This window comes from Chryseobacterium daeguense DSM 19388, assembly GCF_000430825.1.
Lineage (GTDB): Bacteria > Bacteroidota > Bacteroidia > Flavobacteriales > Weeksellaceae > Chryseobacterium > Chryseobacterium daeguense.
In genome coordinates this window covers 345,541-403,211 of sequence record NZ_AUMT01000004.1, presented here as the reverse complement: position 1 = coordinate 403,211, position 57,671 = coordinate 345,541, and the positions used below count along the sequence as shown (strand labels likewise).

General features: G+C 37.7%; 47 protein-coding genes (1 of these 47 running past the window's edge). 32 read left to right on the top strand and 15 right to left on the bottom strand.

Features of this window, described 5'->3' with window-relative positions:
- From araA to H560_RS0108440, 5 genes are all read left to right on the top strand, one after another.
- Nucleotides 1–598, top strand: partial view of an L-arabinose isomerase gene (gene araA, locus H560_RS0108460; protein WP_027379640.1) — the 3' portion only. Its footprint begins 899 nt before the window's first position; the window shows 598 of its 1,497 coding nt (coding positions 900–1,497); its start codon lies beyond the left edge, outside the window; its stop codon occupies nt 596–598.
- Nucleotides 599–619: 21 nt separating this feature from the next.
- A complete protein-coding gene (locus H560_RS0108455) occupies nt 620–1,777 on the top strand; it encodes an aldose epimerase family protein (protein WP_027379639.1) in 1,158 nt (385 codons plus the stop codon).
- A gap of 3 nt (nt 1,778–1,780) precedes the next feature.
- On the top strand, nt 1,781–3,508 hold the full coding sequence (locus H560_RS0108450; protein ID WP_027379638.1) for a sodium:solute symporter family transporter: 1,728 nt from the start codon (nt 1,781–1,783) through the stop codon (nt 3,506–3,508).
- Nucleotides 3,509–3,589: 81 nt separating this feature from the next.
- Nucleotides 3,590–4,234: a 3'-5' exonuclease gene (locus H560_RS0108445; RefSeq protein WP_027379637.1), complete on the top strand. Its 645-nt coding sequence runs from the start codon at nt 3,590–3,592 to the stop codon at nt 4,232–4,234.
- Between the two features lie 5 nt (nt 4,235–4,239).
- A complete protein-coding gene (locus tag H560_RS0108440) occupies nt 4,240–6,147 on the top strand; it encodes a DUF294 nucleotidyltransferase-like domain-containing protein (protein WP_027379636.1) in 1,908 nt (635 codons plus the stop codon).
- A gap of 1 nt (nt 6,148) precedes the next feature.
- Here H560_RS0108440 and H560_RS0108435 read toward each other — a convergent pair whose 3' ends face one another.
- Nucleotides 6,149–6,835 carry an NUDIX hydrolase gene (locus H560_RS0108435; RefSeq protein ID WP_027379635.1) on the bottom strand — a complete coding sequence of 229 codons (687 nt, stop codon included), beginning with the start codon at nt 6,833–6,835 and terminating at the stop codon, nt 6,149–6,151.
- A 526-nt stretch (nt 6,836–7,361) separates the two neighbouring features.
- On the opposite strand from H560_RS0108435, the gene H560_RS0108430 reads away from it, so the two are divergent.
- The 9 genes from H560_RS0108430 to H560_RS0108390 all read left to right on the top strand — a co-directional run bounded on the left by H560_RS0108430 (nt 7,362) and on the right by H560_RS0108390 (nt 20,959).
- Nucleotides 7,362–9,728 carry a glycoside hydrolase family 127 protein gene (locus H560_RS0108430; RefSeq protein WP_027379634.1) on the top strand — a complete coding sequence of 789 codons (2,367 nt, stop codon included), beginning with the start codon at nt 7,362–7,364 and terminating at the stop codon, nt 9,726–9,728.
- Between the two features lie 30 nt (nt 9,729–9,758).
- Entirely contained in the window at nt 9,759–11,666 is a 1,908-nt protein-coding gene (locus H560_RS0108425) for a sialate O-acetylesterase (protein WP_081413944.1), read from the top strand.
- 33 nt (nt 11,667–11,699) lie between these two features.
- Nucleotides 11,700–13,154, top strand: a complete 1,455-nt coding sequence (locus H560_RS0108420) for an MFS transporter (protein ID WP_027379632.1) — start codon at nt 11,700–11,702, stop codon at nt 13,152–13,154.
- A gap of 427 nt (nt 13,155–13,581) precedes the next feature.
- The gene (locus H560_RS0108415) at nt 13,582–14,697 is read left to right on the top strand and encodes an endo-1,4-beta-xylanase (RefSeq protein WP_027379631.1); all 1,116 of its coding nucleotides are present in this window, start codon (nt 13,582–13,584) and stop codon (nt 14,695–14,697) included.
- Between the two features lie 47 nt (nt 14,698–14,744).
- On the top strand, nt 14,745–15,719 hold the full coding sequence (locus tag H560_RS0108410; protein WP_027379630.1) for a glycoside hydrolase family 43 protein: 975 nt from the start codon (nt 14,745–14,747) through the stop codon (nt 15,717–15,719).
- Nucleotides 15,720–15,800: 81 nt separating this feature from the next.
- Nucleotides 15,801–17,834, top strand: a complete 2,034-nt coding sequence (locus H560_RS0108405; RefSeq protein WP_027379629.1) for an alpha-glucuronidase — start codon at nt 15,801–15,803, stop codon at nt 17,832–17,834.
- 27 nt (nt 17,835–17,861) lie between these two features.
- Nucleotides 17,862–18,515, top strand: a complete 654-nt coding sequence (fsa, locus tag H560_RS0108400) for a fructose-6-phosphate aldolase (RefSeq protein ID WP_027379628.1) — start codon at nt 17,862–17,864, stop codon at nt 18,513–18,515.
- A gap of 199 nt (nt 18,516–18,714) precedes the next feature.
- Nucleotides 18,715–19,902 (top strand): galactokinase, encoded by a 1,188-nt coding sequence (gene galK / locus H560_RS0108395; RefSeq protein ID WP_027379627.1) that lies wholly within the window; start codon nt 18,715–18,717, stop codon nt 19,900–19,902.
- Nucleotides 19,886–20,959 carry a UDP-glucose--hexose-1-phosphate uridylyltransferase gene (locus tag H560_RS0108390; RefSeq protein ID WP_027379626.1) on the top strand — a complete coding sequence of 358 codons (1,074 nt, stop codon included), beginning with the start codon at nt 19,886–19,888 and terminating at the stop codon, nt 20,957–20,959. The genes galK and H560_RS0108390 overlap by 17 nt, the downstream gene beginning before the upstream one ends.
- Nucleotides 20,960–21,027: 68 nt before the next feature.
- On the opposite strand, the gene H560_RS0108385 is transcribed toward H560_RS0108390, so the two are convergent.
- The 7 genes from H560_RS0108385 to H560_RS0108360 form a co-directional block, all read right to left on the bottom strand.
- The gene (locus H560_RS0108385) at nt 21,028–21,789 is read right to left on the bottom strand and encodes a lipopolysaccharide kinase InaA family protein (RefSeq protein WP_034752407.1); all 762 of its coding nucleotides are present in this window, start codon (nt 21,787–21,789) and stop codon (nt 21,028–21,030) included.
- A 17-nt stretch (nt 21,790–21,806) separates the two neighbouring features.
- Entirely contained in the window at nt 21,807–22,853 is a 1,047-nt protein-coding gene (locus H560_RS0108380; protein WP_027379624.1) for a glycosyltransferase family 9 protein, read from the bottom strand.
- A 138-nt stretch (nt 22,854–22,991) separates the two neighbouring features.
- The gene (locus tag H560_RS0108375; RefSeq protein ID WP_027379623.1) at nt 22,992–24,161 is read right to left on the bottom strand and encodes a serine hydrolase domain-containing protein; all 1,170 of its coding nucleotides are present in this window, start codon (nt 24,159–24,161) and stop codon (nt 22,992–22,994) included.
- A gap of 340 nt (nt 24,162–24,501) precedes the next feature.
- Complete coding sequence (locus H560_RS23320; protein WP_228372446.1) at nt 24,502–24,933, bottom strand: FAD-dependent oxidoreductase; 432 nt, start codon at nt 24,931–24,933, stop codon at nt 24,502–24,504.
- A 38-nt stretch (nt 24,934–24,971) separates the two neighbouring features.
- Nucleotides 24,972–25,670: an FAD-dependent oxidoreductase gene (locus tag H560_RS23315; protein WP_228372445.1), complete on the bottom strand. Its 699-nt coding sequence runs from the start codon at nt 25,668–25,670 to the stop codon at nt 24,972–24,974.
- 23 nt (nt 25,671–25,693) lie between these two features.
- Nucleotides 25,694–26,440, bottom strand: coding sequence for a helix-turn-helix domain-containing protein (locus H560_RS0108365; protein WP_034752404.1), 747 nt, complete (start codon nt 26,438–26,440; stop codon nt 25,694–25,696).
- Nucleotides 26,441–26,603: 163 nt separating this feature from the next.
- Nucleotides 26,604–26,963 (bottom strand): hypothetical protein, encoded by a 360-nt coding sequence (locus tag H560_RS0108360; protein ID WP_027379621.1) that lies wholly within the window; start codon nt 26,961–26,963, stop codon nt 26,604–26,606.
- 528 nt (nt 26,964–27,491) lie between these two features.
- On the opposite strand from H560_RS0108360, the gene H560_RS0108355 reads away from it, so the two are divergent.
- The 17 genes from H560_RS0108355 to H560_RS0108265 all read left to right on the top strand — a co-directional run bounded on the left by H560_RS0108355 (nt 27,492) and on the right by H560_RS0108265 (nt 47,773).
- Nucleotides 27,492–29,402 carry a polysaccharide biosynthesis protein gene (locus tag H560_RS0108355; protein ID WP_051289228.1) on the top strand — a complete coding sequence of 637 codons (1,911 nt, stop codon included), beginning with the start codon at nt 27,492–27,494 and terminating at the stop codon, nt 29,400–29,402.
- A gap of 271 nt (nt 29,403–29,673) precedes the next feature.
- Complete coding sequence (locus tag H560_RS0108350; protein ID WP_027379619.1) at nt 29,674–30,465, top strand: polysaccharide biosynthesis/export family protein; 792 nt, start codon at nt 29,674–29,676, stop codon at nt 30,463–30,465.
- Between the two features lie 7 nt (nt 30,466–30,472).
- Nucleotides 30,473–32,812, top strand: coding sequence for a GumC family protein (locus H560_RS0108345; protein ID WP_027379618.1), 2,340 nt, complete (start codon nt 30,473–30,475; stop codon nt 32,810–32,812).
- A 2-nt stretch (nt 32,813–32,814) separates the two neighbouring features.
- The gene (locus H560_RS0108340; RefSeq protein WP_027379617.1) at nt 32,815–33,783 is read left to right on the top strand and encodes an SDR family oxidoreductase; all 969 of its coding nucleotides are present in this window, start codon (nt 32,815–32,817) and stop codon (nt 33,781–33,783) included.
- Between the two features lie 21 nt (nt 33,784–33,804).
- Nucleotides 33,805–35,094 carry a nucleotide sugar dehydrogenase gene (locus tag H560_RS0108335; protein WP_027379616.1) on the top strand — a complete coding sequence of 430 codons (1,290 nt, stop codon included), beginning with the start codon at nt 33,805–33,807 and terminating at the stop codon, nt 35,092–35,094.
- A 55-nt stretch (nt 35,095–35,149) separates the two neighbouring features.
- Entirely contained in the window at nt 35,150–36,532 is a 1,383-nt protein-coding gene (locus H560_RS0108325) for a hypothetical protein (RefSeq protein WP_155844979.1), read from the top strand.
- On the top strand, nt 36,529–37,623 hold the full coding sequence (locus H560_RS22325; RefSeq protein ID WP_051289226.1) for a right-handed parallel beta-helix repeat-containing protein: 1,095 nt from the start codon (nt 36,529–36,531) through the stop codon (nt 37,621–37,623). Before H560_RS0108325 ends, H560_RS22325 begins: the two co-directional genes overlap by 4 nt.
- The gene (locus tag H560_RS0108315) at nt 37,623–38,873 is read left to right on the top strand and encodes an oligosaccharide flippase family protein (protein WP_034752402.1); all 1,251 of its coding nucleotides are present in this window, start codon (nt 37,623–37,625) and stop codon (nt 38,871–38,873) included. The genes H560_RS22325 and H560_RS0108315 overlap by 1 nt, the downstream gene beginning before the upstream one ends.
- A complete protein-coding gene (locus tag H560_RS21325) occupies nt 38,851–39,432 on the top strand; it encodes an acyltransferase (protein ID WP_051289224.1) in 582 nt (193 codons plus the stop codon). Before H560_RS0108315 ends, H560_RS21325 begins: the two co-directional genes overlap by 23 nt.
- 4 nt (nt 39,433–39,436) lie before the next feature.
- On the top strand, nt 39,437–40,456 hold the full coding sequence (locus H560_RS0108305; RefSeq protein WP_027379613.1) for an ATP-grasp domain-containing protein: 1,020 nt from the start codon (nt 39,437–39,439) through the stop codon (nt 40,454–40,456).
- 355 nt (nt 40,457–40,811) lie between these two features.
- Nucleotides 40,812–41,978: a glycosyltransferase family 4 protein gene (locus tag H560_RS0108295; protein ID WP_027379612.1), complete on the top strand. Its 1,167-nt coding sequence runs from the start codon at nt 40,812–40,814 to the stop codon at nt 41,976–41,978.
- On the top strand, nt 41,975–42,886 hold the full coding sequence (locus tag H560_RS0108290; protein ID WP_027379611.1) for a glycosyltransferase family 2 protein: 912 nt from the start codon (nt 41,975–41,977) through the stop codon (nt 42,884–42,886). The genes H560_RS0108295 and H560_RS0108290 overlap by 4 nt, the downstream gene beginning before the upstream one ends.
- A gap of 1 nt (nt 42,887) precedes the next feature.
- A complete protein-coding gene (locus tag H560_RS21320) occupies nt 42,888–44,210 on the top strand; it encodes a polysaccharide pyruvyl transferase family protein (protein ID WP_051289222.1) in 1,323 nt (440 codons plus the stop codon).
- A gap of 2 nt (nt 44,211–44,212) precedes the next feature.
- Nucleotides 44,213–45,373 (top strand): glycosyltransferase family 4 protein, encoded by a 1,161-nt coding sequence (locus tag H560_RS0108280; protein ID WP_034752400.1) that lies wholly within the window; start codon nt 44,213–44,215, stop codon nt 45,371–45,373.
- Nucleotides 45,366–45,971: a sugar transferase gene (locus tag H560_RS0108275; RefSeq protein WP_027379609.1), complete on the top strand. Its 606-nt coding sequence runs from the start codon at nt 45,366–45,368 to the stop codon at nt 45,969–45,971. Before H560_RS0108280 ends, H560_RS0108275 begins: the two co-directional genes overlap by 8 nt.
- An 18-nt stretch (nt 45,972–45,989) precedes the next feature.
- A complete protein-coding gene (locus H560_RS0108270; protein WP_027379608.1) occupies nt 45,990–46,592 on the top strand; it encodes an acetyltransferase in 603 nt (200 codons plus the stop codon).
- 26 nt (nt 46,593–46,618) lie between these two features.
- The gene (locus H560_RS0108265; RefSeq protein WP_027379607.1) at nt 46,619–47,773 is read left to right on the top strand and encodes a DegT/DnrJ/EryC1/StrS family aminotransferase; all 1,155 of its coding nucleotides are present in this window, start codon (nt 46,619–46,621) and stop codon (nt 47,771–47,773) included.
- A gap of 270 nt (nt 47,774–48,043) precedes the next feature.
- Here the strand turns inward: H560_RS0108265 and H560_RS0108255 are convergent, their stop codons facing one another.
- Nucleotides 48,044–48,238 carry a cold-shock protein gene (locus tag H560_RS0108255; protein ID WP_027379606.1) on the bottom strand — a complete coding sequence of 65 codons (195 nt, stop codon included), beginning with the start codon at nt 48,236–48,238 and terminating at the stop codon, nt 48,044–48,046.
- 109 nt (nt 48,239–48,347) lie between these two features.
- Nucleotides 48,348–49,475 carry a DEAD/DEAH box helicase gene (locus tag H560_RS0108250; protein ID WP_027379605.1) on the bottom strand — a complete coding sequence of 376 codons (1,128 nt, stop codon included), beginning with the start codon at nt 49,473–49,475 and terminating at the stop codon, nt 48,348–48,350.
- A 453-nt stretch (nt 49,476–49,928) separates the two neighbouring features.
- Between H560_RS0108250 and H560_RS0108245 the strand changes: the two genes are divergently transcribed.
- The gene (locus H560_RS0108245) at nt 49,929–50,858 is read left to right on the top strand and encodes a beta-1,6-N-acetylglucosaminyltransferase (RefSeq protein ID WP_027379604.1); all 930 of its coding nucleotides are present in this window, start codon (nt 49,929–49,931) and stop codon (nt 50,856–50,858) included.
- Nucleotides 50,859–50,962: 104 nt separating this feature from the next.
- Here the strand turns inward: H560_RS0108245 and H560_RS22320 are convergent, their stop codons facing one another.
- The 5 genes from H560_RS22320 to H560_RS0108215 all read right to left on the bottom strand — a co-directional run bounded on the left by H560_RS22320 (nt 50,963) and on the right by H560_RS0108215 (nt 57,568).
- Nucleotides 50,963–51,886: a complement C1q domain-containing protein gene (locus tag H560_RS22320; protein ID WP_155844977.1), complete on the bottom strand. Its 924-nt coding sequence runs from the start codon at nt 51,884–51,886 to the stop codon at nt 50,963–50,965.
- A gap of 25 nt (nt 51,887–51,911) precedes the next feature.
- Complete coding sequence (locus tag H560_RS0108235) at nt 51,912–53,501, bottom strand: autotransporter outer membrane beta-barrel domain-containing protein (protein ID WP_027379602.1); 1,590 nt, start codon at nt 53,499–53,501, stop codon at nt 51,912–51,914.
- A 440-nt stretch (nt 53,502–53,941) separates the two neighbouring features.
- Nucleotides 53,942–54,556, bottom strand: coding sequence for a response regulator transcription factor (locus H560_RS0108225; RefSeq protein ID WP_027379600.1), 615 nt, complete (start codon nt 54,554–54,556; stop codon nt 53,942–53,944).
- On the bottom strand, nt 54,549–55,370 hold the full coding sequence (locus H560_RS23310; protein ID WP_027379599.1) for a sensor histidine kinase: 822 nt from the start codon (nt 55,368–55,370) through the stop codon (nt 54,549–54,551). The genes H560_RS0108225 and H560_RS23310 overlap by 8 nt, the downstream gene beginning before the upstream one ends.
- 32 nt (nt 55,371–55,402) lie before the next feature.
- Entirely contained in the window at nt 55,403–57,568 is a 2,166-nt protein-coding gene (locus H560_RS0108215) for a ligand-binding sensor domain-containing protein (RefSeq protein ID WP_027379598.1), read from the bottom strand.
- Between the last annotated feature and the right edge of the window lie 103 nt (nt 57,569–57,671).

The window sequence follows — 57,671 nt, the reverse complement described above, 5'->3', positions numbered from 1 at the left end:
AGGATACGGTTTTGCCGGAGAAGGCGATTGGAAGACGGCTGCACTTGTTCGTGCCATGAAAACAATGGGGCAAGGTCTGGAAGGCGGAAATGCTTTTATGGAAGATTATACCTATCATCTCAATCCTTCAAATCCTTCAGTTTTAGGGTCCCACATGCTGGAAGTTGATCCCGTTTTGGCGGCTGATAAACCCTCGTGCGAAATTCATCCGTTGGGAATTGGTGGTAAAGCAGATCCTGTTCGTCTTGTTTTTAATTCAAGAGGAAATATTGATTCTTTGAATGCAGCGCTTATGGACTTCGGAAATCATTTCAGATTATTAATCAATAAAACTAAAGCACTGGAAATCACCGAGGAATTGCCAAAACTTCCTGTGGCAAGAGTTCTCTGGAAGCCGCTTCCTGATTTGTACACGGCTGCAGAAGCATGGATCCTCGCAGGCGGAGCACATCACACATGCTACAGTGAAAATATCAGCGCAGAACAGCTGGAAGATTTTGCAGAAATAGCGGGTATTGAGTCATTGGTTATTGATGAAGATACAAAAATCCGTGATTTTAAGAATACACTTAGGTGGAATGAAATCTATTATCGTTAAACTTGCAAAATCATTTAAACTATGAAAAAAATAAGTTATAACCTGATTATTATTGCACTTTTATGTATTTTCGGGTGCAGTAAAAAAGAAAATAATAATCAGAGCCAAAAAGAGAATATGGAAAACATACAGGTTTCAGACTACGGAGTAACAGCAAAAGGCGATTCTATTAAAAAATATACCCTCACCAACAAAAACGGAATGAAGGTGGAAATCATCAACTTCGGTGGAATTATCACTTCATTGACAGCACCCGACAAAAACGGGAAATATGAAGATGTTGTTCTGGGTTTTACAAAACCTGAAGATTATTTCAACGGAAATCCTTACTATTTCGGAGCATTGATCGGACGTTACGGGAATAGAATTGCCAATGCAAAGTTTGCTTTGGAGGGAAAAACTTTTGATATTGATAAAAATGACGGGCCAAACAGCCTCCATGGTGGAAAAGAAGGTTTTCATACCAAATTCTGGAACATAGAACCTGTAAAAGATGCTCAATTTCCAACATTGAAGCTTACTTATACAAGTGAAGACGGAGAAGAAGGCTATCCTGGAAAACTAATAACAACAGTTTTTTATACCTTAACCGACGATGATGCTTTGGAAATTTCTTACGAAGCCATTACGGATAAAGCAACAGTGGTGAATCTTACCCAGCATTCTTATTTTAACCTTTCGGGAAATTTTACAAAAACCATTACCGACCACGAATTACAAATTAATGCAGACCAGTTTTTACCTGTAAATGAAACGCTGATTCCTACCGGTGAGCAAAAAGCAGTAAAGGGAAGTCCGTTTGATTTCACAGTTTCAAAACCAATCGGAAAAGACATCAATGCAGCAGATGATCAGTTAAAAAAAGGAAAAGGTTATGATCACAACTGGATTCTGAACGGATCAGGATTGAGAAGCATTGCAAAAGTATATCATCCTGAATCAGGAAGAATAATGGAAGTTTTGACAGATCAGCCGGGTGTTCAATTCTATTCCGGAAATTTTCTTGATGGAAAATTTGATACTAAAACCGGAGGCAAAAATGAATTTCGAACAGGCTTTTGTCTTGAGACCCAGCATTTCCCGGACTCTCCGAATCAGCCTTCATTTCCTTCAACAGAGCTGAAGCCGGGACAGAAATACCAAACTAAAACAATTTATAAATTCTCAGTTAAAAAATAAATTATGGGAAACTTAGCGACTATTGATATCATCATATTTCTTATCTATTTTGTGGTGGTAGCCGGTTACGGAATTTGGATTTACAATAAGAAAAAATCCGCTGCTACAGGCAGTAAAGATTATTTTCTGGCAGAAGGATCGCTCACCTGGTGGGCTATTGGTGCCAGTTTGATCGCATCCAACATTTCGGCAGAACAGTTTATCGGGATGAGCGGGGAAGGCTTTTTCGTGGGAATTGCCGTGGCAGCTTACGAATGGCTTGCAGCAATTGCGCTGATCATCATTGCGGTTTGGTTTATTCCGATTTACCTTAAAAATAAGATTTATACGATGCCGCAGTTCCTTGAAACCCGTTATAATAAATCGGTTTCTCTGATTATGGCAATTTTCTGGTTGTTTCTTTATGTGATTGTAAATTTAACTTCAATTCTGTATCTGGGTGCCTTGGCTATCGATACCCTTTTGGGTGGAGATAATCTTCACATTATCATGATCGGATTGCTTCTGATGGCTTTGCTGATTGGTTTAGGCGGGATGAAGGTAATCGGTTACACTGACGTGATTCAGGTGGCAGTTTTGATTATCGGTGGCTTTGCAACGGTTTATATGGCTTTGCAAATTGTAGATCAAAGAATCAACGGAGCGGCGGTAGGAAATGCTTTTGCAGGCTTCCATACTTTAATAAATGAAGCGCCACAGCATTTTAAGCTAATTCTTGATAAGCCAGCTACCACTACCACAACTCTGGCAATGCCGGAAAATCTGAATGTTCAGAAATATGTGGTTCTACCGGGTCTGGCGATGTATTTTGCAGGCCAATGGATTGTAAACCTGAATTATTGGGGATGTAACCAATACATTACTCAGCGGGCTTTGGGAGCTGATTTAAAAACAGCAAGAACCGGGATTTTATTCGCCGGATTTTTGAAATTATTTATGCCGATTATCGTGATGCTTCCGGGAATTGCGGCTTATGTTTTATATACTAAAGGCCATCTTCCTGGCTTCAACGGAGTAAAAGACGGTTCTTATTCAGCGATTTTAGGCTTTTTACCGACAGGGCTTAAAGGTCTTGCCGTAGCAGCTTTGACGGCGGCAATTGTTGCTTCTTTGGCGGGAAAGGTAAACAGTATTTCCACCATTTTTACTTTGGATATTTACAAAAAATATTTAAAGCCAGATGCTACTGAAATCCAGATGGTAAGAACGGGCCGCTGGGCAATTATTATCGCAATGTTTGTGGCTTTGGCATTTACCTGGACCGATGTTTTGGGTATTGGAGGAGAGGGTGGTTTCACCTTTATTCAGAAATATACAGGATTTATCAGCCCGGGTGTTTTTGCGATGTTCCTTTTGGGAATGTTCTGGAAAAGAACTACTGGATCCGCAGCTTTGGTAGGTGTTCTTCTAGGCTTTTTACTGGCTATTTTCTTCAACAGTTTTGCAGTAGATATTTTTGGAAAAGAAACATGGCTGTACACTGCTTTCACGTATGAAAAATTAGAAAACGGCGTTGTTCATACCATTACGGAAATTCCGTTTTTGATTAATATGGGCTGGTCATTCTTTTTCACTGTTGTTGTGATGGTTTTGATAAGTTTAGCAGGTCCGAAAGTAAATCCGAAAGCTTTCGCCATAGATTCTACAATGTTTAAAGTAGATTCCAGAACGTTAACAATGATTGTAGTTACGGTTCTTTTGCTTACAGCACTTTATGTGAGATTCTGGTAATTTTAAAAATAAGTAAAATAGGATGTCGTAGGGCATCCTATTTTTTGTTTTAATCCCCAACATTTTGTAATTTTAATAAGTTTGAAAAAATACCTCCTCTTCATCGACACAGAAACAACCGCAATTCCAAAACGCTGGGATTTGCCCTATTCTGAAACGGATAACTGGCCTTCAGCAGTTCAGGTGTCTTGGATTTTGTACGATGAAACCGGAAATGAGATTAAGCGGGAGAATTTTTATATTGATGTTGAAGGTTTGAAAATAAGTGCTGGATCATTTAAAGTTCATGGAATCAGTAAGGAATTTTTAAGTAAAAACGGTCATTCCCGAGCTTTTGTTCTTAAAAAACTTTCAAATGATATTCAGGCGTATAATCCACTGATTACAGGGCATTTCACAGAATTTGATATCCATACGCTGAGTTGCGATTATTACAGAGCAGGTTTGGAAAACCCTTTCTTGGAAAGCCATTTCTACTGCACAATGCTGAAAAGCACAGATTATGTTTTGAATCCTCAGGCAGATTATCTGCGTCTGCCCCAGCTCTATGATTTTCTGTTTAATGAAAAAATGGAACCCTCTCACGATGCCATGATTGATGCGGAAATGACCGCAAAATGTTTTTTTGAAATTCGTAAGCGGGGAGAAATTTCAGACGGTGAGTTTCAATATATCAATCATGAAATTGAATCAAAATTGAAGTTTTTTAACAGTAAAATGAAATAAGGAGCATGGAAGAAAAAGTTATTTCATTATTAAAAATTACAGAGCCATTTCATCTCTTACCGGAAACGGTTCTTGAAGAGATTTCTGAAACCCTAACAAAAACAGAGTTTTCAAAAGATACGTTAGTTTACCGTCAGGAAGTTACTGAGATGAAAGGGGTAGACATAATATCTGAGGGAGAATATGAAACCTTCTTTTTCGATGCGGCAGAAAATAAAAGATGTCTAACCAGGCATCATTCTCCTTATTGTTTTGGCGGAATGTCCGTGGTGCTCAACAGAGTCCGGGCCCTGAAATCTGCCATAGCTAAAAAAGGAACCGTAGTATACACTTTGCCTAAAAAGGAGTTTTATGAATTATGCAATGCCTACGAAGACTTTTTTCACTATTTTACTTCAGATTTTGGAAAGAAAATGCTGGATGAGGAATTTTCTCATTTTGTAAAAACACCCGCCACTTTTGAGGAAAGTTATTTTGCAGCAGACCAGCTGTATTCAAGGAAAATTGAAGGAATTGCCTACAAAAGCATTGTTTCGTGTGAAGAAAGTACTCCTGTATTTGAAGCTGCTAAAATGATGGCGGAGAATAAGGTAAGCTGTATTTTTATTGAAAAATCAGGAAGTGCTGAAATTATTGGTTATGCTACAGATATCACATTGCGGGATAACGTCATTTCCCGTCGTCTGGATGCAGGAATAGCCATTTCAGAGGTAATGGATAATCCTATTGTAAGTATTTCGAGTGATACTTATTTGTATGAAGCCGTTCTGATGATGTTCAAAACCAAATCAAGGTATCTTTTAGTAAAAAATAAAGATGAATATGTAGGCTTTTTGAGCAGAAACCGCTTACTGAGTGAGCAGGCACAGAGTCCTTTGGTTTTTATCCAGTCTGTGAAGCAGGCAGAAAATACGGAAGAGCTCCGAAAAAAATGGAATCAGGTTCCGGATATTATCAATCAGCTTTTGGGAAGGGGAGTGCACGGCGAAATTGCCAGCCAGGTAATCACTACGATTGCCGACACCATTACCGTAAAAGTCATCGAGAAAGTCATAAAGGAAATAGGAAAGCCGCCTGCAAAATTTGCCTTCATTGTCACCGGAAGCGAAGGCAGAAAAGAACAGACGCTGAGTACGGATCAGGATAACGGGATTATTTATGAAGACAAAGCCAATGAGCATCGGGAAATGGTAAGAGAATATTTTCTGGATTTTGCCAAAAAAGTTTCTGATGATCTTAATACCATCGGTTTTGAATACTGCAAAGGTGGTTTTATGGCAAGCAACCCAAAATGGACCCATTCTCTTTCTCACTGGAAGAGAAACTATAGCCAATGGATAGAGGAATCCGTACCGGAAAGCGCTATGAAGTTTTCTACATTTTTTGATTTTCGTTTTATTTACGGCGATGAAAATATCGTTCGTGAACTGAAGATTTTTATCAAGGAAAAATTGGTTTCGCCTAATCAGCTTTTCTTTACACATATTGCAAAAAACGCCTTGCAGTACGAACCTCCGCTGACTTTCTTTAAAAAGATTAAAACGCAGACCATCGGGAAATCCGAAGTTTTTGATATTAAAACGGCAATGTCCCCGATTGTAGACCTTGTCCGTGTGTATGCCCTGAAAAATCTGCTGGAAATAGAAAATACAGGAGAACGAATGAAAAAACTGACTGAAATTGGAGTTTTCACGCAGCAGCAGTATAACGAAATGCACCAGTCTTACTATTATCTGATGGCGCTAAGGCTTAAAAATCAGGCAAATCAAATCAATATTGATAAAAAAAATCCGGATAATTATATTGAAATCAGCAAGCTGACCAAAATTGAAAGAGTGACTTTAATTGAAATCTTTAAGACCATTGCTAATTTTCAGCTGGGAATCAAAGTGAAGTTTACCGGAAGCTTCTAGTTTAGATCCTGAACATAAATCCTTCCGAGATTTTCCTCTTATATTTTTTTTCGTCAAAAGTATAGAGAAAAGATCCTTTTTTAGAAGAGCTCATATCTTTTTCATTGGTTTTTACCAGAACATCCAATGCATTGATTTTGCTGGTGAAATTCCGCTTGTCATATTTTTCATCAAAAATAGCCTCGTACAGATTCTGGAGGTCTTTCATGGTGAATTTTTCGGGCAAAAGCTCAAACCCGATAGGTCTTGTAGCAGCTCTTCTTCTCAATCTCAGGACGGCATCCTTTACCATCGCGTTGTGATCAAAAATAAGATCAGGACGGTCTTTCAGATCAAACCATTTCGCGCTGTATTTTTCATTGATTTGAATATTATCCTGGATGTTGATTAAAGCATAATAGGAAATAGACATGATCCTGGCTGTCGGCTCACGGTCAATTTCAGTGTAGGTATTCAGCTGTTCGAGATAGATGTTTTCCAGCCCGGTCAATGCATTCAAAACACGATTAGCGGCCTGATCAGAACTTTCTTTATCATCAATAAACCCACCCATCAAAGACCATTCTCCTTTTCGGGGTTCAAAATTTCTTTGTACAAGAAGAATTTTCAGATTTTCACCGTCAAAACCGAAAATTATACAGTCTACAGCTACAAAATGTTTAGGATAATTAAGATAATTTTCTTCCATCAAAAATGATTTTATACAAAGTTAATTTTTTTAAGGAAGATTATAATATGAAATTCAAATAAATGTAAAATAAACACTTTATTTTTTCTTACCCTTGCATTTTTTGAATATTTGATGGTTTCAATTAGACTTTTGGGGAATTTTTTTCATCATTTCCAAGATTTTTTTGTCTAAATTACCATGAATGCTATATGAATACAATGTTAAAATTATGTTAAAATTTCATTCCTGAATTAATCAGGAATTTTTCTGGACATATTATTTAAAATACGATAAGTCCGGATGTCAGTTTTTATGACCTCTTACAAATAGACGATATTCATTTTGATAATGACTAAATTACATTTATCGGATTGATATTCTACTGTTTGCCTATTCTTGTTTTTTATGATAAGCTTACGGTTTTTGAAGAATTTTTTTTCGGTCTGAAAATGTTTTCTCAGTAGAACTTATTCCCGGATTGTGAAAATTGTTTGCTATCTGAATACTTTCTTTTATTTTAGAAATGTAGAATTAACATTTATTAATGAATAAAAAACCTCTCATATTACTTTTATGCTTTACTTCTTTCGCTTTTGGGCAGGTACGGAAAAATGTCAGCTACTTTCCGCTTAACAAAGTTCATCTATCCGAAAGTGTTTTCAGCAGGGCAATGCAGACAGACGAAAAATACATCCTGTCGATGGATGCAGACCGGCTTCTCGCACCCTATCTGAAAGAAGCCGGATTAAAGCCAAAAAAGGAAAATTACCCTAACTGGGAAAATACAGGATTGGACGGGCATATCGGCGGGCATTACATTTCCGCTTTAGCCTTGATGTATGCTTCCACAGGCGATACAAAAATCAAGCAACGGCTGGATTATATGATTGATGAACTGGAACGCTGCCAGGATCTTTCAGGAGGCGGCTACCTTTCCGGTGTCCCGAACGGAAAAAAAGTATGGAAGGAAATTGCTGATGGAAATATCCGTGCTGCAACTTTTGGTTTGAATGACCGTTGGGTTCCTTTGTATAATATTCACAAAATATATTCAGGGCTGCGGGATGCCTATTGGTATGCAGGCAGTGAAAAAGCAAAAAAAATGCTGATAAAACTTACGGATTGGATGGCAGATGAAGTCTCCGGACTTTCCGATGAGCAGATTCAGGATATGCTTCGCAGTGAGCACGGCGGTCTGAATGAAGTTTTTGCAGACGTTTACGATATTACAAAAAATCCGAAATATCTGAAGCTGGCGCACCGCTTTTCTCATCTTACCATTTTAAATCCATTATTAAACGGGGAAGACAAGCTCACGGGAATTCACGCCAATACGCAGATTCCTAAAGTAATCGGTTTTAAGAGAATTGCAGATTTAGAAGGTAATAAAGAATGGAGCAATGCTGCAGACTTTTTCTGGACGAATGTTACCCAAAAAAGATCAGCGGTTATCGGGGGAAACAGTGTGAGTGAGCATTTCAATCCTACCAATGATTTCAGCGGAATGATTAAAAGTATTGAAGGCCCGGAAACCTGCAATACCTATAATATGCTGAAGCTTTCCAAAGAATTATATGCAACAAACCCAAAGTCATCTTACATAGATTATTACGAAAGAGCTTTATATAATCATATTCTTTCCACGCAAAATCCTGAGAAAGGTGGTTTTGTATATTTTACACCGATGCGTCCCGGCCATTACAGGGTGTATTCCCAGCCGGAAACAAGCTTTTGGTGCTGTGTAGGTTCCGGGATGGAAAATCACGCAAAATATGGTGAAATGATTTACGCTTATTCAGATGAAGATCTGTATGTGAATCTCTTCATCCCTTCTATTTTAAAATGGTCTGAAAAGAAACTGGTTCTGAGACAGGAGAATAATTTCCCGGAATCGGGCTCAACAAAATTGATTTTTGATGTCGCTTCAAAATCAGACATAAATTTAAAGCTAAGAGCACCGGAATGGTCAGATCAATCTCAAATTATAATTTCAATAAATGGTAAAAATATAAATGTAAAACCTGATGCTGAAGGTTATTTTTCAATCAAAAGAAAATGGAAAAAAGGTGACGCTGTGGAAATGAAAATGCCTATGCACCTTTCTGCGGAACAGCTTCCGGATCATTCGGATTATTTTGCCTTTAAATATGGCCCGATTGTTTTGGCTGCAAAATATGGAAAAGAAAATCAGGACGGACTTTTCGCCGATGACAGCAGAGGCGGGCACATTGCACACGGGCCGCAGATTCCTTTGAATGAAATTCCGACTATTTTGGGAAGTTCTTCTTCGGTTTTAAGTCATTTGGAAACGGTTAAAGGAAAAGATTTTACATTCAGATTAACAGGCTTGTATCCGCAGAATAAATTCAGCAGCGGGTTAGAACTCGTTCCTTTCTATAAAATTCAGGAAGAACGTTACATCATTTATTTCCCGCAGGCCAGCCAGGATAAAATTGAAACCATTCAGACGCAAAAAGCCAAAGAAGAGGAGGAAATCAGAAGGCTGGACAAAATCACAGCAGACAAAATCCAGCTGGGTGAGCAGCAGCCGGAGTCAGACCATTTCATCGACAGCAAAGATTCCAATACAGGCTATATGGAAGACCGCCATTTCCGTGAGGCAAAAGGCTGGTTCAGCTGCCGGATGAGAAACAAAGATAAAAATGCAAAATATCTTTATCTTCTTTATTTTGATGCCAATAACAATCGGACTTTAAATGCAGAAATCAATGGAGTAAAAGTTTTTGCTAAAACTTTCGAAGGAAAATCAGGCAGTTCTCCGCAGTCTTTATTAATTCCAGTTCCTCAATCAGAAGCCCGTAAGGAAATCCTTAATGTAAAGTTTAATTCAGATGAAAAATCTCTTACACCAAAAATTATTGAAGTGAGATTAATGACTCAAACCCCATAAAATTAAACAGGCTGATTAAAAAATTAAACCATGAACAATAAACTCAACAAAATTTCAAGCTTAATTCTCTGTCTATTCTGCATTTTCATTAATGCGAAAATTACACTTCCGGCATTGGTTTCAGACGGAATGGTTTTGCAGCGTGAACAAAAGCTGAATGTTTGGGGAAAAGCTGATGCAGGGGAAAAAGTGGAAATAACGTTCCTCAACAAAAAATATAATACAGCTGCAGACCAGAACGGAAACTGGAAAATCACCCTTCCTGAGCAGAAAGCAGGAGGTCCTTATACAATGACCATCAATGAAATTACATTGAAAGATATTCTAATAGGGGATGTCTGGCTGGCTTCCGGACAATCCAATATGGAACTTCCCATGCGCAGACTGACACCACTTTATGCCAATGAAATTAAGAAGGCAAATAACCAGAATATCAGATTTTTCACAGTTCCTCAAAAGTATAATTTTAAATCACCTCAAACGGAGCTTGAAGGTGGCAAATGGGAGGCTACAAATCCTCAGACTATTCTTAATTTTTCAGGAGTTGCTTATTTTTTTGCAAAAGAGCTGAGTGAGAAAAACCATGTTGCTGTCGGCATTATCAATGCAAGTTTAGGCGGTTCCCCGGTTCAGGCGTGGATGGATGAAAATTCACTGAAAAAATATCCTGAATATCAGGATGAGGCCAAAAAATGGCAGAATGATGAGCTGATAAGATCCACAGAATCTTCAGAACAGGCAGTGGGTAAAGCCTGGTATGCAGAACTCGACCAAAGCGATATCGGATTAAACCAGCATTGGGAAAGTTTTGATTTAAATGATTCCGATTGGAAAACAATGCAGATTCCGGGTTCCTGGGAAGATAAAGAAGGTTCTTTTGAAGGAGTAATCTGGTTCAGAAAAGAAATTAATTTAACTAAAAATCAGGCAGGAAAAGCGGCTTTTTTAAATTTAGGAAGAATAAAAGATGCCGATGTTACCTATATTAATGGAAAAAAAGTAGGAAATGTAACCTATGAATATCCGCCCCGCTGGTACGATATTCCGGCCGGTGTTTTGAAGGAAGGAAAAAATGTGATTGCCGTGAGAATTACCAACGGAAGCGGAAAAGGACAATTCATCGCCGACAAGCCTTACTACCTTGAAATTGACGGAAATAAAATCGATTTAAAAACCGAGTGGAAATATAAAATCGGAGTCAAAATGGAAAGAATGGCTCCCGGACAAACCTTCATCAGATGGAAACCAACCGGATTATACAACGGGATGATTCATCCGCTTATTAATTACAAAATTAAAGGAGCGATTTGGTATCAGGGCGAAAGCAATACCGGAAAACCAAAAGAATACGGAGATTTGCTGACCACAATGATTAACGATTGGCGAAACAAATGGAACCAGAAAGATTTACCTTTCTTTACCGCACAACTTGCGAATTTTATGGAACCCAAAGAACAGCCTGTAGAAAGTAATTGGGCAGAACTCAGAGACCAGCAGCGGCAGGTTTCACTGAAAGTTCCGAATACGGGGCTTGCCGTGATCATCGATATAGGAGAGTGGAATGATATTCATCCTTTAAACAAGAAAACAGTGGGAGACAGGCTGGCTTTGCAGGCATTGAAAGTTGCATACAAAAAAGATATCATCGCAGACGGACCTGTTTACCAATCAATGAAAATTGAAGGAAATAAAATTGTTCTGTCATTTAAAAGCGGGACTGATGATTTTGCACCTGTTTCAGAGCTGAAAGGCTTTGCCATTAAAGGAAAAGACGGAAGATACGAGTGGGCAAAAGCAAAAATCCAGGGTAAAAATATTGTTGTCTGGAACGACAGTGTAAAAGATCCGTCCTCAGTCCGCTACGACTGGGCAGACAATCCGGACGGCAATCTGAAAAATAAATCAGGACTTCCCGCATCGCCTTTCACAACGGAATAATCAATTATCATTTATCAATTATAAATTACTAAAATGAACAATTCATCCCAAAAAATATCTGTCGTTGAAAAAGTAGGCTACAGTTTAGGAGATCTGGCGGCCAACCTTGTCTTCCAGACGCTCGTGACTTATCTGGCGTACTTTTACACCGATATTTATGGATTAAAAGCAGAAGACGCCTCCATCATCACGCTCACTGTTGGCCTGATTGCCGGTTTTGGCTTCAATCCACTTGTTGGCGCACTGGCAGACAGAACCCGCACAAAATGGGGAAAATTCCGTCCGTGGATTCTGCTTTCTGCCATTCCGTTGGGTGCGGCGGCACTCTTCGCTTTCAGTACACCCGATTTTTCATATCAGGGAAAAATGATATATGCAGCAGTTACATACTCATTGCTGCTGTTGCTTTATGCGGCCAATAACTTACCTTATGCAGCTTTAAGCGGCGTTATCACGGGAGATATGGGAGAAAGAAACAGTATTTCATCATACCGTTTTGTGGCTGTGATGTTTGCGCAGTTTTTTGTACAGGTTTTTATGCTTCCGATTATTTTATCTGCAGGACATGGTGACAAAGCTGCCGGAATCGAGGTGGTGATGACCTGGCTTGCTATTATAGGAACGGTAATGCTGCTCATCACATTTTTTACCACCAAAGAAAGAGTGATCCCAAAACCTGAACAGGAATCAACGCTGGGTGCAGATTTAAAAGATTTAAAGAAAAATAAGCCATGGATTATCATGCTGACTGTTACGGCTCTGATTTTCATTACATTAGCAATGAAAGGCGGTTCGTATGTCTATTATTTTAACAATTATGTAGACGAAGCTTCATTGCGGCAATTTATATCGCCTATTACGGATTTCTTCAATTCCATCGGGATGAATTTCTTCGGGGAAGACCCTCGTTCAGCAGGTTTCGGACTCTTCAATGCAGGCGGGATCATTATGATGATCATTGGGATTACTTTTTCCAAAAGATTTGCCGACAAATATGGTAAAAGAGACGCATTCATCGCTTCACTCTTTATTTCAACATTATTTGTTTTAGCATTCATATTTTATCCTCCAAAATCAGTAGGATTGATGTTTTTATCCCAGATTCTACACGGTTTTTTCTATGGAATCGGAACGCCGCTGCTTTGGGCAATGATTGCGGATGTTGCCGATTATTCGGAATGGAAAAACAACAGGCGGGCGACGGCTATTATTTTCTCGGCAATGATGGTCGGTTTAAAAGTTGGTTTAAGCATCGGAAGCTCATTAGTAGCCTATATCATCGGTCAGTACGGTTATATTTCTTCCGAAGGGACGGTGAATGTTTTACAGCCGGAAACCGTTTCAACAGGCGCAAAAATGCTGGTCAGCGTATTTCCTTCCATTCCGTTCTTTTTAGCGTGCGGCCTTCTTATGTTCTACGAAATCAATAAAAAGATGGAAATTAAAATAGAGCAGGATCTCAAAGAAAGAAGAAAAGCAAAAGATTAATGAAATAATGAATTTGGGCAGCTATTTCCGCCCTCCGTTCCCGCTATTTTTTGTCATTGCGAACAAAGTGAAGCAATCTCAGGAACTTTTAGACAGTCGCAATAACAAAAAATGAGCTCCACTCAGGTCGGGCTGCGAGTGATTCGCATTAAAAAAACTCCTGAAAGGATCAATTGGAAAATCAATAGGAACGGGCTTTAGCCCGTTAATAAAAGACAAGGAAAAAGACTTCATCCAAAATTTATAAGTTGCGGCTTAACGAATGAAAATAAAAATCTTATGAGCCTTGTCAAGGTTCCAAACCTTGACAAGGCAGATTGAACAAGTATAAAATGTAGACATTTCTAGGTGAAACACCTTTGCGAACAAAGAAACGTTCAGCAATCAAAAAAAATAGCGGACTTAGCGTTAATATTAAAAATTAATTATGAAAAAAATAGTAGCATTATTAGGAATTTTAACCTTAGCTGTCTCCTGCAAAACAGCAGGCACGGCCAGCTCTGACAATACCCTGAAAAGCGCATTCAAAAATAAATTCTATATCGGAACCGCAATGAGTCTTCCGCAGGTTCACGAAACGGATACGAAATCGGTTGAGATCATTAAAAATCAGTTCAGCTCGATTGTAGCGGAAAACTGTATGAAATCAATGTTTTTACAGCCGGAAGAAGGCAAATTCGTCTTTGATGATGCCGATAAATTCGTGGCGTTCGGAGAGAGAAATAAGATGTTTATCATCGGGCATACTCTGGTTTGGCATTCACAGCTTCCGAAATGGTTTTTCGTGGATAAAGATGGAAAAGACGTTTCCGCGGAAGTTTTAAAGCAAAGACTGAAAAACCACATCACAACGGTTGTCACCAGATACAAAGGCAGGGTAAAAGGCTGGGATGTTGTAAATGAAGCCATAATGGAAGACGGTTCTTACAGAAAAAGTAAATTCTATGAAATCCTTGGCGAAGAATTTATTCCTCTGGCATTTCAATATGCTCAGGAAGCAGACCCGAAGGCAGAGCTTTACTATAATGATTACAACGAATGGCATCCCGGAAAAGTTAAGACGGTGATAAAAATGGTCAAAGATATGAAGTCCAGAGGAATACGGGTTGATGGTGTAGGAATGCAGACTCACGTTGGAATGGATTCTCCTTCCATCAGTGAATATGAAAAAGCACTGGTCGATTATGCTTCTGCCGGCGTCAAAGTAAATGTTACTGAAATGGAAATCAGCGCGCTTCCTTCGCCTTGGGGAACTTCGGCCAACGTTTCCGACACTGTGGAATATCAGGCAAAAATGAATCCTTACACCAAAGGTCTTCCGGAAAATGTAAAATCAGCGTGGGAAAACCGTTATCTTGATTTTTTCAGATTATTCCTAAAACATCAGGATAAAATCCGAAGAGTGACTTTGTGGGGTGTTACCGATAATCAATCCTGGAAAAATGATTTCCCGGTAAAAGGCAGGACAGATTATCCTTTACTTTTTGACAGAAATGATCAGGCAAAACCTGTGGTGCAAAAAATTATTCAATTAACAAAATAGAAATAAGTCTAATATCTAATTTCTAACATCTAACTTCTAATTAAAAAATGAAAAAAGCAAAATATCTATTCCCGAAAGATTATATGGCAGATCCTTCCGTACACGTTTTTGAAGACAAATTGTACATCTATCCCTCACACGACCGGGAAAGCGGAATAGAAGAAAATGACAACGGAGATCATTTTGATATGAATGATTATCACGTTTTTTCCCTGGATGATGTTGAAAATGGAGAAATTACAGATCATGGCGTTGTTCTTTCGGTAAAAGACATTCCCTGGTCGGGGAGACAGTTGTGGGACTGCGATGTTGCCCATAAAAACGGCAAATATTATATGTATTTTCCTTTAAAAGATAAAAATGATATTTTCAGAATTGGTGTTGCGGTGAGCGACAAACCTTACGGTCCGTTTGTTCCCGAAAAGCATCCAATGATGGGAAGCTACAGCATCGATCCCTGTATTTTTGAGGAGGGCGGAAAGCATTATATGTATTTCGGTGGAATCTGGGGCGGACAGCTGCAGCGTTACAGAAACAACAAAGCACTGGAATCAGCCATTCTTCCTAATGAAAATGAGCCGGCAATTCCTTCAAAAGTTGTTTTATTGAGTGATGATATGCTGGAATTCGGAGAAGAGCCGAAAGACGTTCTCATTGTGGACGAAAACGGAAATCCTCTGCTTCACGGTGACAAACATCGCTTTTTTGAAGCTTCCTGGATGCATAAATACAACGGTAAATATTATTTTTCATATTCTACAGGAGATACCCATTTGATTTGTTATGCCACGGGAGATAATCCGTATGGCCCGTTTACTTTTCAGGGTGAAATTCTAACGCCTGTAGTAGGTTGGACAACCCATCACAGCATTGTGGAGTTCAAAGGAAAATGGTACCTGTTCTTCCATGATTCTGTACCGAGTGAAGGAAAAACCTGGCTGAGAAGTATGAAAGTAATTGAGCTTGAATATGACGAAAATGGTAAAATTAAAACCATTGAAGGTCTGGAAGAAAATCAATAGGAACGGGCTTTAGCCCGTTTTAAAATAGAATATGCAATTTGGCTTCAGCCAAAACCTAAATAATTTTGAAAAAATTCACCAATGCAAAAATTCCGACTTTACATTCTATTATTTCTAATGATTCCGTTTGCAGTTTTCGCAGAAGACGGAAGTCAGCTCTGGCTTCGGTTTCCGGCAAAAAATGGAATTTCAGCAGATAAAATTATTTTCAAAGGAAATAATCCCACTTTAAATATTGCTAAAAAAGAATTGATGAATCATTGGCAGGGTCAGGAAATTGAACTTAGAACCGACAGATCATTAAAAAGCCTGAAAGGCGGATATAAAATACAATCAGTTCAGAATAAATTGGTTATTTCTGCAGAAAAAGAAATAGGCTTATTGTATGGGGTTTATCATATTTTGAGGCTGCAGCAGACAAAATCAGCTACAGCAAATCTTGCCATCACCGAAAAGCCATCATACGATGTCAGAATTCTCAACCATTGGGACAATCTGGACGGAACGATAGAACGTGGTTATGCAGGACACTCCCTTTGGAAATGGGAAGATTTACCCAACAAAGTTTCCCCGCGATACGAAGAATATGCAAGAGCCAATGCTTCCATTGGAATCAATGCAGCAGTGCTCAACAATGTGAATGCTTCTCCGAATATGCTCCGAAAAGATTATCTCGAAAAAGTAAAAGTTCTGGCAGACATTTTCAGACCTTACGGCATTAAAGTATATTTATCAGTAAATTTCTCTTCACCGAAAGTATTGGGCGGACTTGAGAATTCAGATCCTTTGAATAAAGACGTTCAGAAATGGTGGAAAGAAAAAGCATCAGAAATTTATAAATTAATTCCTGACTTCGGAGGTTTTTTGGTGAAAGCCAATTCCGAAGGACAACCCGGACCGCAGGATTATGGAAGAACGCACGCAGATGGAGCGAATGTGATGGCAGATGTACTGAAACCTTATGGTGGAATCGTGATGTGGAGAGCATTTGTTTACAGCCCAAGTTCCGAAGACCGTGCAAAGCAGGCTTATCTGGAATTTGTTCCGCTTGACGGTAAATTCAGGGACAATGTTATTATTCAGATTAAAAACGGGCCTGTCGATTTTCAGCCTCGTGAAGCATTTAATCCACTTTTCGGGGCATTAAAAAAGACTCCGGAAATGGTGGAATTTCAGATTACCCAGGAATATCTGGGGCATTCTAATCATTTGGTTTATTTAGCCCCATTATTTAAAGAAACTTTAGACAGTGATACTTATTCGGATGGCAAAGGTTCTACAATTGCTAAAATTACGGACGGAACATTAAGATCCTCAAAAATTTCGGCTATTTCGGCTGTTGCCAATATCGGGGAAGATAAAAACTGGACCGGTCATCATTTTGCGCAGGCCAACTGGTATGCTTTCGGGCGTTTGGCGTGGAATCACGATCTGACTTCAGAACAGATTGCCGATGAATGGATCAAAATGACTTTTAACGATAATGAAAAATTTATTAATCCCGTAAAAGAAATAATGCTCACTTCAAGAGAAACTGCCGTGGATTATATGATGCCGCTCGGTTTACACCATATTTTTGCAGGAGGACATCATTATGGCCCGGAACCCTGGGGCGATTATAAGGGCGGAAGGGCGGACTGGTCGCCGGTTTATTATCATAGAGCCGATGCTCAGGGAGTAGGTTTCGACAGAACAAAAACGGGAAGTAATGCGGTTTCACAATATTTCCCGCCATTAAATGAAACGTATGGAAACATCAAAACCTGCCCCGAAAACCTGATTCTCTGGTTTCATCATGTTCCATGGGATTATAAAATGAAAGACGGAAAAACTTTATGGGAAGCGCTTTCTTACAAATATGATACAGGCGTAAAAAATGTCCGTGACTATCAAAAAACATGGGAAAAGATGCAGCCGTATATTGATGAAGAAAGGTTTGAAGAAGTCCGGTCGAAGCTTAAAATTCAGGCAAAAGATGCCGTCTGGTGGAAGGATGCCTGTCTGCTTTATTTTCAGACCTTTTCAAAAATGCTGATTCCTTATGAAATTGAACAGCCGGTTCATGAGCTGGAAGATTTGAAGAAAATCAAATTGAAAATGGGGCATCATAATTAAATCTTATAAATAACTTAAACAAATTATATGAAATTTTTTATTGACACAGCCAACCTCTCGATGATAGAGGAGGCCAACGCATTGGGAATACTTGATGGCGTTACCACAAACCCTTCTTTAATGGCAAAAGAAGGAATTTCCGGCAAAGAAAATATTCTTAACCATTATCTTGAAATCTGCGATATTGTAGATGGAGACGTAAGTGCAGAGGTCATCGGGGTCACTTACGATGAAATGATTGCGGAAGGAGAGGAGCTGGCAGCACTTCATCCTCAGATCGTAGTAAAAGTTCCTGTTACCAAAGACGGAATCAAAGCGATAAAATACTTTTCAGGAAAAGGAATCCGTACCAACTGTACCCTTATTTTCTCTGCCGGACAGGCACTTTTGGCCGCAAAAGCCGGTGCAAGCTATGTTTCACCTTTTTTAGGAAGGCTGGATGATGTTTCCACCGACGGTTTAAATTTAATTGAAGAAATAAGAACCATTTTTGATAATTTAGGCTTCGAAACAGAGATTCTGGCTGCTTCTGTGAGACACAGCATGCATATTATCAATTGTGCTAAAATAGGCGCCGATGTAGTAACCTGCCCATTGCCTCCAATCTTGTCTTTGCTAAAGCATCCATTAACAGACAGCGGTTTGGAGCAGTTTATAAAAGATTCGCAGAAAATGAAATAAACTGATCTACTAAAACTGCAAAAAATAATAAAAAGAAAATAATGTGATAATCAGTGCTTTTATATAATATAAGTTTTTGAATAATAAATTAAATCAGGATTAATCAAATAGTATAAAGAATTACTATAAATTAATTTTAATCTAATAAAAATTAGTCTTTATCAAAATATATTCTAAAAAAGCATAAATTGCAGTATCTATGAAGGAGAAATTAATCAATCATACAAAAGAATCATTCCAATCATTCTTCCATACAGAGCCGGATCATTTTTTTCTTGCTCCGGGAAGAATTAATATTATCGGTGAGCACGTAGATTACAGTGACGGTTTTGTGCTTCCTGCCGCCATCGACAAATATATTTGTTTTGCCGTAAAAAAGGTGGATGACTCAGAAAACTGTACTTTTTTTGCAAAAGACTTTGACGATTCTTTCAGCTTTAATGTTCATCAGAAACAGGCTCCCGTCTCAAAAATCTGGGTAAATTATCTTCTGGGTGTTTTTAACACTATTCAGGAAAGCGGAAAACAGATCGGAGGTCTGCAGATTGCTTTCAGCAGCACGATTCCGATGGGCTCAGGTTTATCGTCTTCGGCGGCTTTGGAATGCGGATTTGCGTTTATTCTCAATCAGCTTTTTGATTTAAATTTAACAAAGAAAGAGCTTGCGCTCGTTGGTCAGAAATCCGAACATACTTTTGTAGGGGTCAATTGTGGAATTATGGATCAGTTCGCATCCGTATTCGGTAAAGAACATCAGGTGATTATGCTGGACTGCAATTCTTTGGAACATCAGTATTTTGAAGCTAATTTAGGAGATTACAGCCTGGTGCTTTTTGACAGTTGTGTAAAGCATACCCATCTGACTTCCGGTTACAACGACAGAAGAAAAGACGTTGATACAGGAAAAAGAGTACTCTGGGAAAAGTTTCCTGAGGTAGAGAAGTACAGGGATTTCAGCATTTCCATGCTTGATGAAGTAAGGTCTGAAATAGGAGAGGTATCCTATAAAAGATGCAGGTATCTTTTGGAAGAGATCGAAAGAGTGAAAAAAGCAGCTAAGGCTCTGTCAGAAGGCGATGTAGAATATTTAGGAACACTTCTTACCGAAACTCATTCCGGGCTTTCCACCGAATATGAAGTAAGCTGCGAGGAGCTTGATTTTATGGTAAAAGAAACGTTGAAAGAAAACGGCGTTTTAGGTGCGAGAATTATGGGTGGTGGATTCGGCGGATGCAGCATCAATTTGATCAAAAATGAAAATATAAATGAGGTGATTGAAAAAATCAGCGAAAAATATAAAGCAGATTTTGATATCGAGATGAAAGTGTACCATGTAAAAATATCGGATGGAATTAATGAATACCAAAGAAATGAATTCGTCATTTAATCAAAAAAAGCATCCTCACAGAAGATATAATCCGCTTTTGGACGAGTGGATACTGGTTTCCCCGCAAAGAGCCAGCCGGCCTTGGCAGGGACAAACCGAAAAAACAGCCGAAGAACAGCTTCCTGTTCACGACCCTAATTGCTACTTATGTTCAGGAAATATCCGTGTAAATGGTGAAAAAAATCCCGAGTATAAAGGGGTGTATGTTTTTGACAATGATTTTGGTTCTCTGATGAAAGAAGATGTTGAATTTTCTGATGAACAGCCGGACTTCTTTGCATTAAAGCCGGAACGGGGCATCAACAGAGTGATTTGCTTTTCAGAAAATCACAGCCTTACGCTGCCGGAAATGGAAGTTGATGACATTAAAAAAGTAGTAGATGTCTGGCAGGAACAGTATAAAGAACTTGGGGCTGAAGATTACATTAATCATGTTCAGATTTTTGAAAATAAAGGAAGTGTAATGGGCTGCAGCAACCCGCATCCTCACGGACAGATCTGGGCACAGTCATCCATTCCGTCTACAGTTTTGAGAACTGAGGAAAATCTGAAAAAATATTTTGAAAAAACCGGAAATTCTCTTTTAGAAGATTATATAAAAAAAGAACTGGAAATCAATGAGAGAATCATTCTGCAAAATGAAGATTTTGTAGTAGTGGTGCCGTTTTGGGCCGTCTGGCCTTACGAAACAATGATTGTCAGCAAAAGAAAAGCCGAAAATTTATCAGAGTTTTCAGATAGCGAAAAGCTTTCTTTAGCATCAATTATAAAGGATTTAACAACCATTTACGATAATCTTTTTGAGATTTCTTTTCCATACTCAGCGGGAATTCATCAATCGCCAACCGATGGAAAGCTACATCCTGAATGGCATTTTCACATGCATTTTTATCCGCCATTGCTCAGAAATGCGGAAGTGAAAAAATTTATGGTAGGCTACGAAATGCTGGCAGAACCACAACGCGACATCACACCGGAGCAAAGCGCAGAAATATTAAAAGATCTTTCAACGGTGCATTATAAAATAAATAAGCAAATCAATAACAGAAATAATTGAGTAAAATGATTTCTGTTTTTGATCAGGCTGAAACAATGAGGATGTTCACAGCTAAATTTATTTCACTTCTAAATTTTTATCACACGCTTATATAGCTTCAAAATCTTTTTTACCTTACGTTTAATTCGCATTTTATTGGTGGCTTCAAGGATTTTTTTTAAGCAGTAATCTGATGAGATTCCAGATAGTAGGGCATATTCTCCGGCGATTATTTTTATAATTTCAGGATCGTTTGTAAGCCTCGCAAAATTTTTAAGCCGCTTGTCGATCTCAATGTTTGCATGGAAATTCATTCTGTTTAGGTCTACCATATAAATTTGATAGCTGTCATTTTCCTTTTTAATTAAAAAATTATTTGGAGAATTATCTAAAAACTGAATGCCGTCATTATGCAGGCGGTACATCAATAAAGTATATTCTTTAATAATTCTTTCCCTTTCAGGATATGATGTATCACCAAGAATATCTGTGAGAGTGCGGCAATCGTCCAGTTGTTCACTTATATAATAGCTGGAAGTAAGTCCTATAAAGTCGTGATTTTCAATGTAGGCAACCGGTTTTGGTGTGTAATATTTTTTACTTAGAAGCATGTGAGCATATTCAAAGGAGCGTCTTGCTTTTGATTTGCGGTAGAATTTGTAGACATGCCTGTTAATAATATTATGCTGTTTGAATGATTTAAAGTTTAAAATTAAACCATTCACATCAAAAAACTTAATAACATTTCTTGTGCCGCTGCCAATAAGAACTCCATCATCTTTAAATTTTTTTAAAATATGCAGAACGTCCTGTTCATATTGTAATCTATCTTCAGCAAATGCCAATTTCATAATTATTAATTTTAAAATTAGATGTGGATCATAGTTTCCCGGAGTAAATTCATGATGCTTTCGTTATCATGCTGACCGGTATTAACGGAAAAGCTTCTGTTGTTGTAAGGTTTGTACATATCCTCATTGGTTACGGAAAAAAGCCCTACTGTAGGGGTTCCCGTTGCACTGGCCAAATGCATAACTCCATTATCTGCAGCAATGAATAAGACCGTATTGGCAATAAAAGCGCCCATCTCGCGGATATCCGTACTGTAGAAGGATGGAATGGCGAAATTTAATTTTGATATGTTTTCAACCGGCAAAAGCTCAACAATATTATAATCCGGAAAAGTTTGTTTTAAGAGATTGTAAAATGCATTCCACCAGTCTTCCGAATAGCATTTATCCCCAGTGGCATTGGTAAAAAGACAGATTGTTTTTTTATCATTTTTTGTGATGTTAAACAGTTTTTTCCTGCCTTCTTCTTTCTCCTCATTACTCAATTTAAGATCTAAAGAAGGGATTTCGGCTGTGTTTCCCGGAATTCCAAGCTTTGTAATGTATTCTCTTAGGTTGTAGATGCTGTTTTTAGCAGTATGATGATAGTCAGGATATTTCACCGAAGTGCCTTCATCAATATCCCCGAACAATTTGTATTTCGAATTGGCAAAAAGGGTCGATAATCTCCCGGACGATGATCCGAAGCTGGCATTAATTACCAGATCGTACCTTTTTGTTTTGATGGTTGCCCATCCTTTTAGATACTTAAAAATATTGCTGAATGGCTTTTTTGGAAGCTGGATAATTCTGTCAATATTGGTATAATTTTTATAGATGGTGGGCGTAATTCCTCCTTTTACAAACAGATCAATTTTACTGTCCGGAAATGTATTAATGACTTCCTGAACCAATGGAGAGAGCAAAAGTAGGTTTCCTAATCTGTGGTTGGGCCGTGAAATTAATATTTTCTTTATTTGAATGTCTTTTTTTAGGTCTATTTCAGAATTTGATCTTCCGATATTTTTCGTCAAATTGCGCATTATAGATCTTCTGGCGGCATTTACACTCTTAGGGACTTTCATAAATAAAATTATTTATTAAAAGACTGCAATTTAGTTAAAAATTGCCTCACAATGAGTTGATATAATGTCAATTTTTAATAACAAATATTTATTTACGTAATAGATATAAGTAATTAAGACATTGTGCCCGTTTGAGTTTTATTTCTGGTCATAAGGAATGTACTGATCCCATTTCCAGGGTGTAAAAGTATCAGCAATACCAAATTCTAAAAGATATTTAAAAATTCCTTCGGCATGTTCACTATTAGACATGATCACCATCGCAGTACCTTTATCAGGGAAAATAATACCATAATGATGGAAACCGTCTCCACCTCCTTCTTTGAAGGCTGCCCGTCCGTAAGGCGTTTTTAGTAATCCCCAGCCAAGCCCGTAGGACAATTGAATATCATCATTGTAGTCACCATCAATGGCTGCACCCGGGCCAAACTGGTTTTTAGATCTGATTCTAATCTGAGGTGAAAATATTTCTTTGTATGAAGAATATTTTAGAATTTTTTTATTCAATACTGCGGTGATAAATTTGCAGTAATCTTCAAATGTTGTTTCCAGTGTTCCTGCACCTCTTGGTGCATTGTCTTTGTCTTTTGGATACACTTTTCCGTCTTTGTCGTGTCCATTTGCAAAATCTGATTCAAAGGCTGGCTGCCATCTGTAGCTTGATGAAAGCATTTGCAGCGGTTTAAAGATTTTTTCCTGCGCAAGATCTTCCAGAGATTTTCCCGTGATTTTTTCCAAAACAATCTGAAGGTAAGTGAGCCCTTCGCCCGAATAGCTGTAACGGGAACCGGGCTCGTATTTAATGCGAAGTTTTTCGTCCGGCTCAAACCACCTCCAGTTTGGAAAACCCGTTGTATGGCTGAGACACATACGTGCCGTGATTTTTTTGTAACGTGGATCGTCTTTAAGTGCGGTGTAGTCCTCGTGCCATACTTTGTGCGGATATTCGTAAATCGGTTTCGGCAGGTATTCCTGTAAGGGCTTGTCCAGGCTTATTACCTTCTCTTCAACAAGCTTCATGATAAGAACTGCAAATATGGCTTTGCTCAAGGATGCTCCATACATGTTTGTCGTTACCAGCAGAGGTTTTCCCGTTTTATTATTAGATGTCCCGAAAGCCCGTTGATACACCATATTATTTTGGTTAAAAACCGCAACTTCCAGACCTGTCACTTTTGCTTTATGTATCAGTGTATCAACTCTTTGAGTTAGTGCATCGGCGTTAATTGTTGTTCCGTCCAGCCGTTTAATGGGAGTCTGCCCAAATACAAACGTGCTGAATAGGATTAATAAAGATGAAATTTTCATGTTAATATTTTTGTTAAAAGTTTAAAAATGATAATTCTGATTGTAATGATCAGCGAATTAGACAAATGATAAACACTTTATCATCTCTGATAAAATGCTGATTTGAAAGAAAATAATCACCACGCAGCTTTAATGATAAAGCCGTGCAGTTATGCTTTTTTGCACAGGTGATATTTAGTTGAATTTTTTAATATCACAAAGTTAAAATTTTTTCGGATTTATTATAAAAAAGATAAAAAAATTAATAAGTGTTATTCAATTTAATGTGTTCAAACTAATATCTTAATCTTCATTTGCTCATTAGTATTCATAAGATTAATTTTAAAATTCAATCAATTGCCTATTCGGTATGATGTCCACTGAAAAAATCAAGCATTATGGATAATGAATTCTCATTATGCATCTTTTCTCCGTTTTCAAGAGATTCATTGGCAATATGGGAAGCTCTTTTTCTCATATTCGTTTCATAAAAAGAAATGGCATCCACTATAGAACTGTGCTCGCTGCTTGTAAGGTTTTCGCTCAATTGAAGGGCATCGAGCATCGCCATATTTACACCTTCACCAGCAAAAGGAGGCATTACATGGGCAGCATCACCAATTATTGTGAGATTGGGCAAAGCTTTCCAGGTCTGGTTTAAAGGCATGCAGTAAATAGGACGGGGAATGAAAGGCACTGTAACATTTTCGAAAAGCTCAAACCAGATGCTGCTCCATTCAGGATATTGTATTTTAAACCAATCCAGAATCTGTTTTTTATCTGAAAAATCCAAACCACTTTTTTCCGGCCAGTCTTTTTCTGCTTTAAAGCTTATATAAAATCCGATCTCAGTATTCCCTTTTTGCCCATCAGGATATTTTTTTCATTTCCGAAAGCCATTATTTTTCCTCCCCGAAGTATTGCAGAAATGTTGGGTACTGCCTGATCTGCATTGTAGACAGTACCTTCAAGCATGAGTATGCCTGAATAGAAAGGCTTTATGTCTGTAAGGTAAGGCCTTATTTTGGAATTTGCTCCGTCTGCGCCTATCACCATATCTGCATACGCGCTCATTCCGTCTTTGAAATGAAGAAGCCAGCCGCTGCCGTTTTTTTCCATTGAGATAAAATGGCTGTTCCACACAATAGTTTCGGGTTCCAGGGATTCCAGAAGTATTTTCCGTAATGCACCGCGGTCTATTTCCGGACGGAAGTGTTCGTGTCCGAAATTTTCATCCTTTTTGGTTTCATGGTCGCTGTACAGTATTTCTGCCTGCTCGTTTACAATGGTCGTTTTATCTGCACCCGGAAGAAAATTCTTTTTAAATTCTTCCATTAATCCGGCTTTTTCAAGAGCTGCCAGACCGGAGTTTTCATGCAGGTCAAGCAGTGAACCCTGAACTCTTGCATTTTTATCAATGTCTCTTTCATATACTTTTACATTAATACCTTTCTGCTGTAAAAGTCTTACCAGTGTAAGACCGCCCGGGCCGCCACCTACAATTGCTATTTGCTTGTTTTTTAACAACATTATTTAAGATTTAGACTACAAAATTATGAGGACTTGTAGACTAAAAATTGTAAAAATCGGTCGTTTTTATTCTTGTGAAGCTCTTTGGGCGAAACTCCGGAAAATTGTCTGATTTCTTTGATAAAATGAGACTGGTCGGTAAAATTGAGCTGCGGGTAAAGTTCTCCGTTTTTGATATGGGAAAGGGAAGCCTGAAAACGCAGTATTTTGCAGTAGGCTTTCAATGACAACCCGAAGTGCTGGCTGAAATATCGGTTGATCTGTCGCTGGCTCCAGCCCACTTTTTCAGAAAGCTCACGGATTGAAATTTCACCATTGGAGGTAACAATCAGACGAAATAAATTACGTTTTCGTTCATCAGTTTCTTTTGGAAGCAAAAGACTGATTTTTTGAGAAATCTTTTTGCAAAAACCTTCAAAATCATCAAGATCTTCAAGACAGATATCCCAAAAGTTATCAGGAAGTAATTTGCCTGTATTCACCAGATCAGCTACAGAATGATTAAAAATATATTCTATGGCAAACGGATTAAAGCTTACAGCACAAAACAAGGAAACCTCCTGATGGATGTATTTTGGTTCAGTTTCCAGTCCTAATAGCACCGTCTGGAGCTTTCCGTTTGCATCTTTTGAAAATATCAGATCAACTTTTCCGTTTGGGATGATGACGGCTTCATGGTCATCTGAAAAATTTTGCAGTGAAGAAAAGCAATAGACAAAATCGCTGAGAGATTCCTCCGGCTCTACGAGCTTAAATGCAATATTTTTCATGATTTGAAGAATTTTAAAATCATTCTTTTTCCATTTCCCAACAATGTTTTTAGACTGAACAATTATAGCTGTAAATCAGCCTGCCGCTTTACGTAGAAAACAGCAAAAAAAATCTCCCAAAAAACAATGAAATTTTTCTGAAAAACTGACAAAATTCCAGTTATCAGCTTAGCTGATAATTTACAATAACCAGGCTCAAAATGAAATGTACATATTCCTGTTCGGCCTCATCGCGGTTGATCAGTCTGTTTTTATAGTCGTAAGAGTTCAGTACGGCTGTTAATTTCTGATAAGTTTCAAATTTATCATCCTTTATCTTTACCCTTCCGTTTCCCTCTCTTGTTTTGATAATTTCATCATCCAGCGTTCTTACTTTAAACAAAGCTTCTACCAATTTTGGGTTGAAGTTCATTTTCCCGATATATCTTTCTACGATATTAATCTTAAAAGAATCAAATACGATTGTGCTAAAGGCAATGTTAGAGCCACGCTCCTGCGTATTCAGTTCAAGCGTATAATTCATAAGTTTAATTTTTACAAAGTTAACAATGAAGAGAAAGAAAACAAAATAAAATATTGAAATGAGATAAAAATCTATCTTATAATCTTGGAGTATTTTAAAATTTAATCAGAATTTTAATTTATAAAATATTGATAATTAAGAGATTGTTTCAGTGCTGAGAAATTTAGCATTAAAATTTATTAATTTATAAGAATATTGAAATCGTAAAAAAAAGACTTTAATTTTATAAATTATTAACATTTATTATTTTTAAAATAGTGTGATTGGAAAATCATTAATTCATGCCAAAATTGTGTTTAAACTATTGTTTCACAAAGTGTTAATTATAGCTAATGAAAAATTTTCTAATTAATAAAATGCAATGCTATTCATAGTATTGATTTATATTAATCTTAAAAATTGCATTTAAACAAAATTAAATTCACGGAAATTAGAAGTTTTAATAATATTCATTACCTTTGCTTAACGAAAAAAAACCACCAAATGTTGAATTAATATAAATCTGATATTTTAGGTCTATTTTGTAGTATGGGGAATGTTTTTAAAATCAAAGAGTTAAGGTTTATACCTAGATGGTTAGTTTTTTTTATCGATGTTTCTATCATTTCTTTTTCAATTTTAACTACTTACTTGTTCTTAAAAAATCTGAAAGTAGAAATCAATTACATCGAATATCTAAACCAAAAAATATTTGCAATAATTATTGTTAATATTTTCTTTATGCTCCTGTTCAAAACCTATGCAGGAATTATAAGACATTCAACTTTTTTTGACTTTTTTAAAATTGTGTGGTCATCGGGCAGTGCTCTTGTGGTATTATTGGTGCTTAATTTTATGTCAGAAAAGAAACTGGGTATACCGGTGTATCTGTATCCCGCTCTTTTCTTATTTTTTTTTATTTCCACTTTTCTGATGTTCTTTTTCAGAATGGCTACTAAAAAACTGTACAGAACAGTGATGAATTCCGGCAATATGTCCAAAGTAAAAGTAGCTGTAATAGGAGTGGAAGATGAATCTCTGGCTTTAGCAAATGCTATTATTCATAACCCCGGCCAGCCTTATCAACTGGCAGGCTTCATTACAGAAAGATCAGATTCTAAAAAAGCAATGCTGCTGGGTTATAAGATCTACAATAAAAAAGAATTTATAAATAATAAAAATTTACTGAAGAGATTTGATGCCGTTTTAATCAAAGGAATAATGTCGAAGCCTGAAATGGAAGAATGGACTTCTCTTGCCCTGGATAACGGATTAAAGGTTTTAAAAGCACCAAAGATCAGCAAAATAAAAAAAGGAGGAATAATTGGAGGCATCCGCCCGCTTCAGATTGAAGATCTTCTCAACCGAAAGCCAATCAAGATTGAAAATGAAGAGGTTAAAAAACGCCATTTTAATAAAAGTGTCCTTGTAACCGGTGGAGCCGGATCCATAGGGAGTGAAATTGTAAGACAGGCTGCACAGATGAATCCATCGATAATAGTTGTGGTAGATCAGGCGGAATCTCCGCTTTATGAGCTGGAACTGGAGCTTTTGGAGAGATTTCCTGAGCAAAAGTTCAAATTTGTGCTGGCTGATATTTCAAACCGCCACCGGCTTGAAAAGCTGTTCGAAGATTACCGGTTTTCAATAGTTTATCATGCGGCAGCCTACAAGCATGTTCCTTTAATAGAGGATAATCCTCATGAAGCTATTTTCGTAAATATCGGAGGAACTAAAAATCTTGCCCTGCTGGCTAAAGAATATAATGTGAACCGTTTTGTAATGGTCTCCACAGACAAAGCCGTGAATCCTACCAATGTGATGGGAGCTTCCAAAAGAGCAGCAGAGCTTTTTGTACAGTCTTTACAGAATTCACCGGAAAATACTACTAAATTTATTACAACCCGTTTTGGGAACGTATTGGGCTCTAATGGTTCTGTGATTCCGCATTTCAGGAGACAGATTGAAAAAGGAGGTCCTGTTACCATCACCCATCCGGATATCATCCGTTATTTTATGACCATTCCTGAAGCCTGCGAGCTGGTTTTACAGGCCGGAACAATGGGAATGGGAGGTGAGATCTATGTTTTTGATATGGGAAAACCGGTTAAGATTCTTGACCTGGCTAAACGAATGATAAAACTGTCGGGCTACACGCCGGATGTTGATATTAAAATAGATTTTATCGGGTTAAGGCCGGGTGAAAAGCTTTACGAAGAGCTTTTAACGGATAATTCCACAACGATCCCGACTCATCATGAAAAAATTATGATTTCCAGAGACCCGGCAATGGAGTTTGAGGAGATAGATATTTTATGCAAACATATTATGCGCTCGGCAATTAAAAAAGACAGCCTGGAAGTTGTGAAATTGCTGAAGGATATTGTGCCGGAATTCATCAGCAATAATTCTGAATTTGAAATTTTAGACAAGATTCACGAAGAAGAAGTTTTACAATAAAAAGGCACTGTCTGAAAATTTAAACAAAATTGGAAAGCTGAATTTTAAACTACTGAAACACTTTACACTAAAGATTTTTTTCGAATTTAAGAACAAAGCGGAATGAAAATTGCATAAAAAAGACTTGATCCTAGAATAATATACATTACTTAAATACGTTTCACGTATAAGTGATATTTCTTAAAATGTTAAATAATATACATAATATATTCTTTTACAGTTGATTATATTAAATAAACAAAAAAATAAAATCGAGAGACTACAATACTATATGAAGACCACTACTATTATTACATATCTGATCCTGTTGGCGGTTACGCTTTTTTCGTGTAAGCCTAAACAGAATATGGTATACGTGTCAAAGCATAATATGGAAGAGGAAGTTACCAGAGCAAAATTTGAAGGACTGCATATTCAGGAAGGGGATGTTCTCCTTATCCTTGTTTCTGCTTTGGATGAAATTGCGGTAAAGCCCTTTAACCTTAATACAACAAACAAGGTAGGAAGTGATTCCGGTACGGGGATCAATCAATATGTGCAGCCAAGCGAATATGTGGTAAATGAAGAAGGAAACATCTATTTTCCGGTAATAGGAAATGTATATTGCAAAGGAATGACTCAGATTCAGCTGAAGCAGGACCTTGAAGCCCGTCTGAAGAAATATCTTACAGATCCTATGGTATCAATTACCCTTAAAAACTTTAACGTAAGCATTCTTGGTGAAGTAAAAGAACCGGGTCAGAAAGAAAGTGTTTCCCAGAAAATCAATGTTTTCCAGGCTCTTGGCCTTGCAGGAGATATGACAGATTTCGGCGACCGTACCAACGTGAAGCTTATCCGAACGGGTGAAGACGGTACAGACCAGATCGTGAATATAGATCTTACAAGAGCAGATATTGTGAGCTCGCCTTATTACTACATGAAGCAGAATGATATCCTATATATACAGCCGGATAAAAATAAGCAGGTTCAGGCGAATTCTAACCCGAACAGAGCACTTACATTCCAGATTATTGGTGCATTGCTTACGGCAGGTACCCTTATTGTTGCCCTAACACGATAATATATATATGCAGCAGACAGAATTTCAGTCAAGAGAAGAAAGTTTTAACTTAAGAAGAACGGTCTCTAATTATCTGTATAAATGGCCGTGGTTTATTGCCTCTGTTTTGGTCTTTGTAACAGGCGCTTACATTTATCTGAGATACAGCGTTCCTCAATATCAGACGAAGACAACCCTTAAGTTTGATAAAAAGCAAAACGATCTTTCCTCAGCGCTTGCCGACCTGGATAACCTGGGAATAGGTCTTGGAAACTCCGATGAGCTGAAAAGTGAGGCGGCAGTAGTAAACTCCAGGCCGATTTTGATGCAGGTGGTGAAGAACCTTAATCTTAATGTAGAATATTTCAATGCGGGTGAGATCAAGGACTCACAGCTGTTCCTGAAAGTGCCTATTACGGCTAAAATATTAAGCTTTAAAGATGAAAAGTTTAAATCTGCACAGTTTACCCTTACTGAAGTAAAAGGGGATCAGTTTACCCTTCAAAACGAAAAAAAACAAAACTTTAAAGGTACATTCAATACACCATTGCACCTGGATTTCGGGACAGTTATTCTGAACAAAAATCCTGCAGTTGCCTATAAAGATAAGTCTGAATATAAAATTGTTTTCTCAAACCCTATTGAGAAAGTAAAAAAGCTGGAGAAATCAATACAGGTTAATCTGCCGGATGAAAAAGCGATGTTGATGGATATTAGCCTAATAGGCTCTCTTCCTGAGAAATCTGAAGCAATCCTTAATGAAGTAACAAAACAGTATAATATCGACGGCCAGAGAGATAAAAACCTGCAGGCTCAGAATACCCAGGAGTTTATCGACAAAAGGCTGGAGGTTATCACCAAAGACCTTTCCGGGGTAGAAAACCAAAAGGAAGATTTCCAGAACAAAAACCGCATTGTAGATTTACAGGCGCAGGCTGAGCTTGCCCTTCAAAATACGAGCGAAAATACAAAAGCTCTTCTTCAGCAGCAGGCACAGCTTGATCTCCTAAATTCACTTTCTGCAGAAGCTACAAAAAGCAACAGCCAGCTGATGCCTTCCAATCTTGGTTTAAATCCTTCTTTAGAACAGACTATTTCTCAGTATAATTTATTATTGATCAGCAGAAATAAAACCCTGAAGCAGGCTACCAATGAAAACCCGGCTGTCATAGAAATGAACAGGGAAATTGCTTCATTGAAAGACATCATCAGGGATAACATCCGTGAGCAGAAAGAAGCTGTACAGGCGGGTATTTCACAATTACAAAACCAAATTTCTACTAATAATAATCTTATAGAAAAAGTTCCGGGACAATCCAAAGTCTACCGGGGAATTGAACGTCAGCAGAATCTTAAAGAACAGCTTTTCTTATTCTTACTTCAAAAAAGAGAAGAAAATGCCATCAACCTTTCCGTAGATGTTCCGAAAGCTAAAATCGTGAATCCGGCCTTTACGCTGGATGCCCCGGTTTCACCTAAAAAAGACCTTATTTTTGCGGCAGCTTTATTCCTTGGAATATTGATTCCTTTCGCTATCTTTTATTTATTGTTCAATTTTGACGATAAAATCTACACAAGAGACGATATTAAAGAACGTTCAGGATTGGGTGTTCTGGTTGATATTCCCTCACTTAAAGATACAGAAAGCCATTTGGTGCAGAAAAACGACTTCTCTGAGCTTGCAGAAGCATTCAGGGTGCTTGTTTCCAATCTTAAATTTGTTTTACCGGTAAAAGATTCTGCTAAAGTAGTGATGGTAACTTCTTCCGTAAAAGGGGAAGGAAAAACACTGGTATCGGTAAATCTTGCCCTTACGCTGGCTAATAAAAACGGAAGAGCACTTCTGATAGGTTCGGATATCCGAAACCCGCAGATCCAGCGATATGACAGTGAACCAACAAAAAGAAAAGGTCTTACCGAATACCTTTACGATGAAACGGTAAATGTAGAAGAGCTTATTCATACTTCTACTACAAACCCATCTTGCGACGTGATTTATGCAGGGGCAATCCCTCCTAATCCTCAAGAGCTTCTTTCTAACGGAAGATACCAGAAGCTTATCGCACAGATGTCATCCCAATATGCTTATATCATCATAGACTCGGCGCCGCTGATGCTGGTTTCCGATACATTGAGCATCGCCGATACCGCAGATGCGACCTTATATGTAGTGAGATCAGGCGTTTCAAGAAATATTCTGATAGATTTTGCTAATGATCTTGTGAAAGACGCCAAGCTTTCCAATGTATCATTTATCATCAATGATGTTTCGAGACGTGCAGGAGGTTATGGCTACAACTACAGCTATGGCTATGGCTACAGTAATAATGATAAGAAAAGTTGGTGGAAGAAAATCTTTAAATCATAGAAATGTATAAAATTTTAATTACAGGAGGAGCGGGTTTTATCGGTTCCAACTTAACGGAATATTTTTTAGATAAAGGTTACAATGTTGTTTGCTTAGACAATTTTGCAACCGGGCACCGTCATAACATCGAGCCTTTTCTTAGCAATCCGAATTATAAATTAATTGAAGGAGATATCTGTGATTTGGAAGTTTGCCGCAAAGCAGTAGAAGGAGTAGATTATGTACTTCATCAGGCTGCATTGGGTTCCGTTCCGAGATCAATCAAAGATCCAATTAAGAGCAACGAGGTTAATGTTTCGGGTTTTCTGAACATGCTTGTTGCGGCCCGGGATGCTGAAGTTAAACGTTTCGTGTATGCTGCTTCATCTTCTACGTATGGTGATTCTGCATCGCTGCCGAAAGTGGAAGATGTGATCGGGAGACCATTGTCACCGTATGCCATCACCAAGTATGTCAATGAATTATATGCTGATGTATTCGGGAAAACGTACGGAATGGAATGCATCGGGTTGAGATACTTCAATGTTTTCGGGCGCAGACAGGATCCTAACGGTGCATACGCAGCGGTAATCCCGTTGTTTATCAAGCAATTAATCAATCATGAATCTCCAAAAATCAATGGTACAGGAGATTATTCACGTGATTTTACTTATATCGATAATGTTATTCAGATGAATGAGCTTGCTATGCTCACTAACAATCCTGAAGCGGTGAATACAGTCTACAATACGGCTGTGGGAGACCGTACAACGCTAAATGATTTAATTAAATATTTAAAAGAATACCTGAGCGAATTTGATGCGGAAATTGCCAACATCAATGCCGTACACGGCCCAAACAGGATAGGAGATATTCCTCACTCGCTGGCCTCTGTGGAAAAAGCAGAAAAATTACTAGGATACAAACCATCCCACACCATTGAAAAAGGCTTAAAAGAAGCCATAAGTTGGTATTGGGAAAATTTAAAATAACCATTTTCAAATAGAATCTTTGTGGAAAAAAAATATAAAATTGCCGTTATCGGACTTGGATACGTAGGCCTGCCTTTAGCCCGATTATTTGCAACCCGGTTTCCGGTTGTAGGTTTTGATATCAATCAGAAAAGAATTGAGGAGCTCAATACCGGTGTAGACAGTACACTGGAAGTGGAAAATGAGATCCTGGAAGGTGTTTTAACTCAGAATAATCCGTTCGTGTCTTCGGAAAACGGGTTGTATTGCTCTTTTGACATCAATGATATTAAAGATGCAAACATCTACATCATTACGGTTCCTACTCCGGTAGATCAGCATAACCGTCCGGACCTTACCCCTTTGTACAAAGCCTCTGAAACAGTAGGAAAAGTATTGTCTAAGGATGATATCGTAATCTATGAATCTACGGTATATCCCGGGGCTACGGAAGAAGAATGTATTCCTGTCCTGGAAAAAGTTTCGGGATTGAAGTTTAATGAAGATTTCTTTGCAGGATATTCGCCGGAGCGTATAAATCCGGGAGACAAAGAACATACGGTGGAGAAAATTTTAAAAGTTACTTCGGGTTCCACACCGGAAATAGGAAAAATAGTTGATTCTTTATACAAATCTGTGATCATTGCCGGAACGCATCTGGCTCCGACAATTAAAATAGCTGAAGCGGCAAAAGTTATTGAAAATTCACAGAGGGATATTAATATAGCATTCGTTAATGAACTGGCGAAAATCTTTAATCTTCTGGAAATAGACACCCATGCGGTACTGGAAGCAGCGGGAACAAAGTGGAACTTTTTACCCTTCAAGCCGGGGCTTGTAGGTGGTCACTGTATCGGGGTAGATCCTTATTATCTTGCTCAGAAAGCACAGGAAAAAGGTTATCACCCGGAAATTATCCTTGCAGGTCGCCGTCTTAATGATTCGATGGGTCAGTATGTGGCTTCCCAACTAGTGAAATGCATGATCAAAAAGAAGATTACTATTAATGGAGCCAGGGTTTTAAATCTTGGAATTACCTTCAAAGAAAACTGTCCTGATGTACGAAATACCAAAGCGGTAGACGTGATTCACGGGCTGGAAGATTATGCATTGCACGTTACAACTTACGATCCGTGGGCAAGCCCGGAAGAGGTAAAGCATGAATATAATCTTGATGTTGTAAATGAAATTCCGGAGGAAAAATTTGATGCTATTATTCTTACTGTTGCGCACAAAGAGTTCAGCAGCCTGAATCTGAATAATTATCTGAAAGAAGGCGGAATAATTTACGACGTAAAAGGAGTTTTGGAAGAATGTGACTCCAGATTATAACACACTAAGCAGAAGAAAAGAGTAGAACGTAAACTTCACAAGAAGAAGCGTACCCATGAGCATGGAGGTAAATAAATCATCAAAATTAGCTTTATTTTGTTTAAGCTTTTTGTTTTTTTTCATAGGTTTTGTGATCTATGGAAAGGTGAATAATACCTCATATCCAGACGTATTTCTTCTGCCTGTGGGCCTCGGATTTTTTACCCTGTTTGTTGCTAATATTTTTGAAAGATTAAAGTCTTACTTTATTTTCTGGATCATTACCATCCAGCAGGTGGTGCGGTATCTGGTGATTCCGTTTCTTTTCATAACCGGTGACAAATTAAAGTTCGGGGCTACAACCATCAATGAGCCTTATGCTGTGGCAATGATGCTTGTGGAGCTGCTTTTTATTTTGATAGCTTACCATATCTGCACGTTTTCCAAACAAAGCGGGGAGAGAACGGCGGAGCTGCATTTTTTGAAGCTGAATACCATTAATACCGGCTTATTCTTTTTGTTTATAGCAATTATTGCACTGAATAGAAGCTTTTTACAGAAATTGAGCTTTGTATGGGATATTGCTGCTTATTTAAAGCTAAAACTTTCCGGTGACCTGGAAAATGTTTCACCGCTGGTAAGTATTATGTTCCCGGTAATGAGGGCTTATATTGTGCTCTATATTTTCTCTGTGATAGATTCATTTAAAATAAAGCAAAGCACAAAGCTTATCCTTTCGATTATTGTAGTGCTTATCAATGCTACGATCATCATCGGGATCAGCCGTTTCAGTATTGTGTACGCTACTTTTCCTTTAATTCTTTTATTGATTTATTTTTACCCGAATTATAAGAGGAAGGTTGTTACCTATACGTCTGTTTTTTTTGGACTTATCCTGGTGCTGGCTTCACTGGCCAAGTTTTCCGGCGAAACAAAAAAAGCGGATGTGGGAGGATTTTTCACCCTTCATCAGCTGAACGCGTATTTCGGAGGTGTGGCCAATTATGCAATCGGGTATGATTCTTATGAAAAGAATGTAATTAACCCTTCAGACAAATATTATTATTTAATCTCGGATATTACCCAGAATATCCCTGTTTTATCAAAGTTTTCAAATGATAATTACAAAACGAATATAAAATTCAACAACCAGATTTACGGAGCCGGCCGTTCCAGGGATCAGATTGTTCCGGTTTCTGTAGCAGGGCTGTATCATTTTTCGATATATTTTTTTTACATCTATATCTTTATACTTACTATTCTTGCTTTTAAATTTGAAAGAAAAGCTTATTATACTACCAATTCACCGGTTTTATTTTTCTTATATGTAATTCTGGCGTTCGGATGCTCTACTTCAATGATGATTAATATAGGTTCCATTTCCGCTACATTACTTATCAACCTGGTAGTATTCATACCATTCTTTACAATGATTAACAAACTAAATCCAACAAAATGAAAAAGCTGATTTTATTATTCTTTATGCTCATGTATTTTTTGGGAAGTTGTCAGGAATACGTTAAAGACCGTTTTTCGGGATACGATGCTGTGAGGGCTCAGTATTTCAAAAATGCGAAAGATCTTACCGCTTATCTGCCGAAAGGATACTCCGTAAAAGGAAATATAGATTACACATCTTATATTCAAAAAGGAATTAACGAAAATTCTGCGCTCATCATGCCGGATTTTCCTGTGTTGATGAATGAAAACGGATTGGCTTTAAAATCTAACCAGAAAATTCTTTTTCAAAAGAATTCAAGGCTGATTATGAAGCCCAACAGCAAAGATAGAAACGGGATACTGAATTTATTTAATATTCAAAATGTAGATATTTATTACCCGAGCCTTACCGGAGACAGGCACAAACACCTTTCTACAAAAGGAGAATGGGGAATGGGGATTTATATTCTTTCAAGCTCGAACATCAGTATTACCGGTTCCTACATAGAAAGTGCATGGGGAGACGGGATTTGTATCGGTGGGAGAAATAACATCAGCTCTTCTGACATCACCATCAAAAATATTATCCTGAAAGATAACCGCAGAAACGGGATTACTATCGGCGGAGTTTCTAATCTTACGTTGGAAAATGCTTATATCGCCAATACATCGGGAACCAATCCTCAGGCGGGAATTGATATAGAACCCGACAGCAATTTTTATGATGTAAAAAATATTAAGCTCAATAATATTGAAACTAAAGACAACGGCAACTACGGAATCATCATTTCACCCGGGAACATGGTGGGAAAACAGCAAAAATTGATTTCTGTTTCCATCAATAATTTTAAGGATAACGGATCCAAAATAGGCTTAGGAATGGCCGTGACCAGAGATAAGCCCAATACAGGCTTTCCCCAGCTGAACGGAAATATCAGCGTGACCAATTTTTCTTCGCAGAATAACTCTACGGCAAAATTCAGGTCATTTAAAGGTGCTCCGCATCAGGTAAATGTAAAAATGGATTTCGGACAGATAGGAGCGGCTTCCAGAGGCGCAAATTATGATCAGAAATTTAAAAATAACAGCGAAACAATTACCTTAAAGTAATGATCAACAGGATAAAAAAGATATTTAATACCAAAGATAAAAAAGCATTGTTGGAAAACTTTGTTTCATTATCTGCATTGCAGCTTGTAGGAATGTTGCTGCCCCTTATCACCCTGCCTTATATTTTGCGGGTAATAGGGTTCGAAAAGTATGGTATTATTGTCTTTTCAGCCTCCCTTATCGCTTATTTTACGGCACTTACGGATTACAGCTTCAGAATTACCGCTACCCGCGATGTGGCCGTTAACAGGGACAGCCCGAAAAGGCTGAATATCATTTACAGCAAGGTTTTAACGATAAAAACGCTTTTCCTGCTGATTTCATGGACAATTATTGCAATTGCGGTTTTTGTCTATCCGCCGTTTTACGAAAATAAAGAAATCTATTTTTATACAAGTCTGCTTCTGCTGGGCTATGTTCTGTTTCCGGAATGGTTTTTCCAGGGCATTGAAAAAATGCGCTACATTACCTATCTGAACTTAGGAATCAAGCTTTTCTTTACTCTATGTGTTTTTATTTTCATTAAAAAAGAAAGTGATTTCTGGATTTATCCTTTGCTTCAGAGCGCCGGATATATCGGGGCCGGATTGGTAGGACAGTATGTAATGGTGAAAAAATATAAGCTGAAATTTATCTTTCTTCCCTACAAAATGATTGCGAAATCAATAAAAAGCAACTCTCCGATTTTTATTAATCAGTTTGTGCCTACTTTATATAACAATACCAGCACTTTCCTGCTGGGAATTGTGGGAACTGCCCAGCTGGTGGGGATTTATCAGGCAATTTTAACGGTTGTGAACCTGATTGTAACCCTAATCGAAATTCTGTCCCGAGTATTTTTCCCTTTTTTAAACCGAAAGAAAGATGCTTTCCAGTGGTATAAAAAAATGATGCTGATTACGATAAGCGTATTAATTTTTGGGGTTTTGATTTTTAATAAATTGATTTTCTGGTATTTAAATATAAGCTACGATAATGCTTTCTGGATATTGCTGATATTATCAGCCGGACTGTTCGGTTATACTTTGTATAATATTTTCGGGCTTAATTATTTTATAGTACACCGTGAGGACAAGCTGGTCATGAAAAATACCCTGCTGTTCTCCATTTTAGGCTTTTTTATCACCATTCCATTAATTAAATATTTCACAATTTTTGGTTCTGCGATAAGCCTTAGTCTGGTAAGATGTTTAATTGGTTTTAACCTCTTTTTTAAATGGTTCAAAAATGATAATAAGCAAGATTTATAATAAGCTTCTGAATATATTCTTAAGCAGCTATTATAAAAACATTAAGAATATTAATTTTTTGGGAACAGTCCATTTTAAAGGCGTTCCTGTGATTTTTAAGCATCAGGATGCCAGAATAACCATTGGTAAGAATACATTGATCAATTCTTCAAAAAAGAAGTATCATATCAATATGTTTTCCTCTTGTAAGCTGCTGGCAGACAGACCTCAGGCTGAAATAATCATTGGTGAAAACTGCAGGATCCACGGAACATGTATTCATGCGGTAAAAAGAATTGAAATAGGAAATAACTGCCTCATTGCGGCAAATACAAATATCATCGATTCCAACGGACATATTCTGGCCATGGAAAACCCTGTAGAAAGGCTTACCGTAGCAGATGAAGGCAGGGAAGTAATTATAGAAGATAACGTCTGGATAGGATCAAATGTAACGGTTCTGGGTGGCTCTGTAATAAGAGAAGGTGCCGTCATAATGGCAGGCAGCGTGGTAAAGGGAGAGGTTCCGGCGAAAAGCATATACGGAACAGATGCGTATAAAGTGATTAAACAATATTGATAGGATGAAAATAGGAATACATCATCGCAAAGGCAGTTTTTCTGACCGCTGGATAGAATATCTGGCAGAAAGAAATATACCTTATGTGGTCTTGAATGCTTTTGATAACAATATTATCAGCCAGATAAAAGAGCAGGGGGTAACCCATTTCATGTGGCATTTCAATCAGAATTATTTTGAAGATATGCTCCATGCAAGAACTTTGTTCAGGGCTGTAAACCAAATCGGGATCAAAACATTCCCGGATGAAGATACATACTGGCATTTTGATGATAAAGTGGCCCAAAAGTATCTTATGGAAGCACTGGATCTGCCATTGGTGAAAGCCGATGTTTTTTATCATGAAAAAGAAGCGCTGAATTATATAGAAAATACTTCATTTCCTAAGGTTTTTAAACTAAAAGGTGGGGCAGGCTCAATAAACGTTAAGCTTATAAGAACAAAAGGCCAGGCGAAAAAGATTGTAAAACAGGCATTTGGAAGCGGTTTCGCCGCTTTTGATTCCTGGACGGTTTTTACGGATACGGTTGAAAGATTTTGGAGACAGAAAAACCTTCATAATTTCCTCAGGGTAATGAAATGGGGCTTTAAGGGGATTTTTGTAGACAAACAGTACAAAGTTTTTCCTAAACAGAGAAATTACGTCTATTTCCAGGAATTCATTCCTGATCTTACGTATGATCTGAGGCTTATTGTAATTGGGGATAAATGTTATTATTTAAAAAGAAATACTAGGGATAACGATTTCAGGGCTTCCGGCAGCGGAATGCTGGAGTTTGCACCCGGAAAATTTAATCTGGAAGCGGTGGACATTGCTTTTAATGCGGCAAAGCAGCTCAAAATGCTATGTGTGGCTTATGATTTTATTTTCGACTCCAAAGATCAGCCGCTAATAGTGGAGATCAGCTACGGATTTCAGCCTTACGTTTATGATCAATGCTTAGGTTTTTATGATACAAATCTGAACTGGAATGAAGCAAAGGTGAACCTTGAATATGAAATTGTTAAAAATTTTTTAAAATAAAATTTATAGCCTAGTTTTTAATATGTTAACAGGATTTAAGATTGAATTTTTATTCTATAATTTGTGATATATTATTTTTTCGTATATTTGTTTGTGGTAGTAAAATAATTGTCTTAATTAAAATTTTGTAAAATATTATTTATAGAATAATATTATTCGGCAAATAATATTTTTTGCCCGTTTTCTATCAATATCTGAACACAGATCTGGAAAAGAATCATTTCACTCATGAAAATAAAAACAGCATTTTCAGAATTCAACCTCTGAATATGGTGACTATATATCCATGTTAGCTTTAAAAAAACTTATAACCAATTTTTATCGATTCCAATAATAAAATGAAAGTGATATAAAAATGAATATAATTTTCCTTGAAGCCGTTCAGATTCATGGTGGTGCCCGAAAGAGCACTATCGAATTGGCCAAAAGACTTAATGATGGGGGACACAATTCGGTTATTGTAGATTTCTGGGGAAATTGCAGCGAATTCGTAGATGATGTAAAAGCTAATGATATTGCAATCAAGGTATTAAAAAAGAATGATGCCCCGATTGCCATTTTCAGCACCAAAAATCCGGTTAAGATATTTGTAAATACCACTTTGTTTTTAATGGACTGGTTTAAGCTTAAAAAAGAGTTTAAAAAATTTCAAAACACTTTTAAGCCAGACGTTGTAATTGTCAATAATATCAAAACCAATTCTATCCTGAAAAAAGGACAAGACTACAAGATTGCGTATTTCGCAAGAGGATGGTTTGCCTATAATTCCATTGGCTTCTTTAAAAAGCTGATGTTTAAGCATAATTCCGATTATTTTATCGGCGTTTCTCAGTCTACCAGACAGGCCATCTTTACCGGGGGGCTGGCTCCATTAGAAAAGATTTTTGTAGTTCCCAATGCCATTAACCTTACAAAAGTTGAGCAGTACAGAGCAGGAAAAGAAGCGCGTAAAGCAAGTGATCCTATGGTTATCCTTCACTGTGGCGGATTTTTACCTGCAAAAGGACAGAATTTATCAATTGCTTTAGCCAGAAGATTAAAAGAGAACAATATTAATTTTAAATTAATTCTGATGGGTGCTGTTTATGACACACCGGTTTCAGAGAATTTTTTAAAGAAGATCCGTAATGACATCAGCCAATTTCAGCTTCAGGATCATGTGGAAATAGTATTGAATCACAGAGATCCTTACAGCATTTTTAAGAACAGTGATGTATTGATACATCCGTCTGATACGGAAGGGTTGCCCCGTGTAATCATGGAAGCGCTGGCTTTTGAAATACCTGTAATTGCAAATCCTGTAGGCGGGGTTACAGATTACATCCAGCACAATTTCACAGGATATATTGCCACTCATAATAATGTGGATGATTACTATGATTATATCACTAAGCTTTACAACGACAGTGATCTGTACAGCTTTATAGCCGCCAATGGAAAATCATTGATCGTCAATAATTACGGCAAGAAAAATCAGGTGGAAGAGTTTAATAAAGTGTTTAAAAAACTGGGGAAAGCATGAAATCAATAACAATTTTTACCCCGACTTTTAACAGAGAAAAGACTCTCAGGAGGCTTTATGACTCATTATGCAGACAAAGCAGCGCAAATTTTAAATGGATCATTGTAGATGACGGTTCCTCAGACAATACTTCGGCCGAGGTAGAAAAATGGATACAGGAAGATAAGATTGAGATCCAATACCATTATCAGAAGAATAAAGGTAAGCTGGCGGCTCAGATTTTAGCGCTGGATTATATTGATACAGAATTGTTCACCTGTATAGATTCCGACGATTATATGCCGGATGATGCGGTTGAAAAGATATTGAATTTCTGGAAAGCCAATAAAAAAAGTAATTCTGCAGGAATCATCGGTCTGGATGCTTATCAGGACGGTACGGTTGCCGGAGAGTTTTTACCGGATGTAAAAGAAACCACCTATTCGGAACTGGTTGATCATTATAAAATTAAAGGTGACAAGAAATATATTTTCGATACAGAGAAATATAAGAAATTTCTGCCTTACCCCTATTTTGAAAATGAAATTTTTCATGAAGTAAGCTGGATTTTTCCATTGATAGATCAGGAGTATAAGTTTTTGATATCCAATGAAGTCTACTGCATCATAGAATACCAGCAGGACGGATTATCAAACGGATTGTATAAGAGATATAAAAGCAGCCCCCGCTCATTTATTGAATACAGAAAAATGAAAATGAAGTATGGGATCAATAATAAAGTGGTGCTGAAGAATTCAATACACTACATCAGCTCATGCCTTTTTGCAGGAAAATGGAATTTTTTTAAAGATTCACCCAACAAGCTGTACACCTTCATCGCAATTCCCTTCGGAATACTGCTGAATGTATACATCAACCGCAAGGCAAAGCAAAACACACAACGTATTAAACAAGGAAAATTGAATTAGAATGAATGCTATAATAGTACCCGGAGTAACAGATTTGAATAAAGGAGACCAGGCATTAGTCTGGGAAAGCTGGAGGCTGGCCAAAGATACAGGCCTTTATGACGAAGTATATATACTGGATGCCGGTGATAATGAGGAAGAAAGAGCATTGCTGTGCAAACAGTCTGAAGAGCATGGCTTCAAATTATTAGACAATATTTTAAAACACCCCAGAAGAGGGCAGCATAAATCAGGAGAGCATATTAAGGAATCCAGGCTTGAGCTTTTAAAGCAGATCAAAAACGCAGGAATGGATTTCAAAAACACCAGATATTTAATTAAAATATGCAATGATCTGGAGAAAGTAAGAAAAAACTTTGATAATAAGACGTACCAGACCGTTAAGCAGTTTCATGCCGCAAAAACCATTTTTGTAAAAGGGGGCGGCTTCATCCATGCTTATGGTGAAAAAACGGCGCCTTATCTCATGTGGTATTTTTTATTTTATGTAAGGCTTGCAAAGGCTTTGGGTAAAAAAGTGGTCTTTTTACCGAATTCTTACGGTCCTTTTATAGGATTAACGGTTAAAAAGCAGGTAACAACGGTATTTAATCAATTGGATCTTGTGTATGCAAGAGAAAACGTTTCATCTAAAAGTTTAGGTGAGCTGTTGGGAAAAAATATTCCCGTAGAGATGGATCTTGGGTTCTTCCTTGAAAAAGGAAGCCAGGAAGAAGCTGTGAAAATATTAGAAAAATATAATCTGTCCAAAGAAGATAAAATTGTAGGAGTAACTATCAGGCCTTGGCGTTTTCCGGGATTATCAAATCCGGAAGGGCTGTACAAAAAGTACATTGATTCTGTGGTAAAGCTTACAAAGCACATGCTGGATAAAGGTTACAAAGTCGCATTGTGCAACCAGTCATTAGGGCCAAACTCCCATGAGGACGACAGAAATGCCATTAAAGATTTGCTGGAAAAAATTCAGCACCAGAATTTGATCTGGATTAATGAAAACCTCCCTTGCGATACCCTGAAGGCCGTGTATTCTAATTTCTACTTCTTTATCGGAACGCGTTTTCATTCCATTATTTTCTCATTAACATCCCTTGTTCCTTCTATTGCGATAGGCTACGGCGGTAATAAGGCTTTGGGTATTATGGGAGATTTTAATCTTGATGATTATGTGGTTCAGATTCAGGATGTGGAGCCGGATCTGCTGGTCAATATGTTTGATAAGGCCATATTGGAATATGATGGTATAAAAACGCAGCTGGCACAGTCAATGGGCTTGGTGACAGAGAGCAGAAACAGATTAATAAAAGATATTCAATCCCTGTATTAGACATGAAAATAATCCGGACATCTACCATACCATTGTCCTTAAATGTCTTATTAAAAGGGCAGTTGAAATACCTGAGCGAATTTTATGAAGTGGTGGGAATCTCTTCCGAGGGCGAGTTGCTGGACGAGGTGAAAGAAAGAGAAGGTATAAAAACAATTAAAGTGAATATGGAAAGAGGAATCAGCCCTTTGAAGGACGCAGTTTCTCTTTACAGATTATATAAAATTTTAAAAAAAGAGAAGCCGCTCATTGTACATTCCATTACCCCGAAAGCAGGGCTTTTAACAATGCTTTCAGGTAAAATGGCAGGAGTTCCTGTCCGGATCCATACGTTTACGGGACTTATTTTTCCTACAAGAAAAGGGGTGTCGAAGAAGCTGCTTATTACGATGGATCAGCTGCTGTGCTGGGCGGCAACGCATATTTATCCTGAAGGAGAGGGGGTTAAGAAAGATTTGATTAATTATAAAATAACCTCAAAATATTTAAGAGTAATTGGAAACGGTAATGTTAACGGGATTGATTTACAGCACTTTTCACCGGAACAGGTTACCGGAGCCCAAAAAGAAAGCCTAAGGAAAGAATTAAACATAGAAGATTCAGACTTTGTTCTTGTGTTCGTGGGAAGACTGGTAGGTGATAAAGGGATTAATGAGCTGGTAAAAGCCTTTTCATTATTAAATAAAACAGGAAAACGCTCAAAGCTCTTATTGGTCGGCCCTGTTGAACAGGAATTGGATCCGCTTGAGCAGGAAACTTTAGAAGAAATTAAAAATAACCCGGATATCATTTCCGTGGGCTTTCAGAAAGATGTGCGTCCTTATTTTGCAATTTCCCATGCGCTGGCTTTCCCAAGCTACCGTGAAGGTTTTCCAAATGTCGTGATGCAGGCCGGAGCAATGGAATTGCCGAGCATAGTTTCAGACATTAACGGATGCAATGAAATTATTATAGAAGATCAAAACGGGATCATAGTTCCGGTAAAAAACAGCGAAAAGCTGAAAAACGCGATGGAAAGGCTTATTTTGGATGAAGAATATTATCATCAGCTGAGGATGAATGCGAGGGAGCTTATTGCATCCCGCTATGAGCAGTCAGTGGTTTGGGAAGCCCTGTTGGGTGAATATAGAAAACTGATTAAAGAAAGAGAATACCGTGTATAAGTTTTTTTTTAAAAGAGTTATTGATTTTTTAATCGCATTGACGGCGCTTATTGTTTTGTCACCGGTTTTCGTCATTGTTACGGTATTGCTGTATTTCGCGAACCAGGGGAAGCCGTTTTTTGTGCAGGCAAGGCCGGGATTGAATGAGAAGATATTTAATATCATCAAGTTTAAGACGATGAATGATAAAAAAGATGCACAGGGTAATCTCCTTCCGGATTCGGAAAGGCTGACACCTGTAGGGAGTTTTATCCGCCAGACCTCACTGGATGAGCTTCCGCAGCTTATTAATGTTTTGAAAGGAGACATGGCGCTTATTGGTCCCAGACCATTATTGCCGCAATATCTGTCTTTATATAGCGAGTCTCAGAGGAGACGGCACAGCATACGCCCGGGGATTACAGGCTGGGCGCAGGTGAACGGAAGAAATGCCATTTCCTGGACACAGAAATTTGAGCTGGATCTATGGTATATCAATAATCTGTCTTTAGCAACAGATTGTAAGGTGATCCTTCTTACTTTAAAAAAGGTAATAAAAAAAGAAGGAATCAATCAGGAGGGACAGGCAACGATAGAAGCCTTTAACGGTAATAATTAATTAAAATGTAGATAGAATATGTATTTATACGGAGCAAGTGGTCACGGAAAAGTAGTCGCTGATATCGCAGAAGAATGCGGCTACAAGATAGAAGCATACATTGATGAAAATCCTTCCAAAGAGAAAGTTCTGAGTTATCCCGTTCTTCACGAAATTCCGGAGCGTGATATAGAAATACTTATTTCTATAGGCAATAACAGAATACGGAGAAGAATAGTGAATCGAGGGGAGCTGTTCAGCTATGTTACATTGATTCATCCCAAATCTGTCATATCCAAAAGGGTAAAAATAGGGGAAGGCACAATTGTAATGCCCGGCGTCACTATCAATGCTGTAGTAAGAGTAGGAAAGCACTGTATTATTAATACCAATTCTTCCATAGATCATGATTGTGTCCTGGAAGATTATGTACACATCTCCCCCAATGCCGCCCTGGGCGGAAACGTGCACGTAGGTGAAGGCACTCACATTGGGATAGGAGCAAGCGTAATACAAGGAATAACAATCGGGAAGTGGTGCACCATTGGTGCAGGAGCGGTTATTATTAATGATGTTCCGGACGGCTGCACAGTAGTCGGCAATCCCGGGAAGATCATAAAAAGTAAAAGTTTAAAAATTTAGAATAGTAAAATTTAGAATAGTAAAATATGAAATCAAAAGTATGGTTATCCTCCCCCCATATGGGAGGGAACGAATTAAAGTACATTGAGGAAGCTTTTGACACCAATTGGATCGCCCCTCTGGGACCCAACGTAGACGGCTTCGAGAAAGATTTGGAAATATTCTTAAATGAAAACGTAAAAGTAGCTGCCCTTTCAGCGGGAACGGCTGCTTTACATCTGGCGTTAATTGAATGCGATGTGAATCATGGAGACGAGGTAATCTGCCAGTCTATGACATTTTCTGCCTCCGCCAATCCCATAGCTTATCTGGGAGCAACTCCCGTTTTTATAGATTCTGAAAAAGATACATGGAATATGTGTCCGGATGCATTGCAGGAAGCAATCACAGACAGGATTGCAAAAGGTAAGAAGCCAAAAGCCATCATTGTTGTTCATCTTTACGGGATGCCGGCAAAAATGGATGAGATCTTATCCATAGCTGCAGAATATGATATTCCGGTGATAGAAGATGCTGCGGAATCATTAGGTTCAAAATATAAAGGAAAAGCCTGCGGTACTTTTGGACGTTTCGGTATTTTGTCATTTAACGGTAATAAAATTATCACCACTTCAGGAGGGGGAGCTCTGGTTTGCCATTCTCAGGAAGATAAAGACAAAGCTGTATTTCTTTCCACTCAGGCAAGAGATGAAGCACCTCATTACCAGCATTCTCATATCGGCTATAATTATAGAATGAGTAATGTAAGCGCGGGAATCGGGCGTGGCCAGATGGAAGTTCTTACTGAAAGGGTAGAAGGCCGCAGAAAAGTCCATGATTTTTATGCTGAAATCTGTAAAAATATGGATGCCGTAGAGCTTTTCACAGAGCCGGGCTCAGACTTTTACAGCAATCACTGGCTGTCTGTTATTACAATAGACGAGTCAAAATCATCAAAAACGTATGAAGATCTTCGTCTTGCATTTCTTGAAGAAAATATAGAATCCAGACCGATCTGGAAGCCGATGCATTTGCAGCCGGTCTTTGCAGATGCGCCTTACTATGGAGGAAAAGTAGCTGAAACTCTTTTCGGAAACAGCCTTTGCCTGCCTTCAGGATCTAATCTTTCTGAGGATGAAAAAGAAAGAATCGCGAAAGTACTGATGGAAGTTTTTTCAGGTAAGGAAGAGTTTTCGGTTTAAAGATAAATTTATCCTGTTTTGGATGTATAAAATTCACATCTAACGAAATTATACAAGTACGGAACAAAACTGGGCCTGATTAAGAATGAATATTTCTTAGTCAGGCCTTAATTATACCATCAGTTCGAGTGTTTTCGTGACAAAATGAAGAAAAAATGTTGCGTTGCAGATAAAATTTAAATCTAAATTAAAATCAATCCTGAAAATTGACATAAAAAAAGCCCCAACCGGGGCTCAAATTAATAATCGAAATTATTTTTTTGTGGTAAATTAAGCTAATTTTACATTAACTGCATTTAATCCTTTTTTTCCTTGCTCTATATCATATGTTACCTTATCGTTTTCACGAATGGTTCTGCTGCTTAATCCTGAAGAGTGTACAAAGATGTCCTCACCTCCGTTTGATGGAGATATAAATCCGAAGCCTTTTGCTTCATTGAAAAATTTTACTGTGCCTTCTTGCATTGTAATTGTATTAAAAATTGTTGTTATTTATTAATATTTGTGGCAGATTCTTTACATTTCACTGTTAAAAACAGCCACGAATAATTTTTTCCTGTTTTTAATTTAAATCTTACTGAAATAAATTGGTTTGTTTAATAATAGGCATTGTAAAGCCTATCAGCTTCTGAATATTCTTCAGATCAGTACGTTCTTCCTCGTCACAAAATGACACTGCTTTGCCTTCCATTCCTGCTCTTCCTGTTCTTCCGATACGGTGAACATAGGTTTCGGGAACATTGGGAAGCTCATAATTCACTACATACGAAAGCTCGTCTATATCAATTCCTCTTGCCGCAATATCTGTGGCGATCAGCACACGGATTTTACTGCTCTTAAAATCTTCCAGAGCTTTTTGTCTTGCATTCTGAGATTTGTTTCCATGAATTGCCGCTGCAAATATCCCAGTCTGCCCCAATTGTTTGACTAATCGGTCTGCTCCGTGCTTAGTTCTTGTAAAAACAAGAGAACGAAGGATAGATTGATCCTTCAGCAGGCTTATAAGCAAACCTGTCTTGTGATTTTTCTCTACAAAATATACAGATTGCTTCACTGTTTTCGCTGTTGATGAAACGGGGTTTACCGTGATTTCAACAGGGTTTTTCAGGATGCCATCTGCAAACTTTCTTATAGAATCAGGCATTGTAGCAGAAAAGAACAAGGTCTGTCTTTTTTGCGGAACCAGATTCAGTACTTTTTTAACATCATTTACGAAGCCCATGTCCAGCATTCTGTCTGCTTCGTCCAGCACCAGAATTTCTATTTTCGAAAGATTGATGTGTCCCTGATTGCAAAGATCGAGAAGTCTTCCCGGTGTTGCGATAAGAACATCCACTCTTTTTCTCAGCGCCGAAATCTGGCTTCCCTGAGATACTCCTCCAAAAATGGAAAGCTGTGATAATGGCAGATACTTACTGTAGATTTTGAAGTTTTCTTCAATCTGAAGGGCAAGTTCCCTTGTAGGAGTAAGAATCAGTGTACGGATTCCCATATGCTCGGGGCTGTGCTTTTTCAAAAGCTGCAGTACCGGCATTGCAAAAGCCGCTGTTTTCCCTGTTCCCGTCTGTGCGCATCCTATGATATCCCTGCCATCCAGAATGTGCGGTATCGCCTTGCTCTGGATATCGGTAGGCTTAGAATATCCTGCTTCGGTGACAGCGCGGATAATAGGGTTTATTAAATTTAAATTTTTGAAATTCATTGTTTTGAGATTGCCTTTTTAAGGCTTTAGGATATCAGACTTATTTTAAAATGCTGATATATAGATGCAGGCAGAAATTTTGTGTATGTTGCTGCTTGCTGATTATTCTGCTGTAATATAAAAATATCACATGAAACTCGGCTTATTTTTAAAAGCTCTGATTGTTGTTTTTCTGGGTTCTGGCTGTTCAGATTACCAATGCATATATTCATCTGTAAAAGATTTAATATAAAATGTGGCAGCTGAAAAGGCAAAAACTGAAAAAGAAAAAAATGATATTCTAAACTGTAACAGAAAGCAGAGGCAGAGGCCTGTTTTATTATTCTTATGCAAACATACAACAAATATTTGGAATAGCAAGCTTTTTAATTAATTGATTATCAAAAAATTATTTGTACATTGATCCACTGAAAAATTGTTTGCACGGTGCGGATGATTTATAATCTCCAAAAAATGCAGACATTTACTCCACAGACCCTGCCTGAAACAGAGCCGTCTGAAACCTCTTCAATACCGCTGGTAAGAATTGCGTACTTTATTATGGTACACCATCATCCTGAAAAGTTCAAGGCGCTTTTCCGGAAGATCTATACACGGGATCAGTTTTACCTCATCCATATCGACAGAAAGGCTAAAGAAGAATTTACTGAAGAGATCCAGCAGTTTCTCGTACAGTTTCCTAATGCTTATATTCTGGAAAGCATGAACATCAATTCGGGTGGATTTAATATTATTAAAGCGGAAATCAATGCAATGGAATTTCTTCTTAATGTAAGTTCAAAATGGGATATTTTCATTAACCTGAGCGGGGAAGACTATCCCTTGAAATCCCAGGATATTATCAGGAAATTTCTTACGGAAAACAGGCACAAGAATTACCTTTTTTACTACGACCAGAAGTTTTACAGACCGGATACGCTGCAGAGAATTCACAACCATTTTACGGAATTGGCCTATCGCATTTCTTCTCTTATCTACAAACGGGAATTCATGAAGGGAATAACTCTTTTTATAGGCGGAAAATGGGTGATTTTTACCCGGGATACCTGCGCTTTTCTCAGCACGAATGAAAAGGTGATGAAATTTGAAGATTTTTACCTTCATACTTTCCTGGCAGGCGATTCTTTCTTCCAGACGGTGCTTATGAATACGGATTTCAATGAAGTCATTGTAAATGATGATAAAAGAGCAATTAATACAGGGCAAAAACCGGAGGTTTTCATTGATTACCTGAAATCCAACAACCAGTTTTTTGTAAGGAAGCTTAGTAGTGAAACGGATCAAAGCATCTTACAATATATTGAGCAAAGCTATGATTCTGCACTCCCGGAAATTGATGAAGTGGAACGTGAGCTGAAAATAGGGCACCACAGAGACAATTAATTTAATTTTCCCCAAATAAAAAACCATGTAATGAGGGGTTACATGGTTATTTTTTTGTGTTATTAGAACCTTTTTTAGTTTAATTTATAAGTGCAAACCTTTAATTAATTGGCAATTTTATATCCGTAAAGTGAGCTCACGACTACCTGATATACACTACCGCTCGATACTGCGGCTACACCAGCCATACTTACCGTTTCTCCTGCATTCAAGTAGGTAATGCATGAAACATTTACGCCCACAAGAGTTCCTGGATTTGGCTGAAAAGACTGTACCAATACATTATTGGGAGTGGTACTGAAATTTTTAATTAGGTAAAGCAGTGCAAAATTAAATGTTGGAGCTCCCGAAACCAAACTGTTGTCAAATTGCGTAGAACCGTAAAACATATAATATCCGTTTGTAGGTGCTGTAAAACGTCCTGTTGATGTATTAAAAGCATTTCCGGTATTAAGTACAGCTCCCTCCGGATAATTGATTTCTGTGCCAATAAAAGGGCCGGTAGTAGCTGGAAGAGTCTGCCTTGTGGTGGTACTTACCGTAGAAAAAGCATACGTAGATGCCGCTGCAGGAAGACTGTCTGAACTTGAAAGTAAGATGAGTTCCCATGTTGTTCCCGTAGCTGTTCCTTTGCTTATAAAAAAAGCATAGTAACCTGGAGGTACATTTACAGATGATACACCGGCTCCGCTCTGATTATCAATGAGCTCTGTTCCGCTTGCGGCTACCGAAAGGGTTGCTGTTCCTGTGTTTTTAAAATGGTAAGTTCTACCTATGAAGTTTCCGGTGCCGTTTATGGCTGCGGGAAGGGTTAAGGTTCCGTTAGTTCCGCCGTTATAAGCGACGTAATAATCATTAATTCCAACAGTACCGCTTGCGGAAACCTGTCTGTAGGTAGCAGCAAATGACCCGTTCACTGTAAGCTTGCTGCCCGGTGCTGAATTGTCTATACCTACATTTCCACTTTGGGAGTAAGTCATCACACCTGAAAATAACAGGAGGGAGATAAAAATAGATGGTATTTTCATATTATTTATTCAAAAGTTGTGTTGATTAATTTTGGAATTTTACAAAGTCTAAATAGAATGGAGGGTTACCACCATTAAAACTAAGTGGAACGACATAATTCGTTTTATGAGCTACTACAGGATAAGTTCCTGGTGCAGGGAAGTATAACACTTTATTTTGATCTCTTGGAATAAAATTAACTGCTTCAGGGCTGGAAGTACCACAATAAGATTTCCATACGTCTCCAATACCAGCGATATAAAGCCAATAATCATTACAAGTGGATGTAAGGGTAAGTCCTGAACGGAAATAGTACCATCCTTTTGCAGGAATTACAACTGATATTCCCGTATATAGATTATCAGCCCCTGAATTACCCTCAAAAGGATTAACCAATGTTCCTGTATAAGATGTCCAGTTATCTGCAAATGCTGTCGTAACAGTAGATGACCATGTTGCAAGCCCGTTGGCATCACTTGTCAATACATAGCCCAGCTGCTGTGTGCCGTCTTTTATCTGTAATGCACCATTGGTAGTCCCGTTATCTATTACAATCTTAGCATTGGAAGCACCCGTAGGAACTGTATTGGTACCTACCAAAACTTTTCCTGTTCCGTTAACGCTCAGGTTATTTCCTGCTGTATCAATATTTGTTGCCTGAGATAAGGTGCCTCCCAATCTCACATCAGAACCGGACATGTTTGTACCATTGCTTGCCGTGATATTGTTATTAATGATTGTGGTTCCTCCGCTGCCGTTACCGCCTGAAAGTTCTGTAATTGACATGAAGCCAATGGATCCGTGCAGCAGTGCCGTTCCTCCGCCAGTTTCCATTCTTACTTTTACGGAAGTATCTGCTGCGGGTTTGAAGATTGCATAAGCTTCCGGCTGGCCACCTATTGAAGATGCAGGATAATTGTTAAGTGCATCCACAACTCCTAAAGTGGTGGTAGGCAACGGGGCATTATTTGAAGCGTCAACCCATTGATAAGCAGCGTAACCATTAGCAATAGAGAATTCTGTAGCATGAAGCTGACATCGAAGAACATACGTTTTGCCAGCTTTTAAATTAAAAACTCCTGCACTGTACGTAATATTATTGGTAGCAACTACAGAGCCGAAAGTTACATCAGATCCGGTAGTTATAGATTGTGAAGCAGTTGGTTTTACAATAATATAATCTCCGGTAGAAGACGAACCCAATGAAACAACTTCCCAGGTGGAGCTTGCTCCTGTAAGCCCCGTGCTGATTAATTGCACGCTCTGATTTGCAGGTACCAAAACATTTGTATTTCCATTAATAGTTTCCGATCCTGCAGGGTTTACTCTGACAGAAAAACTGGTATTATTCTTGATGGTGTACATACGGCCTTTAAAATTCCCAACTCCACTGATGGCGGCGGGAAGATTAAATACAGCATTGGCAGTACCATTGTATGATACGTGGAAATCTGTGGCTGTAAGATTATAGGTGGTGGCAGTTACTGCAAGATAACTGGCTGCTACAGATCCGTTAATATCCATTGTTGATCCGGGATTCGCGGTGTTTACTCCGATGTTTCCTGTTTGGGCAAAAGCAATAGAAGACATCAGGAATCCTACTGCTTTGAATAATGTAGTTAAATCTTTTCGCATTTTATTTAGTTTTAGGCTTTTAGTTTTAGGGAAGTAATGCAACGCTGCATACAAAGATCCAAGGCTTGTCTATTCTTTTCTTACTGCAAAAAATCTTGTTTTAGTGCATTAAAGCGATACGTTTACCACAGGCATAAAATTATAGAATAAGTTCTATAAAAAAACTCACCTTATGTAGAATAAAATAATGACCCGTGTAGAAAATTTTCTACACAGGTTGTATTGTTTTTGTGGTTTTAAATTGTTTTATTTGATGAGTAAGGAGGATGGGAGATGGAGAGGGAAGTTTGTTGACGCTGAAAAAAACAGTTACAATTTAGTATTTGTTATTCTTTTAAAAATACTTTATCAATTTTATGACAACATCAGAAATTCTAGGTACAACAATAACTTCCAGCTTCTCTCTTCCATCCTCCAACCCAATATACTTAACCTTTTATTTAAGATATATGGATTTTATAAAGGCTGATAAGCTCTGCCAGATTATTGGTTTTCAGCTTGGTGTATATTCTTTTTTTGTACGTGCTGATGGTGGGCATCTGAATATTTAATTTATTCGAAATCTCGAGGTTTCCGTCTCCCATGGCCATTAATGTAAAAATTTCATACTCTCTTTTAGATAAACTTTTAATGGAATCCAGCGGTGAAGACTGCAGCAATTGATTCACAATACCTGACGGATAATAATACCCCTCAGAAAATATCCTGCTTACAGCTTCCGAGATCTCATCTACTTTGCTCAGCTTGCTGAGATATCCGTTGGCACCTTCTTTAATGTATTGCACAGCTATTTCTTCTTCATAGGCAGAAAATATGAGAATTTTAATATCGGGATCAATTGCTTTAATCTCGGAGATCATTTTCTTGTTTTTGCTTTCGGGCATGTTTATATCCAAAATGACAAGGTCATATTTCTTTTTTGAAATCTTGTCTATGGCTTCCGGATAGTCTTCAGCCTGGTCAATAACAGCATTTTCCAGCCTTGATTCTAAAATTAAACTTGTTCCTGCCAATACGATGTCGTGGTCATCGGCTATTAAAATATGTTTAGTCATTTTTTTTGTCTGTAAGAATTAGTTTAAAAGAAGTTCCCTTAGGTGTATTTTTTTTGAAAACAATTTTACTGTCGATCATCTGCAGCAGCTGGAGCACAAGATGCAGCCCCATACCGTATTTCTGCAATAATAATTTTTCGCTTTCAATGTTTTCCTGAAGTTCCATATAATATTCTATTTTATGTTCATCCATTCCGATTCCGGTGTCTTCTATAAGCAAAATAATATTGTCATTTTCAATGGTATTGCTGATTGTAATTTTCCCGTTTTCTGTGAATTTCACGCAGTTATCCAAAAGATTGTGTAGAATAGCCGCCAGGATGCTTTTACTGATCCTCACATGCAGAGATTCATCTACAGTATTGGTAATAACGGTATTATTATTCTCTGCAATGGCCGTGAACAGTGTCTTTTTTTCTTCTATAAGCTTATGAAGGGAATAAAAATATTTTTCTTCTGAGCGATGGCTGTAGATATCGGCATATTCCTTCAGCGTAATGGTAAAATTATACAGCTGATCTGATGATTTATAGATGGAATTGAAAATTTTCTCAGTTCTTTTTTGATCAAACTCTTTTTTTTCCAGCATTTCCTTAGCCGTAAAAGCAATGAACTTTATCGGTGTTGTAATATCGTGGGTGATAGTTCCGATGAGTTTTTTCTGCTGTTCCACTTCCTTACGAAGCAGCGTTTTGGTCATTTCCAGCTTTTCAATATTATCAGAAAGGCTTTTGGTACGGTGGCTTACAATTTTTTCCAGCTCGGCATTCTTTTGTTTCAGAAAGCTTATTCTCCATTTTATTAATAAATACAAAAGAAATATTAAAATAAAAAGAACAACAAATTTCAGACTGTCTGATAAAAATAGGGCGGAATGATAATATTAATCTTTTTATAAACAAATTTTCCGGTATCTGAAACAAGCATTCTTACAATGAGCGTATGATTTCCGTAGCTTAGGTTTGAAATTGAAAATTTCCGTTCTTTACCTATCGGCTGCCAGCTTTTTTTGGAATGGCCGTCCAGCTTTGCTTCAATTAAAATATTATCCTGATTGGCATAATAAGGGACATCAATAAATATATCCATCCGGTCCGATTCCTGACTTACATATAAATTATCTTTAAAATAAACTTCTTTGCCATCCACTACCGCTCTTTCAATATACATGTTTTGAGGATAATAGCTTTTTATTTTTAAAGGATCAAAAAATACGAGGCCGTTTAAGGAAGGTAGCACAAATTCTCCGTTTTTAAGCATATTACCGCTTACGTTACTGCCTCCGTTGAATTCATTCGTAATAAACCCTGAATCTTTTGAATAGCGGTAATAATTTACCCTTGTTTTTTTATCAGCGGCATATTTCAGCAGCTGGCTTTCCGGTACTTTGTACAATCCGTTATTGGTGGGTATCCAGAGATATCCTTTAGCATCTTCCATGACGGTGTGTGAGGAAGAAATATTACCATTGCTGTCGCGCGGCATTTTAATAAGTCGGTTATCCTTGAGCAGGTAAAAGCCTTTTCCTAGGGTAGTGATCCAGAAATATCCTTTTTTTGATTTAATAATATTTCGGATTGATACTTTTTCATTTGGAGTTAAGGTATAAATTGTATTGGTATTGAGTGAAACCCTGTACAGACCTCTCATTGTACCCACCAAAATGTTGTTTTGATCCTGGCGGATAAATTTTGTTACCTCATCCCTGAAAATGATCTGTTTTTTTAATGAAGTAAAAGATCCTTTACTGAATATGGAAAGTATTCCGTAAAACTCCAGTGTGCCGTCTTTTTTTTGTTTTACTGCAAGTGTGTAATAATTGTTTTCATCGAAGAAAAAATCTTTTAGAAAAAAATCTTTTTTGGGAACGGAAGTAAACTTGGAATAGTTATTTTCTTTCTTATAAATTCTTACATCTCCTTCATTTCTTACCATAATATTTTTATCCGGATCATAGCTCATGAAAAAGGAAGAAATATTTTTGAATCCATAATCCTGTACGAGTCCGTACCTGTTGTATACGTCTCCGGAATAACTTATCACGGAAGAATCATCGTAGGGTAGTGTAGCGTAAAAATTGGAAGAAGGTTTTAAGTGATTTTTAGAAGCTGTGAAGCTTGGAAAGCTAATGATATGAAGACCTTCAGTACCGCTCCCGAGGTAAAGATTCTGATAGAATTTATCATAATATACACTGATAAGATTGTCCTGATTGATATCATCCTGCATTTGGATAAGCTTTACTATCCTGAATTTCTTATCATGAAAAAAACAGGTATAAATGATATTGTTATTTACGATAAAGACCTGATTATTGATCTGGCTCCATATCATTTTACTTTTAGGGTCAGTAAACAGGGGCCCATGAAAGGTATTAATGATTTTTCCTTTTTCTATCTGCTGAATTTTACGGGATTGATGATTGATGTAAAATAACGATCCGTCCAGGACAAAGAAGCTTGGACCGTTTTTGTAAATTGAATTTATTCTTAAGGAGGTTCCAGGGTCTTTATCGGAAGGTTTATATACAATAGAATCGTCCGTTATATAGTAAATCCCTTTTTTTATCCTGATATAATAATTGACATCCACCCCCGCCGAATAACTGTAATTCGACTGATACAGCAGATAGTCTGCTTGATCTTTAAAAATAATATTTTTATATAAGGATTTATTGCTTTTGCTGATTTCAGGCTTTTTGTCATGCAGCACTATGATGTTGCCATATTCACCGGTAGTGAGAATGCTGTCTTTCTCCGGAGAACCATAAAAATAGGTAAAACGCTGGCTGTTTAAAGGAAAATTTTTGTAAACCAGAAAATTTGCCCCATCATATCTTACAATGCCGTTTTCTGTGGTGAGCCATATAAAGCCATATTTATCTTTAATAATATCTTTCACACTATTTTGTGGAAGCCCGTTATCCGTATTGTAGTGCTGAATGTTATATTTCTGACTGCAAACATGATAAAACAAAGACAAAAAGAAAATTATCAGTATATTTTTAGCCAAATTTTATTATTTTAAGAATAAAGCAAAGATAAATGTAATAATTGATAAAAAATGATGTTGTGGAATACGGGAGAATTAAGTTTTGAAAGAATATAAAATTGTG

Bases quoted from the DNA above. Each gene is read 5' to 3' on its own strand.
- H560_RS0108255 (WP_027379606.1), bottom strand. From the start codon at position 48,238: ATGCAAGAAGGCACAGTAAAATTTTTCAATGAAGCAAAAGGCTTCGGA.
- H560_RS0108375 (WP_027379623.1), bottom strand. From the start codon at position 24,161: ATGAAAATTTCATCTTTATTAATCCTATTCAGCACGTTTGTATTTGGG.
- H560_RS0108455 (WP_027379639.1), top strand. From the start codon at position 620: ATGAAAAAAATAAGTTATAACCTGATTATTATTGCACTTTTATGTATT.
- H560_RS0108435 (WP_027379635.1), bottom strand. From the start codon at position 6,835: ATGGAAGAAAATTATCTTAATTATCCTAAACATTTTGTAGCTGTAGAC.
- H560_RS0108250 (WP_027379605.1), bottom strand. From the start codon at position 49,475: ATGAATTTCAAAAATTTAAATTTAATAAACCCTATTATCCGCGCTGTC.
- H560_RS0108235 (WP_027379602.1), bottom strand. From the start codon at position 53,501: ATGCGAAAAGATTTAACTACATTATTCAAAGCAGTAGGATTCCTGATG.
- H560_RS0108290 (WP_027379611.1), top strand. From the start codon at position 41,975: ATGAAATCAATAACAATTTTTACCCCGACTTTTAACAGAGAAAAGACT.
- H560_RS0108280 (WP_034752400.1), top strand. From the start codon at position 44,213: ATGAAAATAATCCGGACATCTACCATACCATTGTCCTTAAATGTCTTA.
- H560_RS23315 (WP_228372445.1), bottom strand. From the start codon at position 25,670: ATGTTGTTAAAAAACAAGCAAATAGCAATTGTAGGTGGCGGCCCGGGC.
- H560_RS0108345 (WP_027379618.1), top strand. From the start codon at position 30,473: ATGCAGCAGACAGAATTTCAGTCAAGAGAAGAAAGTTTTAACTTAAGA.
- H560_RS0108390 (WP_027379626.1), top strand. From the start codon at position 19,886: ATGAATTCGTCATTTAATCAAAAAAAGCATCCTCACAGAAGATATAAT.
- H560_RS0108410 (WP_027379630.1), top strand. From the start codon at position 14,745: ATGAAAAAAGCAAAATATCTATTCCCGAAAGATTATATGGCAGATCCT.
- H560_RS0108270 (WP_027379608.1), top strand. From the start codon at position 45,990: ATGTATTTATACGGAGCAAGTGGTCACGGAAAAGTAGTCGCTGATATC.
- H560_RS0108245 (WP_027379604.1), top strand. From the start codon at position 49,929: ATGCAGACATTTACTCCACAGACCCTGCCTGAAACAGAGCCGTCTGAA.
- H560_RS0108265 (WP_027379607.1), top strand. From the start codon at position 46,619: ATGAAATCAAAAGTATGGTTATCCTCCCCCCATATGGGAGGGAACGAA.
- H560_RS0108355 (WP_051289228.1), top strand. From the start codon at position 27,492: ATGGGGAATGTTTTTAAAATCAAAGAGTTAAGGTTTATACCTAGATGG.
- H560_RS0108360 (WP_027379621.1), bottom strand. From the start codon at position 26,963: ATGAATTATACGCTTGAACTGAATACGCAGGAGCGTGGCTCTAACATT.
- H560_RS0108340 (WP_027379617.1), top strand. From the start codon at position 32,815: ATGTATAAAATTTTAATTACAGGAGGAGCGGGTTTTATCGGTTCCAAC.
- H560_RS0108420 (WP_027379632.1), top strand. From the start codon at position 11,700: ATGAACAATTCATCCCAAAAAATATCTGTCGTTGAAAAAGTAGGCTAC.
- galK (WP_027379627.1), top strand. From the start codon at position 18,715: ATGAAGGAGAAATTAATCAATCATACAAAAGAATCATTCCAATCATTC.
- H560_RS0108305 (WP_027379613.1), top strand. From the start codon at position 39,437: ATGAAAATAGGAATACATCATCGCAAAGGCAGTTTTTCTGACCGCTGG.
- H560_RS21325 (WP_051289224.1), top strand. From the start codon at position 38,851: ATGATAATAAGCAAGATTTATAATAAGCTTCTGAATATATTCTTAAGC.
- fsa (WP_027379628.1), top strand. From the start codon at position 17,862: ATGAAATTTTTTATTGACACAGCCAACCTCTCGATGATAGAGGAGGCC.
- H560_RS0108450 (WP_027379638.1), top strand. From the start codon at position 1,781: ATGGGAAACTTAGCGACTATTGATATCATCATATTTCTTATCTATTTT.
- H560_RS0108380 (WP_027379624.1), bottom strand. From the start codon at position 22,853: ATGAAAGTCCCTAAGAGTGTAAATGCCGCCAGAAGATCTATAATGCGC.
- H560_RS0108415 (WP_027379631.1), top strand. From the start codon at position 13,582: ATGAAAAAAATAGTAGCATTATTAGGAATTTTAACCTTAGCTGTCTCC.
- H560_RS22325 (WP_051289226.1), top strand. From the start codon at position 36,529: ATGAAAAAGCTGATTTTATTATTCTTTATGCTCATGTATTTTTTGGGA.
- H560_RS0108440 (WP_027379636.1), top strand. From the start codon at position 4,240: ATGGAAGAAAAAGTTATTTCATTATTAAAAATTACAGAGCCATTTCAT.
- H560_RS0108385 (WP_034752407.1), bottom strand. From the start codon at position 21,789: ATGAAATTGGCATTTGCTGAAGATAGATTACAATATGAACAGGACGTT.
- H560_RS0108405 (WP_027379629.1), top strand. From the start codon at position 15,801: ATGCAAAAATTCCGACTTTACATTCTATTATTTCTAATGATTCCGTTT.
- H560_RS0108325 (WP_155844979.1), top strand. From the start codon at position 35,150: ATGAGCATGGAGGTAAATAAATCATCAAAATTAGCTTTATTTTGTTTA.
- H560_RS0108350 (WP_027379619.1), top strand. From the start codon at position 29,674: ATGAAGACCACTACTATTATTACATATCTGATCCTGTTGGCGGTTACG.
- H560_RS0108225 (WP_027379600.1), bottom strand. From the start codon at position 54,556: ATGACTAAACATATTTTAATAGCCGATGACCACGACATCGTATTGGCA.
- H560_RS22320 (WP_155844977.1), bottom strand. From the start codon at position 51,886: ATGAAAATACCATCTATTTTTATCTCCCTCCTGTTATTTTCAGGTGTG.
- H560_RS0108295 (WP_027379612.1), top strand. From the start codon at position 40,812: ATGAATATAATTTTCCTTGAAGCCGTTCAGATTCATGGTGGTGCCCGA.
- H560_RS0108365 (WP_034752404.1), bottom strand. From the start codon at position 26,440: ATGAAAAATATTGCATTTAAGCTCGTAGAGCCGGAGGAATCTCTCAGC.
- H560_RS0108425 (WP_081413944.1), top strand. From the start codon at position 9,759: ATGAACAATAAACTCAACAAAATTTCAAGCTTAATTCTCTGTCTATTC.
- H560_RS21320 (WP_051289222.1), top strand. From the start codon at position 42,888: ATGAATGCTATAATAGTACCCGGAGTAACAGATTTGAATAAAGGAGAC.
- H560_RS0108430 (WP_027379634.1), top strand. From the start codon at position 7,362: ATGAATAAAAAACCTCTCATATTACTTTTATGCTTTACTTCTTTCGCT.
- H560_RS0108315 (WP_034752402.1), top strand. From the start codon at position 37,623: ATGATCAACAGGATAAAAAAGATATTTAATACCAAAGATAAAAAAGCA.